At 68.5% G+C, this 57,671-nt stretch carries 43 protein-coding genes, 1 tRNA gene and 1 pseudogene (2 of these 45 only partly in view); 22 read left to right on the top strand and 23 right to left on the bottom strand.

Annotation, left to right across the window (positions count from 1 at the left end):
- Positions 1–881, bottom strand: the 5' end (the start) of a protein-coding gene (gene alaS / locus AC1RGU_RS07555; protein WP_492695768.1) for an alanine--tRNA ligase. It extends 1,744 nt beyond the left edge of the window; 881 of the gene's 2,625 nt are visible here — the first part of the coding sequence; its start codon is at positions 879–881; the stop codon falls past the left edge of the window.
- Positions 882–1,143: 262 nt separating this feature from the next.
- Between alaS and AC1RGU_RS07550 the strand changes: the two genes are divergently transcribed.
- The 3 genes from AC1RGU_RS07550 to AC1RGU_RS07540 all read left to right on the top strand — a co-directional run bounded on the left by AC1RGU_RS07550 (position 1,144) and on the right by AC1RGU_RS07540 (position 3,732).
- Complete coding sequence (locus tag AC1RGU_RS07550; protein ID WP_492695766.1) at positions 1,144–1,965, top strand: ferritin-like domain-containing protein; 822 nt, start codon at positions 1,144–1,146, stop codon at positions 1,963–1,965.
- 732 nt (positions 1,966–2,697) lie between these two features.
- Positions 2,698–2,934, top strand: coding sequence for a hypothetical protein (locus tag AC1RGU_RS07545; protein WP_062474563.1), 237 nt, complete (start codon positions 2,698–2,700; stop codon positions 2,932–2,934).
- Positions 2,935–2,937: 3 nt separating this feature from the next.
- Positions 2,938–3,732 (top strand): winged helix-turn-helix domain-containing protein, encoded by a 795-nt coding sequence (locus AC1RGU_RS07540; protein ID WP_492695763.1) that lies wholly within the window; start codon positions 2,938–2,940, stop codon positions 3,730–3,732.
- 39 nt (positions 3,733–3,771) lie between these two features.
- Here the strand turns inward: AC1RGU_RS07540 and AC1RGU_RS07535 are convergent, their stop codons facing one another.
- From AC1RGU_RS07535 to AC1RGU_RS07520, 4 genes and pseudogenes are all read right to left on the bottom strand, one after another.
- Positions 3,772–4,209 carry a hypothetical protein gene (locus AC1RGU_RS07535; protein ID WP_095744971.1) on the bottom strand — a complete coding sequence of 146 codons (438 nt, stop codon included), beginning with the start codon at positions 4,207–4,209 and terminating at the stop codon, positions 3,772–3,774.
- A gap of 2 nt (positions 4,210–4,211) precedes the next feature.
- Positions 4,212–5,072: an OmpA family protein gene (locus AC1RGU_RS07530; RefSeq protein WP_492695761.1), complete on the bottom strand. Its 861-nt coding sequence runs from the start codon at positions 5,070–5,072 to the stop codon at positions 4,212–4,214.
- Between the two features lie 26 nt (positions 5,073–5,098).
- Positions 5,099–15,931: a hypothetical protein gene (locus AC1RGU_RS07525; RefSeq protein WP_492696447.1), complete on the bottom strand. Its 10,833-nt coding sequence runs from the start codon at positions 15,929–15,931 to the stop codon at positions 5,099–5,101.
- Between the two features lie 3 nt (positions 15,932–15,934).
- Positions 15,935–16,060, bottom strand: a pseudogene (locus tag AC1RGU_RS07520) (ESPR domain-containing protein); the annotation flags it as partial.
- Between the two features lie 313 nt (positions 16,061–16,373).
- On the opposite strand from AC1RGU_RS07520, the gene AC1RGU_RS07515 reads away from it, so the two are divergent.
- Genes AC1RGU_RS07515 through AC1RGU_RS07505 form a run of 3 tightly spaced genes read left to right on the top strand, consistent with a single transcriptional unit; the run spans position 16,374 to position 20,821 of the window.
- Complete coding sequence (locus AC1RGU_RS07515) at positions 16,374–17,120, top strand: response regulator transcription factor (RefSeq protein ID WP_492695759.1); 747 nt, start codon at positions 16,374–16,376, stop codon at positions 17,118–17,120.
- Complete coding sequence (locus AC1RGU_RS07510; RefSeq protein ID WP_492695757.1) at positions 17,120–18,421, top strand: FecR family protein; 1,302 nt, start codon at positions 17,120–17,122, stop codon at positions 18,419–18,421. Before AC1RGU_RS07515 ends, AC1RGU_RS07510 begins: the two co-directional genes overlap by 1 nt.
- Before the next feature lie 15 nt (positions 18,422–18,436).
- The gene (locus AC1RGU_RS07505; RefSeq protein ID WP_492695755.1) at positions 18,437–20,821 is read left to right on the top strand and encodes a CHASE2 domain-containing protein; all 2,385 of its coding nucleotides are present in this window, start codon (positions 18,437–18,439) and stop codon (positions 20,819–20,821) included.
- 220 nt (positions 20,822–21,041) lie between these two features.
- Here the strand turns inward: AC1RGU_RS07505 and AC1RGU_RS07500 are convergent, their stop codons facing one another.
- Both AC1RGU_RS07500 and AC1RGU_RS07495 read right to left on the bottom strand, forming a co-directional pair.
- Positions 21,042–22,271: a CaiB/BaiF CoA transferase family protein gene (locus tag AC1RGU_RS07500; protein WP_492695753.1), complete on the bottom strand. Its 1,230-nt coding sequence runs from the start codon at positions 22,269–22,271 to the stop codon at positions 21,042–21,044.
- 4 nt (positions 22,272–22,275) lie between these two features.
- Positions 22,276–23,247, bottom strand: a complete 972-nt coding sequence (locus tag AC1RGU_RS07495) for a Bug family tripartite tricarboxylate transporter substrate binding protein (protein WP_492695751.1) — start codon at positions 23,245–23,247, stop codon at positions 22,276–22,278.
- Positions 23,248–23,347: 100 nt separating this feature from the next.
- Here AC1RGU_RS07495 and AC1RGU_RS07490 point away from each other — a divergent pair, with 100 nt between their 5' ends.
- The 3 genes from AC1RGU_RS07490 to AC1RGU_RS07480 all read left to right on the top strand — a co-directional run bounded on the left by AC1RGU_RS07490 (position 23,348) and on the right by AC1RGU_RS07480 (position 25,623).
- Positions 23,348–24,247 carry a LysR family transcriptional regulator gene (locus AC1RGU_RS07490; protein WP_095744966.1) on the top strand — a complete coding sequence of 300 codons (900 nt, stop codon included), beginning with the start codon at positions 23,348–23,350 and terminating at the stop codon, positions 24,245–24,247.
- A gap of 56 nt (positions 24,248–24,303) precedes the next feature.
- Positions 24,304–24,747, top strand: coding sequence for an SRPBCC family protein (locus AC1RGU_RS07485; RefSeq protein ID WP_492695749.1), 444 nt, complete (start codon positions 24,304–24,306; stop codon positions 24,745–24,747).
- A gap of 69 nt (positions 24,748–24,816) precedes the next feature.
- A complete protein-coding gene (locus AC1RGU_RS07480) occupies positions 24,817–25,623 on the top strand; it encodes a transglutaminase-like domain-containing protein (RefSeq protein ID WP_070060310.1) in 807 nt (268 codons plus the stop codon).
- Positions 25,624–25,677: 54 nt separating this feature from the next.
- Here the strand turns inward: AC1RGU_RS07480 and AC1RGU_RS07475 are convergent, their stop codons facing one another.
- Genes AC1RGU_RS07475 through AC1RGU_RS07465 form a run of 3 tightly spaced genes read right to left on the bottom strand, consistent with a single transcriptional unit; the run spans position 25,678 to position 31,714 of the window.
- Entirely contained in the window at positions 25,678–29,088 is a 3,411-nt protein-coding gene (locus AC1RGU_RS07475; protein ID WP_492695747.1) for an efflux transporter outer membrane subunit, read from the bottom strand.
- Positions 29,076–30,404: a hypothetical protein gene (locus tag AC1RGU_RS07470; RefSeq protein ID WP_492695745.1), complete on the bottom strand. Its 1,329-nt coding sequence runs from the start codon at positions 30,402–30,404 to the stop codon at positions 29,076–29,078. Before AC1RGU_RS07470 ends, AC1RGU_RS07475 begins: the two co-directional genes overlap by 13 nt.
- 32 nt (positions 30,405–30,436) lie before the next feature.
- The gene (locus AC1RGU_RS07465) at positions 30,437–31,714 is read right to left on the bottom strand and encodes an HlyD family secretion protein (protein WP_492695743.1); all 1,278 of its coding nucleotides are present in this window, start codon (positions 31,712–31,714) and stop codon (positions 30,437–30,439) included.
- A 688-nt stretch (positions 31,715–32,402) separates the two neighbouring features.
- Here AC1RGU_RS07465 and AC1RGU_RS07460 point away from each other — a divergent pair.
- The 3 genes from AC1RGU_RS07460 (at position 32,403) to AC1RGU_RS07450 (ending at position 34,000) form a co-directional block, all read left to right on the top strand.
- Positions 32,403–32,828, top strand: coding sequence for a CBS domain-containing protein (locus AC1RGU_RS07460; RefSeq protein ID WP_492695741.1), 426 nt, complete (start codon positions 32,403–32,405; stop codon positions 32,826–32,828).
- 70 nt (positions 32,829–32,898) lie between these two features.
- A complete protein-coding gene (locus AC1RGU_RS07455) occupies positions 32,899–33,483 on the top strand; it encodes a BPSL1445 family SYLF domain-containing lipoprotein (RefSeq protein ID WP_095744962.1) in 585 nt (194 codons plus the stop codon).
- A gap of 61 nt (positions 33,484–33,544) precedes the next feature.
- Positions 33,545–34,000: a DUF6841 family protein gene (locus AC1RGU_RS07450; RefSeq protein ID WP_492695739.1), complete on the top strand. Its 456-nt coding sequence runs from the start codon at positions 33,545–33,547 to the stop codon at positions 33,998–34,000.
- Positions 34,001–34,029: 29 nt separating this feature from the next.
- Here AC1RGU_RS07450 and AC1RGU_RS07445 read toward each other — a convergent pair.
- Positions 34,030–34,103: transfer RNA gene (locus AC1RGU_RS07445), tRNA-Gly, on the bottom strand.
- A gap of 384 nt (positions 34,104–34,487) precedes the next feature.
- A complete protein-coding gene (locus tag AC1RGU_RS07440; RefSeq protein ID WP_492695738.1) occupies positions 34,488–35,423 on the bottom strand; it encodes a protein NO VEIN domain-containing protein in 936 nt (311 codons plus the stop codon).
- Positions 35,424–35,796: 373 nt separating this feature from the next.
- Here AC1RGU_RS07440 and AC1RGU_RS07435 point away from each other — a divergent pair, with 373 nt between their 5' ends.
- Positions 35,797–36,219 carry a hypothetical protein gene (locus tag AC1RGU_RS07435; RefSeq protein WP_492695736.1) on the top strand — a complete coding sequence of 141 codons (423 nt, stop codon included), beginning with the start codon at positions 35,797–35,799 and terminating at the stop codon, positions 36,217–36,219.
- Positions 36,220–36,446: 227 nt separating this feature from the next.
- Complete coding sequence (locus AC1RGU_RS07430; protein WP_492695734.1) at positions 36,447–37,364, top strand: DUF2441 domain-containing protein; 918 nt, start codon at positions 36,447–36,449, stop codon at positions 37,362–37,364.
- 320 nt (positions 37,365–37,684) lie between these two features.
- Here the strand turns inward: AC1RGU_RS07430 and AC1RGU_RS07425 are convergent, their stop codons facing one another.
- The 5 genes from AC1RGU_RS07425 to AC1RGU_RS07405 form a co-directional block, all read right to left on the bottom strand.
- Entirely contained in the window at positions 37,685–37,909 is a 225-nt protein-coding gene (locus AC1RGU_RS07425) for a hypothetical protein (protein ID WP_062472399.1), read from the bottom strand.
- Positions 37,910–38,061: 152 nt separating this feature from the next.
- Positions 38,062–38,337 (bottom strand): hypothetical protein, encoded by a 276-nt coding sequence (locus AC1RGU_RS07420; protein ID WP_492695732.1) that lies wholly within the window; start codon positions 38,335–38,337, stop codon positions 38,062–38,064.
- A 112-nt stretch (positions 38,338–38,449) separates the two neighbouring features.
- Positions 38,450–39,226, bottom strand: coding sequence for an alpha/beta hydrolase family protein (locus AC1RGU_RS07415; RefSeq protein WP_492695730.1), 777 nt, complete (start codon positions 39,224–39,226; stop codon positions 38,450–38,452).
- Positions 39,210–40,385 carry a DUF3182 family protein gene (locus tag AC1RGU_RS07410; protein ID WP_492695728.1) on the bottom strand — a complete coding sequence of 392 codons (1,176 nt, stop codon included), beginning with the start codon at positions 40,383–40,385 and terminating at the stop codon, positions 39,210–39,212. The genes AC1RGU_RS07415 and AC1RGU_RS07410 overlap by 17 nt, the downstream gene beginning before the upstream one ends.
- Before the next feature lie 7 nt (positions 40,386–40,392).
- The gene (locus tag AC1RGU_RS07405; RefSeq protein WP_354347658.1) at positions 40,393–40,668 is read right to left on the bottom strand and encodes a hypothetical protein; all 276 of its coding nucleotides are present in this window, start codon (positions 40,666–40,668) and stop codon (positions 40,393–40,395) included.
- A gap of 246 nt (positions 40,669–40,914) precedes the next feature.
- Here AC1RGU_RS07405 and ligD point away from each other — a divergent pair, with 246 nt between their 5' ends.
- Positions 40,915–43,452 carry a DNA ligase D gene (ligD, locus tag AC1RGU_RS07400; RefSeq protein WP_492695726.1) on the top strand — a complete coding sequence of 846 codons (2,538 nt, stop codon included), beginning with the start codon at positions 40,915–40,917 and terminating at the stop codon, positions 43,450–43,452.
- Between the two features lie 33 nt (positions 43,453–43,485).
- Positions 43,486–44,400 (top strand): non-homologous end joining protein Ku, encoded by a 915-nt coding sequence (ku, locus tag AC1RGU_RS07395; protein WP_095947520.1) that lies wholly within the window; start codon positions 43,486–43,488, stop codon positions 44,398–44,400.
- Here the strand turns inward: ku and AC1RGU_RS07390 are convergent, their stop codons facing one another.
- Entirely contained in the window at positions 44,401–45,309 is a 909-nt protein-coding gene (locus AC1RGU_RS07390) for a LysR family transcriptional regulator (protein ID WP_492695724.1), read from the bottom strand.
- Between the two features lie 110 nt (positions 45,310–45,419).
- Between AC1RGU_RS07390 and AC1RGU_RS07385 the strand changes: the two genes are divergently transcribed.
- From AC1RGU_RS07385 to AC1RGU_RS07370, 4 genes are all read left to right on the top strand, one after another.
- Positions 45,420–46,688: an SGNH/GDSL hydrolase family protein gene (locus tag AC1RGU_RS07385; protein WP_492695722.1), complete on the top strand. Its 1,269-nt coding sequence runs from the start codon at positions 45,420–45,422 to the stop codon at positions 46,686–46,688.
- A 78-nt stretch (positions 46,689–46,766) separates the two neighbouring features.
- On the top strand, positions 46,767–47,003 hold the full coding sequence (locus AC1RGU_RS07380) for a hypothetical protein (RefSeq protein WP_095744954.1): 237 nt from the start codon (positions 46,767–46,769) through the stop codon (positions 47,001–47,003).
- Positions 47,004–47,039: 36 nt separating this feature from the next.
- Positions 47,040–47,645, top strand: coding sequence for an RNA 2',3'-cyclic phosphodiesterase (thpR, locus tag AC1RGU_RS07375; RefSeq protein ID WP_095744953.1), 606 nt, complete (start codon positions 47,040–47,042; stop codon positions 47,643–47,645).
- A 78-nt stretch (positions 47,646–47,723) separates the two neighbouring features.
- Positions 47,724–48,740: a phosphotransferase enzyme family protein gene (locus tag AC1RGU_RS07370; RefSeq protein ID WP_492695719.1), complete on the top strand. Its 1,017-nt coding sequence runs from the start codon at positions 47,724–47,726 to the stop codon at positions 48,738–48,740.
- Between the two features lie 19 nt (positions 48,741–48,759).
- On the opposite strand, the gene AC1RGU_RS07365 is transcribed toward AC1RGU_RS07370, so the two are convergent.
- The 4 genes from AC1RGU_RS07365 to imuA form a co-directional block, all read right to left on the bottom strand.
- Entirely contained in the window at positions 48,760–49,686 is a 927-nt protein-coding gene (locus AC1RGU_RS07365; protein ID WP_095744951.1) for a hypothetical protein, read from the bottom strand.
- Between the two features lie 70 nt (positions 49,687–49,756).
- Positions 49,757–53,107: an error-prone DNA polymerase gene (locus tag AC1RGU_RS07360; protein ID WP_492695717.1), complete on the bottom strand. Its 3,351-nt coding sequence runs from the start codon at positions 53,105–53,107 to the stop codon at positions 49,757–49,759.
- The gene (locus AC1RGU_RS07355) at positions 53,100–54,443 is read right to left on the bottom strand and encodes a Y-family DNA polymerase (protein WP_492695716.1); all 1,344 of its coding nucleotides are present in this window, start codon (positions 54,441–54,443) and stop codon (positions 53,100–53,102) included. The genes AC1RGU_RS07360 and AC1RGU_RS07355 overlap by 8 nt, the downstream gene beginning before the upstream one ends.
- Entirely contained in the window at positions 54,412–55,209 is a 798-nt protein-coding gene (imuA, locus tag AC1RGU_RS07350; RefSeq protein ID WP_159277311.1) for a translesion DNA synthesis-associated protein ImuA, read from the bottom strand. Before imuA ends, AC1RGU_RS07355 begins: the two co-directional genes overlap by 32 nt.
- A 111-nt stretch (positions 55,210–55,320) precedes the next feature.
- Here imuA and AC1RGU_RS07345 point away from each other — a divergent pair, with 111 nt between their 5' ends.
- Together AC1RGU_RS07345 and AC1RGU_RS07340 are read left to right on the top strand one after the other, a co-directional pair.
- Entirely contained in the window at positions 55,321–56,457 is a 1,137-nt protein-coding gene (locus tag AC1RGU_RS07345) for an ABC transporter substrate-binding protein (RefSeq protein WP_492695714.1), read from the top strand.
- A 170-nt stretch (positions 56,458–56,627) separates the two neighbouring features.
- A complete protein-coding gene (locus AC1RGU_RS07340) occupies positions 56,628–57,455 on the top strand; it encodes an aldo/keto reductase (protein WP_492695712.1) in 828 nt (275 codons plus the stop codon).
- Here the strand turns inward: AC1RGU_RS07340 and AC1RGU_RS07335 are convergent.
- On the bottom strand, positions 57,442–57,671 hold the final stretch of the coding sequence (locus AC1RGU_RS07335; protein ID WP_492695710.1) for a Bug family tripartite tricarboxylate transporter substrate binding protein. It continues 733 nt past the right edge of the window; 230 of the gene's 963 nt are visible here — the last part of the coding sequence; its start codon lies off the right edge, out of view — the gene reads right to left on this strand; the stop codon is at positions 57,442–57,444. The two genes, AC1RGU_RS07340 and AC1RGU_RS07335, sit on opposite strands and share 14 nt — an antisense overlap.

Raw genomic sequence — 57,671 nt, 5'->3', positions numbered from 1 at the left:
AAGGAGGTGGCGCGGATGTGGTCGGCGATCACGCGCAGCGAGTTGTTCGATAGGTCTTGCGTGCCGGTCTCGCGGCCTGCGGCCTTGATGAGCGCATCGAAGATGTCGATTTCGTAGTTGCTGTGCACGTGTTGCAGGATCGCCGCCAGGCGCTCCAGGCCCATGCCGGTGTCGACGCAGGGTGCGGGCAGTTTCTTGACCGAGCCGTCGGGCTGCATGTCGAACTGCATGAACACGTTGTTCCAGATCTCGATGTAGCGGTCGCCGTCTTCATCGGGCGAGCCGGGCGGGCCGCCGGGGATCTCGGGGCCGTGGTCGTAGAAGATTTCGGAGCACGGGCCGCACGGGCCCGTGTCGGCCATCATCCAGAAGTTGTCGGACATGTAGCGGCCGCCCTTGTTGTCGCCGATGCGCACGACGCGCTCGGGCGGCAGGCCGATTTCCTTGGTCCAGATGTCGTAGGCCTCGTCGTCCTCGATGTAGACGGTGGCCCAGAGCTTTTCGGCCGGCAGCTTGTAGACCTGGGTCAGCAGCTCGAAGGCCCACTTCAGCGAGTCGCGCTTGAAGTAGTCGCCGAAGCTCCAGTTGCCCAGCATCTCGAAGAAGGTGTGGTGGCGCGCGGTGTAGCCCACGTTCTCGAGGTCGTTGTGCTTGCCGCCGGCACGCAGGCAGGCCTGCACCGAGGCGGCGCGCACGTAGGGGCGCTTGTCTTCGCCGAGGAACACGTCCTTGAACTGGACCATGCCCGAGTTCGTGAACATGAGCGTCGGGTCGTTGCCCGGCACCAGCGAGCTCGAAGGCACCACCGTGTGGCCCTTGGAGGCGAAGAAATCGAGAAAGGTCTTGCGGATGTCCGCGACCGTGAATGTGGGCTGGCTCATCTTTGGATTTCGTCTGCTGTCGGGGGCGGCCTGGCGATGGCGACCCTGCGTCGAAACCACTGCGTTGAACCGGCCTAACTGCTTGATTTGCTTGAACAATCGATTATAGGTTTGCGCATGGTGCCCGGGCCCGCCGCGGGCCTTGCGCACGCGCGATCCGGGAGCCGGGGCTAATATGGACGGCTGAAGCGGTGCGCGCCCTCCCCGGCTGCAGCCTGTTTCTTCCCTGTTTTCATCGGCAACCATGAATCAAGGAGCACGCATGGCGGGTCAGGCGTCGGAACACTGGAAGATCGAAGACCTCGATTTCTCCCGCATCGCACGCGAGCAGGTGCGCACGGACGAAAACCTCTTCTACCTGGTGGCGTCGGCCTCCTTCATCGAGAGCGGCTCCGACCTGTACACGCAGAACCTGGTCGATTTCTTCCGGGGTGACGACGAGGTCACCGAGTGGCTGTCGACCCACTGGGAGCAGGAAGAGCTGCAGCACGGCCGGGCCCTGCGCGCCTACGTGGACCACGTCTGGCCCGAATTTCCCTGGGAAAGCGCCTACCGCGGCTTCCTCGACGAGTACGCCACCTACTGCAAGGTCGAGCTGCTGGCCCCGACCCGCGCCCTGGAAATGACCGCCCGCTGCGTGGTCGAGACCGGCACCGCCACCTACTACCGCGCCATGGCCCGAAGCACCACCGAGCCGGTGTTGCGCGACCTGGCCACCCGCATCGCGACCGACGAGGTCAACCACTACAAGCACTTCTACCGGTTCTTTCGCCGCTACCGCGCGCAGGAGCGGCTGAACCGTTTCCGCGTGATGGGCACCATCGGCCGGCGCACGCTGGAGCTGAAAAGCGAGGACGCCGACTGCGCCGTCCGCCACGTGCTGCAGGCCCGCGCCCCGCACCGCGCCGGCGACGCGGCCTACGTGCAGCAGCTGAGCGCGCACATGAACCGTACCATCCGCACCCACCTGAGCCCCGCCGCCACGCTCAAGATGCTGATGCGCCCGCTGGAGCTGCCGGCCCGGGTGCAGACGGTGATCCAGTACCCGATCCGGCAGTTCATGGAGCATGTCTTCCTGCGCTGACGGGCCAAAACCCCAGAAAACGCCAGGAAACGCGCAAAAAAAACCCAGCACGATGCTGGGCTGAATCTCTGGATTGCTGTCACGCACAGAGAACCCGCACTTGAAGCGAGTCCGCAAAATTTAGGGCCCGGGCCGCCCCCGGCTTGTCGGACAACACCGACAGTTCTGCACGATCGTTCGGACCGAGGGTATCCCCCGAAGCTCGAAAAAGTGCCAAATTCTTCACACTTTTTAACTTGTCCTACGGTTACGACATTTTTCAGCTGACATGCTGGGCGCGCGTCCTCGCCGAGGATGCACTTGCTGTCACGCAACAGGGCCGCAAAAGAAGAGCTCTCTGTTTGCCTTAGAGCGCGCCCCTTCGGGGGCCCCTCGAGATACCCGCTCCGGCGGGTATTTTTTTGCCCGCCGCCGGGCCGCCCGTCGCCCTACCACATCGCCATGACGGGTTTTCCCAATCCGGTGGGGACAATGTTGTGGAAAACCGTGTGCGCAGCGCGCGAAACCCTTGCCTGGCGGGGCCTGCAACGCGGTGCCTGCGAAAGAGGCAGCGAAGGTAAAAAACCCGGAAAAATATTTTTCACGGCCGTTTTCCCCACCGAGCCCCGCCCGCCGCCGCCCCGAACGGCGCTGAAAGAATTCATCAGACTCCCACCCCGAAGCCCCCGCTAGCATCGAACGACCCGGGCGGCTAGCCTGCGCCGCGCCGGGGACCCAAGGGAGCAAAACATCGTGAAGTGGATCGTGGCTGGCTTTGTGGCGCTGGTTTTCTCAGTGCTGTCGTTCAACGCATTCATCGCCAACGACCTGAGCCGCCAGACCCGCGGCAACCGGCTCATCGCCATGCTGACCGACCTGTACGGCTGGCTGATGGGCACCCTGGGCGCCGTGCCGACGGGCCTCCTGTTCGCGGCGTGCGCCGTGGGCATCGTGGTGCTGGCGGTCCGGGACGGCAAGAAGGCGTCCTGAGCCATGCCGGTGACCACGCGCGTGGCCCTGCTCGACCCGCAAGGCACCACCGGACCCCAGCTGCTGCACAGCCTGCCCCGCCTGGGCTACGACACCCTGCGGTTCTCGAGTGCGGGCGACTTCTTTGCGTTGCTGGACAGCGGCCAGCCGATCGACCTGCTGCTCCTGGTGGTCGAGAACGAGCTGGCTTCGCGCAGCCTCTTCGCCGCCTGCAGGGCATTGAACATCCCGACGCTGCTCATCGTGCGCGACAGGCGCTGGGAGCAGCTCATGCCCTGGCGCGACGCGCCGGGCTGGGACGACTTCATCGAGCTGCACGGCGCCGGCATCGACGACGCCATCAACGAACTGGCCTGGCGCATGCGCACCCTGCTGCTGCGCGCCCGGCAGGCCGCGCAGACCGCCAGCCTCGGCGCGGCGAGCTGGGGCCCCTACCGCTTTCTCGACATGGCCCACACGGTGCTGCTGCACGAGCGGCGCATCCGCCTGCAGCCGCGCCAGTACGCCTTTGCCGTCACGCTGTTCCGCAACGCCGGGCAGGTGATCACGCGCGAGTGGCTGTGGCAGTCGATCTGGGACAAGACCACGCCGTATGAAGGCACGCGCGTGCTCGACGTGTGCGCGGCCAACATCCGCAAGCGCCTGGACCTGTGCGCCGCGAACGGCTACGAGCTGCGCGCGGTCTACAAGCAGGGCTACCGGCTGGTGTCGGTGCTGCCCGGGCGCGAACCCGTCAAGGAGAGGGAGTTCACGCGAAGAGGCCGGCCACGCCATGCCGCCCTTGCCGTGAATTACTGACAGGCCCGGCCCCGCAGCGGGCCGGGCCCCGGGCGCGCGTCAGGCGTCCGCCCCCACGCGAATCAGACGCGCCGGCTTCAGCCGGCCGTCCAGCGACGCCAGCCAGGCGCCCAGGTCCTCGTTCGACACGGGCGTCAGCAGCAGCTCGAAGGAACGCTGCGCGCGCACCGCGACGGGCACCGACTCCACGCTCTCCAGCTCCGAGCGGTGCGTGAGGTACAGCAGCGGCAGCATCCAGTCGGCCGCCTGGTGCATGGCGGGCACGCGCGCCACCGTCTTCTGCGCGTCGGCGTGCAGCCCCACGATGACCCCGTCGAAGCGCTGGCCCACCTCCAGCGCCTGGATCAGGTCGGCGATGCGCACGAAGGGAATGAAGTCGGCCCCCAGCGCCGTCAGCGAGTTGCCGGTGCAGGCGCGCTGCAAGGCGTCGGAATCGACCAGCGCGATCCGGTACCCCGAGGGAGCAGGCGCGTTCATCGTCACTGCTCCCCTGCGATGTCGAGCTCGACGCGCCGGTTGGGCTGCAGGCACTGCAGCAGCGCCGGCGTGCTGCGGCTGCCTTCGCAGTCGGACACCACCGGCTGGCGCTTGCCCATGCCCGCGGTGCGGATCAGCTTGCGGTCCAGCCCCTGCTGCACCAGCAAGTCGCGCACGGTGTTGGCGCGCTCCAGCGACAGCGCCTCGTTGTAGGCGTCGCCGCCCAGCCGGTCGGTGTGGCCGGTCACCACGATGTAGTGCAGCGAGCGGAAGTTGTTGCGCAGCTCGACGGCCAGGTGCTCCAGCCGCGTGCGCCCGGCGGGCTGCAGGTCGGTGAGCGAGGCACCGTCGAAGCGGAACAGGCCGTCGGCATTGAGCGTGACCTTCTGCGGCGGCGCCAGCTTGGTGCTGGCCGGAATCGGCGTGGCCGCCGGCGGCTGCGCGAGCAAGGCGCAGTCGGGGTTCTTCCACCAGCCGCCGGTCATGAGTTCGCTGCCGTTGAAACGCACCATGTACTGGCAGGTGACGTGCTCGCTGCCCTTGCCCGTGTAGAAGTGGAAGATGTAGTTCCACTCGCGCACGCCCCACAGGCCTTCGCTGAAGTGCGGCCAGCCCAGCAGCTCGCGCAGCTGGTCCTTGCCCATGCCGGGGCGCACGCGCTGGAACTTCTCGGTGCCCGGGAAGGCGCCCTGCTTCCACTTGGCGCTGTCCAGCGCCGGAAACTCCTCGGGCCTGGGCGTCGCGGGCTTCTCGGCCGCGGCGCGCGCCTGCGCGTCCTTGTCGATGGCGGCGCCGGGCGAGGCGCAGCCCTGCAGGGCCGCAAGCAAGGCCGCCAGTGCGACGGCGGACAGGGTTCGGTTCATCTTGTTCATTCTTTTGTTCTCTCGCTTCAATTGAAGACCCACTCGGCACCGACCGTGGCCGCGGCCCCGGCGCGGCTCATGCCCACGCCGCCGGTCACACTCCAGCCGTTGTTCTCGGCCGTGCGGCGGAAGCTGATGCCCACCGCGCTCTCGCCCTTGAACGTGCCGTAGCCCACGCGCATCACCGTCTTGCCCGGCACCGAGGTGCCCGGCATCTGCACCGCCATGGCGGCGGCCACGCCGGCATAGGCGTTCTTGGCGGTGTTGCGCAGCTCGTTGCCCAGCGCGTTGGTGCGCGCGTCGGTGTAGGCCATGCCGGCGGCGCCGGCCTGGTTCAGCTGCTGCACGTTGACCGCGTCGGTGGGTGCCACGCCCGGCGCCACGTTCTGCACCGTGACCGGGCCGGTGGAGGCCCCGTTGCCCATGGTCACGCTGTTGTAGTTGACGCTGCCGTCCACGTTCGTGTCGTAGCGCACCGCGCTTTGCTGCACGGCCTGCAGCTGGCGCACGTTCACCGCGTCGGTGGCCTGCGTGCCGCCGGCCACGTTGGTGATCTGGCGTTCGTTGCCGGCCGAACCGACCGACACCGCGCCCTGCGCCGACTGCACCACGGTGTTCGAGAACATCTCGCGCTGCCCGTTCATGCCGGCGCGGTTGGCCACCGCGCCGTCGCCCAGTGCCACGCTGTTGGCGGTGCTGGCCGTGCTGTTGGCACCCAGCGCGATGCTGCCGGCCGCCTTGGCCTGCGCGTTGTTGCCGGTGGCGATGGCGTTGTTGCCCAGCGCGACCGCGTTCGGCCCGATGGCCACGCTCTCGGCGCCGGCGGCGTTCGAGTCGGCGGCCTTCGAGTTCGCGTGGAAGTACTTGATACCGCCACCACCCGTGGTCATGTTGTTGATCGCCTGGTTGGTCGCGTACAGCTGGCTGCCGTTCACCGCATCGGTGCTGGTGGCGCTGATCTCGCCGGCCGCGACGTTGGTGACCTGGCGCTCGTTGCCCTCCGAGCCGACGCTGACCACGCCCACCGGCTTGGTGCCGGCGAACTGGTAGGTCGTGCCCTGGAGCGTGACGCTCTCGGTGGGCTTGGCCTCCGCCGTGGTCGAGTCGTTGCCCAGCGCCACGCTGTTCTTCGTGGTGACCACGGCGCCCGTGCCGATAGCCACGCCCTGGTCGGCCTTGACGGCCGCGCCCGAGCCCACCGCCGTGCTGTCGGTGCCCGTGGACGTGGGCGCCACGTAGGTCGTCGGCGAACCGGTGATCCACTTGCTGCCCGCCGCCGCGGCCTGGCTGGCCACCGCCTGCAGCTGCGCCACGTTCACGGCGTCGCTCGGCGCACTGCCGGCCGCCACGCCGGTGATCTGGCGGAACACGCCGTTGGCCGCGTCGCCCACGCCCACCGCACCCGTCGTGCTGGTGGTGGCCGCGATGGCATCCGCTTGTGCCGCGGTCGCCTCCGGCGGCACATAGCCCTTCACGCCCGCTGCGCGGTCTGCCACCGAGCCTGCGCCCAGTGCCGCACCACCGGTCGCGGTGGCCGTGCTGCCTGCGCCCACTGCCACGCTCACATCGCCGACAGCGGCGCTCGCCGCGCCCATCGCGACGCTCGCCACGCCCGAGGCGTTCGAGGCCGCGCCCGCGGCCACGCTGCCGTTGCCCGCAGCCCGTGCCCAGGCGCCGAAGGCCGCGCTGTCGATGCCGTCCGCGGTCGAGAAGTAGCCCACCGCCGTGCTGCGGTCGCCCATCGCCCAGGCGGCATTGCCGATCGACGTGGCGCTGACGCCCGCGGCCTGCGCCGCCGTGCCCATCGCCACCGCGTTGACGGCCGTCGCCTGCGCGTCCTTGCCCGCGGCGATCGCGTCGGCGCCCGTGGCACCGTCGTTGTTCTCGTTGCCGCCGCCGGTCGAGTTGACGCTGTAGTACTTGGTCTTGCTCTCGGCGACCGTGTCCTTGAGCTGGCTGACGTTCACCGCGTCGGTGCCGGCCACGCCGGGCGCCACGTTGGTGATCACCTTGCCGCCCGCGTCGACGCCCGCCGTGGTCACGCTCGGACCGCCGACGATGGTCAGGCCGGTGGCGCCGAGGGTGACGTTCGGGCCGACGGTCACACCGGCGTTGTTCATCACCGTGTCGCCGGTGGTCACGCTGTCGAACTTCACGTCCTTGGCCGTGGCCACGGTCAGCGTGTTGCCGTTGCGCGTGACCACCATGTTGTCTCCGTTGGCGAAGTTGGCCGTACCGCCCGGTGCGATGTTCTGCGGCGTCGCCTCGCCGTTCGCGCTCAGGTTCCAGCCCTTGCTGGCCGTGGCGTCGACCAGCTTGAGCTGCTCTTCGGTCGCTGCGCGGCCCACGGTCGCGAAGCTCGGGTCGGTCAGCGTCTTGTTGCTCAGGCCCTGGATGTCGTTGCTGACGCCGCTGAGCTTGACGGTGCCGCTGGTGACGCCGCCGGCTGCGACTGCGGTGGTGGTCGTGCCGTTGTTGACCGTCAGGCCCGTGGTGTTGAGCACGCTCTGTCCCACGGTCACGCTGTTGTTGACCTTCACATCGTCAGCCAGCTTGAAGTCGAGGTTCGTGCCGGTGCGGGTGATCGCGATGTTGCTGTCCGAGTTGCCGAAGTCGACCTTGCCGCCCGGCGCGACGTTGCCGCCGGTGGCTTCGCCATTGGCTGCGACATTCCAGCCTGCGCTGGCGGTGTCGTTGACCTGCTTCAGTTGCTCTTCCGTCGCAGCACGGCCCACAGTCGCGAAGCTCGGGTCGGTCAGCGTCTTGTTGCTCAGGCCCTGGATGTCATTGCTGACGCCGCTGAGCTTGACGGTGCCGCTGGTGACGCCCCCCGCCGCGACGGCCGTGGTGGTCGTGCCGTCGTTCACGGTCAGGCCCGTGGTGTTGAGCACGCTCTGGCCCACGGTCACGCTGTTGTTGACCTTCACGTCATCCGCCAGCTTGAAGTCGAGGTTCGTACCGCTGCGGGTGATCCTGACGTTGCTGTCGGAGTTGCTGAAGTCGACCTTGCCACCCGGTGCGACGTTGCCGCCCGTGGCTTCGCCGTTGGCTGCGACATTCCAGCCTGCGCTGGCGGTGTCGTTGACGATCTTGAGCTGTTCCTCAGTGGCCCCACGGCCCACCGTCGCGAAGCTCGGGTCGGTCAGCGTCTTGTTGCTCAGACCCTGGATATCGTTGGTCACGCCACTCAGGTTGACCGTCCCGCTGGTCACGCCGCCTGCCGCGACCGCGGTGGTGGTCGTGCCGTTGTTGACCGTCAGACCCGTGGTGTTGAGAACGCTCTGGCCCACGGTCACGCTGTTGTTGACCTTCACATCGTCAGCCAGCTTGAAGTCGAGGTTCGTGCCCGTGCGGGTGATCGCGATGTTGCTGTCCGAGTTGCTGAAGTCGACCTTGGCGCCCGGCGCAACGTTGCCGCCGGTGGCTTCGCCGTTGGCCGCGACATTCCAGCCTGCGCTGGCGGTGTCGTTGACCTTCTTCAGCTGCTCTTCGGTAGCTGCACGCCCCACCGTCGCGAAGCTCGGATCGGTCAATGTCGTATTGCTCAGGCCCTTGATGTCGTTGGTGACACCGCTGAGGTTCACGCTGCCGCTGGTCACGCCGCCTGCGGCCACCGCAGTGGTCGTGGTGCCGTTGTTGACCGTCAGGCCCGTGGTGTTGAGCACGCTTTGGCCTACGGTCACGCTGTTGTTGACCTTGACGTCATCGGCCAGCTTGAAGTCTAGGTTCGTACCGCTTCGCGTGATGGCGATGTTGCTGTCCGAATTGCTGAAGTCGACCTTGGCGCCCGGTGCAACGTTGCCACCCGTGGCTTCGCCGTTGGCTGCGACATTCCAGCCTGCGCCGGCGGTGTCGTTGACCTTCTTCAGTTGCTCTTCAGTGGCCGCACGTCCCACGGTCGCAAAGCTCGGGTCGGTCAACGTCGTGTTGCTGAGGCCCTGAATGTCGTTGGTGACACCGCTCAGGTTGACGGTTCCACTGGTCACGCCGCCGGCCGCAACGGCCGTGGTCGTGGTGCCGTTGTTGATCGTCAGACCCGTGGTGTTGAGCACGCTCTGCCCCACTGTCACGCTGTTGTTGACCTTCACATCGTCAGCGAGCTTGAAGTCGAGGTTCGTGCCCGTGCGGGTGATCGCGATGTTGCTGTCGGAGTTGCTGAAGTCGACCTTGCTGCCCGGTGCGACGTTGCCGCCCGTGGCTTCGCCGTTCGCCGCCACGTTCCAGCCTGCGCTGGCCGTGTCATTGACGATCTTGAGCTGCTCTTCAGTCGCTGCACGGCCTACCGTCGCGAAGCTCGGGTCGGTCAACGTCTTGTTGCTCAAGCCCTGGATGTCGTTCGTCACGCCACTCAGGCTGACCGTTCCACTGGTCACGCCGCCGGCAGCCATCGCCGTCGTGGTCGTGCCGTTGGTCACGGTGGTGCCCGTCGCCGACGTCGTCGTGACGTTGCCCGCGCCGTCGTTCACCGTCAGGCCCGTCGTGTTCAGCACGCTCTGGCCCACCGTGACGCTGTTGTTGACCTTGACGTCGTCGGCCAGTTTGAAGTCGAGGTTCGTACCGCTTCGCGTGATCGTGACGTTGCTGTCCGAATTGCTGAAGTCGACCTTGCCGCCCGGTGCGACGTTGCCTCCCGTGGCTTCGCCGTTCGCCGCCACGTTCCAGCCTGCGCTGGCCGTGTCGTTGACGATCTTGAGCTGTTCTTCCGTGGCCCCACGGCCCACGGTCGCAAAGCTCGGGTCGGTCAGCGTCTTGTTGCTCAGGCCCTGAATGTCGTTCGTCACGCCGCTCAGATTGACCGTCCCGCTGGTCACGCCGCCGGCTGCAACGGCGGTGGTCGTCGTGCCGTTGTTCACAGTCAGACCGGTGGTGTTCAGCACGCTCTGGCCCACGGTCACGCTGTTGTTGACCTTCACGTCATCCGCCAGCTTGAAATCGAGATTCGTGCCCGTGCGGGTGATCGCGATGTTGCTGTCAGAGTTGCTGAAGTCGACCTTGCCGCCAGGCGCCACATTGCCGCCCGTGGCCTCACCGTTCGCTGCCACGTTCCAGCCTGCGCTGGCCGTGTCGTTGACGATCTTGAGCTGTTCTTCCGTAGCCCCACGGCCCACCGTCGCAAAGCTTGGATCGGTCAGCGTCTTGTTGCTCAGCCCCTGGATGTCGTTGGTCACGCCGCTCAGATTGACCGAGCCACTGGTCACGCCACCTGCCGCGACTGCGGTGGTGGTCGTGCCGTTGTTCACCGTCAGGCCCGTGGTGTTGAGCACGCTCTGCCCCACCGTCACGCTGTTGTTGACCTTCACGTCGTCAGCGAGCTTGAAGTCAAGGTTCGTACCGCTGCGGGTGATCGTGACGTTGCTGTCGGAGTTGCTGAAGTCCACCTTGCCGCCAGGCGCGACATTGCCGCCCGTGGCCTCGCCGTTGGCCGCCACGTTCCAACCTGCGCTGGCCGTGTCATTGACGATCTTGAGCTGCTCTTCAGTGGCCGCACGCCCCACCGTCGCAAAGCTCGGATCAGTCAGCGTCTTGTTGCTCAGCCCCTGGATGTCGTTCGTCACGCCACTCAGGTTGACCGTTCCGCTGGTCACGCCGCTGGCCGCAACGGCTGTGGTCGTCGCGCCATCGTTCACCGTCAGGCCCGTCGTGTTGAGCACGCTCTGGCCCACCGTCACGCTGTTGTTGACCTTCACATCGTCAGCCAGCTTGAAGTCGAGATCCGTGCCGGTGCGCGTGATCGCGATGTTGCTGTCCGAGTTGCTGAAGTCGACCTTGGCGCCCGGTGCGACGTTGCCCCCCGTGGCTTCGCCGTTGGCCGCCACGTTCCAACCCGCGTTGGCGGTCGCATCGACGGCCTTGAGCTGGCTCACGTTCACCGCATCTGTATCGACCGCGCCGGCCGCCACATTGGTGATGCGCCGCTCGGTGCCCACGCCGCCCACCGACACTTCGCCCACCGGCGTCGCGCCGGCGACCGACGTCGCGCCCGTCGGCACATAGGCCGCGTTCGCATTCAGCGTCGCCAGGTCCGTGGCCGTCGTGCTGTTCGCACCCAGCGCCACCGCGTTCGCGTAGGTGGCGCTGGCATCGGTGCCGATGCTGACGCCGCTGTCGCCTGTGGCCTTGGCACGGGTGCCGATGGCAACGGTGTTGCTGGCGCTGATGTTCTCGCCCGCGTTCAAGCCGATCGCGACGTTGGCGCTGCCCTGGACCCCGCCGCCGGAAAGACCGCCCAGCGCCACGTTGAAGGCGCCGTTGGTGCCCTGCCCCGCGGAACTTCCGATGCCCACGTTGGAGAAACCGGTCGTGACCGCCCCGCCATTCACGCCGATGCCGATGTTGGAGTCACCGGTGACGCGGGCGCCCGCGCTCAACCCGAGCGCGGTGTTGTTCCCGCCCGTCACCGACACACCGGCGCTGTTGCCGACGGCCGTGTTGTCCGCTCCCGCCACCTGCCGGCCCGCGGCGTACCCGACGAAGGTGTTGTGCGAATTGCCAGCCGCCGTGCTGCCCGAGCCGGCCAAGTTGCCGACCGCCACGGTGCCCACGCCCGCGGCCACGGCATCCACGCCTGCCGCGATCGCATTGATGCCGGTCGCGCCCTTGTTGTCGTAGTTGCCGCCCTGCGTGCCGTTGTCGTTCACGCTGTAGTAGTGCGTCTGCGCGCCCTTGAGCTGGCTCACGTTCACTGCGTCGGTGTCGTCCGATCCGGCGGCCACGTTGGTGATGCGCCGCTCCTTGCCCGCGCTGCCCACCGACACCTCGCCCACCGGCGCGGTGCCGGCCACGGCCGTCGCGCCTGCCGGCACATAGGCGTTCTTGAGTGCCAGTGCGGCCGCGTCCTGCGTCGCCTTCGAATCCGCGCCCAGCGCCACGCTGTTGACGGCGGCAGCCTGCGCGCCATGGCCGACGGCAACGCCGTCGTCCTTGCTGGCCACGGCGCTGTTGCCGATGCTCACTGTGTTGTTGGCAGTGATGCCGGCAAACGTCGCGGTGTCGACGATGCCTGCCAGGCTGCCGATGGCGATGTTGCTGCTGCCTGTTGTTCCAGCACCAGCCAGGGCACCGATGCCGATGTTCGCATCGCCGACGACGGAGGCCCCCGACAAGTCGCCCATGGCGATGTTGTCGTTGCCGGTCACGGACTGACCCGCACTGCCGCCAACCGCAGTGTTGTAGGTGCCCTTGGTCCCCATGCCGCTGTAAGCACCCATCGCCAGGTTGTAGTCGCCCTGGACACTCTGCCCCGCCGCAATGCCGAACGCAGCGTTCGAGCTGCCCGCCACGTCCTTGCCCGCAGCGGACCCCACCGCGGTGTTGCTGGACCCCACGACACCGCCACCCGCTTCGGTGCCGATGCCCACGTTGTTCTGGCCGGCCAGGCCGGCGCTGGCGCCCACGCCGGCCAGATAGCCGATGGACACGCTGCGCTCGCCGTTCGCCTGCGCGCCCACGCCCGCCGCCAGTGCGTTGATGCCGGTGGCGCCGTCGTTGGCGTAGTTGCCGCCCTGCACGCCGTTGTCGTTCACGCTGTAGTAGTGCGTCTGGCCCGCTTTCAGCTGCGCCACGTTCACCGCATCGGTGGCTTGCGTGCCCGCCGCCACGTTCGTGATCTGGCGCGTCTGCCCGTTGCCGCCGACGCTCACCGCGCCCAGCGTGCTCTTCCACGTGGCCGAGGTGTCCGTCGAGGCCAGGCCCGTGGCCGGGTCGAAGCCCGCCACGCCCTTGTCCGTGCTCGCCACCGACTTGCTGCCCAGTGCCACGCCGTCGGCCACCGTCACGCTGGTCGAATCGCCCAGTGCCGTGGCATTGGCCACGTTGACCTTGACGTTGTTGCCCAGCACGAAGGTGTTGTTCGCCGCAGCGCCCAGCGTGTTGTTGTTGCCCACGCTGTAGCTGTTGGTGCCGTCGATCACGGTCGGGTCGCCGATGGCGCCGCTGTTGTTGCCGTTGACGACGTTGCCCGTGCCGATGCTGATCGACTGCGTGCCCAGCGCCTGGGCGCCCGTGCCGATCGCGATGGCGCGCTCGGCATTGGCAAATGACTGGGTGCCCAGGGCGATCGTGTCGCTCGCCGTCGTCGGCGTGATGTTCCCGGAGGCCACATCGCCGGCAAGGCCCGCGGCCGAGCCGATCGCCAGGTTGCGGTTGCCGCTCACCAGGGCCCCTGCCGTCTGGCCGAGCGCGATGTTTTCGTTGCCGTCGGCGGCAAGACCGGCGTTCTGGCCCAGCGCCACGTTGCTGTTGCCCTTGGCGATCGAGCCCGCCCCCGCACCGATGGCCAGATTCGCATCACCCTGGGTGCCAAGCCCCGCCCCCTGTCCGATCGCGGCATTGCCCGAACCCACGACGCTGGCGCCCGCCGAAGTGCCCATGCCGATGTTGCCGTCGCCCTTCACGAACGCGCCCGCGGCGAAGCCCCATGCGGCATTGCTGTCGCCCTCGGTGTTTGCGCCCGCCAGGTTGCCGAAGGCCGAGTTGGCGGTGCCCTTGGAGAAGATGCCCGCCCCCGCGCCGATGAAGCTGTTCAGGTCGCCCTCCGACGAGCTGCCGGCCGTTGCCCCGATGAAGGTGTTGCTGTTGCCCGACGCCGCCTGCCCTGCGTTGTTGCCGATGGCGGTGATGTCCGCGCCCGCGCTCTTGTTGCCGGCACCGGCGCCGATGAAGGTCCCCGTCAGCACGGTCGAATCCTTGCCTGCGCTGGCGCCGATCGCCACGGTGCCGCCCTTGGCGGCAGAGGCCTGGGTTCCGATCGCCACGCCGTTCGCGCCGGCCGCGTTGGCCTGGTAGCCCTGCGCGATCGCATAGTGGCCGCCGGCCGTCGCGCCATGACCCATGGCGGTCGCATGGTCCCCGCCGGCCTTGGCATCGACGCCCGAGGCGATGGCGTTGAGGCCCGTGGCGCCCTTGTTGTCGTAGTTGCCGCCCTGCGTGCCGTTGTCGTTCACGCTGTAGTAGTGCGTCTGCGCGGCCTTGAGCTGCGAGACGTTCACCGCGTCGGTATCGACCGCACCCGCCGCCACGTTCGTGATCTGCCGCGTCTGCCCATTGCCGCCCACGCTCACCGCGCCCAACGTGCTCTTCCACGTGGCCGAGGTGTCCGTCGAGGCCTTGCCCGTGGCCGGGTCGAAGCCCGCCACGCCCTTGTCCGTGCTCGCCACCGACTTGCTGCCCAGCGCAGCGCCGTCAGCCACCGTCACGCTGGTCGAGTCGCCCAGCGCAGTCGCGTTGGCCACGTTGACGTTGACGTTGTTGCCCAGCACGAAGGTGTTGTTCGCCGCAGCGCCCAGCGTGTTGTTGTTGCCCACGCTGTAGCTGTTGGCGCCGTCGATCGTGCTCGGATCGCCGATGGCGCCGCTGTTGTTGCCATTGACGACGTTGCCCGTGCCGATGCTGATCGACTGCGTGCCGTTGGCCTGGGCACCCTTGCCCATGGCAATGGAGGCTTCGCCCTTCGCAAAGGCGCTGTCGCCCACCGCCACGCTGGACACACCGAAAGCCTTGCTCGTCGTGCCGATGGCCACGGCGGCCTTGTCGCCGGCGACCGCCGACGAGCCCAGCGCCACGGCGTCGTCGCCGGTGGCGCGCGACAGGTGGCCGATGGCCGTCGTGCGGCTGGCATCGATGCCGGCCACGCCGTTGCGCTGGAACGCCTGGGTGACCGAGGTCTGCAGCTCGGCGGCGGTGACCAGCACGTTGCCGCTGCTGGCCTCGATGACGTTGCCGCTGGCGTCCAGGGTGTAGGTGCCGTCGGCCAGGCCGGCCTCGGTCACGCCGCGCTTGGCCAGAAAGCCCATGTACTCGGTCTGCGCCGCCAGGTTCGCCGCCTGCACGGCGGCCTGGGAGATCGGGGCGTTCGGGTCCTGCGCGGCCAGCGCCAGGTTGGCGCTCGCCAGGGTGCCGAGCGCGATGTTGTTGCTGCCCTTGGCCTGAAAGCCCGCCATCGTGCCCTGGTTGATGTTCTGGTCGCCCGTCACGAACTGGCCGGCGCGCTGGCCCACCGCGACGTTGCGGTTGCCGCTCGAGAGCCCGCCCGCGCCGTAGCCCATGCCGGCGTTCTCGTCGCCCTGCACCACAAGGCCCGCCTGGTTGCCGACGTAGGAATTGCGCGCGCCATTGCCGCTCGCGCCCGAGCCGCTGCCGACGAAGGTGTTGAGCGAATTGCTGAAATCGTTGGGGTCGGCCTTGGCGGGGCGGCCCGTGCCCGCGAACGTGCCGATCGCGACGGTGTCGTAGCCGGCTTCAGCGCGCGAACCCAGGGCGGTGCCGCGTCCCTCGGCCTTGGCCGAGCCGCCCAGCGCCACGGAGTTGCCCTCGGTGGCAGAGGCATAGGTGCCGACCGCCACGGAACTCCAGTTCTCGGTCGGCCCGGTCAGGCGGTCGCCACCGCTCGCAATGGCGGCGCGGCCGATGGCGATGTCGCCAAGCTTGTGCGCCTCGGCGCCGTTGCCCACGGCCACGGTGTCGTTCGCGAGCGCCTTGGCGTCGGGGCCGATCGCCACGCTGTTGACGCCGATGGCGCCCGAGTTGGCCTGGGTCGAGTTGCCGACCGCCGTCGAGTTCACGTGCAGGTACGGTGTCTCGTCGACATTCACCCAACGACCGTTCTTCCAGGTCATCAGCCCGACGCCGAGGCCGTTGCCCGAGGTGCCTGCCGTGGTGTTGAAGACCACCATGCCTTCGACCGGCGTCGGCGCGGCCAGGCCCCAGGTCGTGGCGTCGGTCAAGGCGGCACGCGGCATCAGCACGCCCTTGTTCGGCACACCCGCGCCCGGCTCCGGCCCGATGGTCAGCCAGGAACTGGGGTCCGGGGACGGCGTGCCGACCCCGACCTGCGCGAGCGCCGGCCCGCCCAACAGGAGCATGCCCAGACCCAGCGCCGCGAGTTGGCGTTGCGCGCTGCGGCTCTTCTTGCCTCGAGCCGAAGCAATTTCCGACGCGGCAACCCAAGCGCCCAGCGCCTCATTCCAGATGGATCGATAAGACTTGTTCATTTCCCCTGTTCCTCGGATGCAAGCCAGCCTTACTCCGCAGGATCGCGACATGGCGAGCGGAGATGACCGGAGATGTGGAGTGATCGGAGCGCCGGGTGGCGCTACAGGGGGCGGATGATGTCGACGGCCTTCGAGGGCCGAAGGGCCGGCGTGAGGTTTGGTCAGATTTGCAGTCAGCTTTAGGCTGCATTTGTGAATTTCTTTACTACTTCATAACCATCGCCAACAATGTTGCTAACGTTCACGCTACGGAATTCGTCAGATTTCGGGTGTGGATTCACTGTCAAAATTGCCGCCGCCACCCCTGGAGTCCATGCGCATCGCCATCCTTGAAGACGACCCGAACCAGCTCTCGCATCTCGTGCGGACACTCGAGCAGCTGTTAACAATTGGCGAGACGAATGTGACCTGCATCACGTTTTCGAACGGGTCGACCTTGCAACAGGCACTGCGGCGCGAAAGCTTCGATCTGCTGGTGCTCGACTGGAACGTGCCCGGCCTCGCCGGCGTCGAATTGCTGCAGTGGCTGCGCAAGTGGCAGACCGACAAGGTGCCGGTGCTCATGCTGAGTTCACGCGCTTCCGAGCACGACGTGGTGCAGGCGCTGAACCTCGGCGCCGACGACTACATCGTCAAACCCTTCCGACCGCTCGAACTGCGCGCCCGCGTGCAGCGCCTGATGGCCCGGCGCGTGCCGATCGCGCCGTCCGACGGCGAGCGCTTCGGCCGCTGGGAGTTCGAGCGGGTGTCGCAAAGCGTCCTGATCCACCCGGCCCCGGGCGATGACGCCGCGCCGCAACGGCATGCCCTCACCGACCGCGAATTCAAGCTCGCACTGACGCTGTTCCAGCACATGGGCGACACGGTGTCGCGCGCGCATCTGCTCGAAAGCGCCGGCTACAGCAACGAAGAACTGCCTTCGCGCACGCTGGACAGCCACATCTACCGGCTGCGCAGCAAGCTCGGCCTCGAAGCCGAAAGCGGACTGAGCCTGCGCACGGTGTACGGCCGCGGCTACCGGCTCGAGGCCACGCAACACGCACCGCAGGCGGATTCCTGATGGCGACGACGCACGAAACCCCTTTCCGTCTGCGCCGCTCGCACCGCCTCCTGGCCTGCGCCGCGCTGCTCGTCGCCACGGCGGCGGGCGCGCAGTCGCCGCACGTGGTGAAGCCCGGCGAAACCTTGTGGGGCATCTCCGGCCAGCAGCTGGACACGCCGCTGCGCTGGCCCGAAGTGCAGCAGCGCAACCAGGTGGGCGAGCCCCGCCTGCTGCAACCGGGCACGGTGCTGTACTTTGCCGACGGCCGGCTCGTGCCCGAGGGCGCGGCGGTGGTCACCGCGGTCGAAGGCCGGGCCTCGCGCAAGCGCGCGGGTGTGCCTGAACAGGTTCTCACGCCCGGCCTGCCGATCCAGGCTGGCGACACGCTCATCACCGGCACCGATGCCTTCGTGACCCTCGGGGTGGCGGGCGGCAGCCGCGTCGTGCTGCCCTCGCGCAGCGCGCTGGAGGTGCTGGCCATCGATGCCAATACCGTGCGGCTGCGGCTCATCGAAGGTCGCGTCGAATCCCAGGTGCACAAGCAGCAGCCGAACCAGCAGTTCGAGATCCGCGCGCGGTCGATGGGCCTGGGCGTGCGCGGCACGCACTTTCGCGTGCGCGACGAAGACGGCGTGCTGACCGGCGAAGTGATTTCGGGTGAAGTGGTGGTGCAGCGCACCGCACAGTCCGAACCGCCGCTCGTGCTGCGCGAAGGCCGCGGCGCGGTGCTGCTGGAGAGCGGCCCGTCGCAAGCGCAGGGGCTGCTGCCGGCGCCCCAGCTGGTGCCCGAAACGACGGCGCGCAACGATCGCACGTTCCGCTTCACGCCCGTCGCGGGCGCGCAAACCTACCGCCTGCAATTGGCGCGCGACGAGCGCTTCCTGCTGCCGGTGTACGAGCAACGCGGCCCGGGACCTTCCTTCACGGTGCCGGCGGAACTGCCGTCGGGCCTGTACCAGTTGCGCCTCACGGCCTTCGATGCCGCCCGGCTCGAAGGGCTGCCGGGCGACGGCACGGTCTACCTGCCCACGGTCGAAGGCGGCGCGAGCGGCCAGAGCACGTCGACCGCACTGCCCGACGGGCGCGTGGAGGTCCGCTGGCCGGGCATCGCGGGCCAGCGCTACACCTTCGAACTCGCGCGCAGCCCCGACTTCGCCGTGTTGCTGGTGAACGAGCCCGCGGTCTATGCCACCGGCATGACGGTCGGCCCCTTCGCGCTCGGCGGGCGCTACCACTGGCGCGCGCGCCAGGCCACCCCCGACGGTGCGGCGTCCGCAGCGACCGGTTTCGGCGGAAGCTTCGACATCCCGGTGCGCTGAAGCGGGGCCACGCGCATGCGCCTCGTCGTCGAACGCCTGCTGATGGCGCTGCTGCTGCCGCTGGCCATGCTCGGCCTGGCGCACCGCCCGGGCCTGCTGCAGATGGATGCGTACATCCACGACCGCCTGCTGATCCTGGCCTCGCACCGGGCGTCGGCCGACATCCTGATCATCGCCATCGACGAGCACAGCCTGCGCGAACTCGGGCGCTGGCCCTGGAGCCGCGCGACCCACGCGCGCCTGCTCGAACGGCTCGCGCCGGCGGCGCCGCGCGCGGTGCTGCTCGACCTCTTCCTGACCGAGCCGAGCGCCGACCCGCGCGAAGACGCGCACCTGGCGCGGGCCATGGGCCTGCTGCCCGTGTACCTGCCGCTGCTGCATGCGAGCCCCCTGGCCTTCACGAGCCACGAATGGCCGGGCTTCCTGCCGCCGCTGCCGGACTTTGCCGCCCAGGCCCGCGGCGTGGGGCATGCCGGCCTCGCGCCCGACACCGACGGCGTGGCGCGCACGCTGTACCTGCTCGAGGGCTATCCGAACCAGCTGCAGCCCTACGTGGGCGCGCTGATGGCGCAGCGCGTCCCGCCGGCCGTGGTCGACTCCGAAGCGACGCCGGTCGACTGGCTGCGCCAGAGCCCGTTGCGCCTGCTGTTCGCCGGCCCGCGCGGCAGCTACCGCACCGTGCCCTACGTGAGCGTGCTGCGCGGCGAAGTGCCCGCCGAGCTGCTGCGCGACAAGCTGCTGCTCGTGGGCGCCACCGCGCCCGGCCTCGGCGACCAGACGCTCACGCCCAACGCCGGCATCCGTGGCGTGCTGCCTGGCGTGGAGGTGCATGCCAATGCCATCGACAACCTGATGCACGGGCGCAACGTGAGCGTGTCGCCGCCGCTGTGGCACGCGGCCTGGACCGTGGTGCCGCTGTGGCTCGCGCTGTGGCTGCTGGTCCGGCGGGGCCGGCACGCGCTGCCGATCGCCGCCGGCCTCGCGAGCGCGTGCCTGCTGATCAGCGGCATCGCCATGCTGGTGTGGCACCACTGGCTGCCGCCTGTGGCGCCGATGCTCGGCCTGGCCATCCTCTACCTGCTGTGGAGCTGGCGCCGTCTCGAATCGCAGTTCGTCTACCTGCGCAAGCGCGCGCAGGTGCTCGACGCCCTGCCCGGCGGCACCTTCGAAGTCATGCCGGCCCGCTCGCCGGCGCCCGCCGATCCGGCGGAGCATCCCAAGCAGGCGCTCGACCGCGCCATTGCACGCCTGCGGCGCATGCAGCAGCTCATGGACAAGGCCATGCAGGCGATGCCCGTGGCCATGCTGATCTGCGACGAAGAGGGGCGCATCGGGTCGGGCAACGCCGCAGCCTTCCGGCTCCTGGGCGCCGGTGCCATGCCATCGCACGAGGACGATGGCATGGCACCGCCCGCGCTGCGCGGCGTGCGCCTGCCCGAGCTGATCGCGCCGCTGGCCGTGCCGCCCGCCAGCGGCACGCCGGCCCGCACGGACGCCGCCCACTGGACCGACCGGCTGCACGGCGAGTACGCGACCCCCGACGCGCGCGTGTTCCGCCTGGAGGCCGCAGCCTTCAGCGGCGACGCGCCCGAAGACCGGGGCTGGGTCGTGATGCTGCCCGAGCTCACGGCCGAGCGCGAAGCGCAGCGCCAGCGCGACGAGTGGCGCCAGTTCCTGTCGCACGACCTGCGCAGCCCGCAGGTCACGATCCTCAGCATCCTGTCGATGCATCCCACGGCCGATGCCGACATGCGTTCGGCCATCGGCCGCGAAGCCGAGCGCACCCTCGCGATGGCCGAGGGCTTCATGGACTTCGCGCTCGCCGAATCGGACGACTACCGCTTTGCGGACACGCACGTCGGCGCCGTGCTGCTCGATGCCAGAGACCAGGTGTGGCACTACGCGCAGTCCCATGGCGTGCGCGTCGAAGCGCGCATCGACGACGCCGCCGGCGACACGATCCTGCGCGCCGACGGGGCCTTGCTGACCCGCGCGATCGTCAACCTGCTGAACAACGCCATCCGCCACAGCCCGTCCGGCCGCCGTGTGGAATTGGGCATGGCCATCGAACCCGGCGCCGACGGCGCGGACGCGGCCAGCGTGCGGATTTCCGTCAGCGACCAGGGCTCGGGCATGACGCCCGGACAGCTCGACGCCCTGCTCCACGCACCGCGCGGCCGGCGCGCGCCCACCGCGCCGGAAGCCGCCCCCGGCGAGACCAAGGGCACGGGCACGGGCACGGGCACGGGCACGGGCACGGGCACGCGGCGCATGGGCCTGGGCTTTTCCGTCGTGCGCGCGGTGGTCCAGAAACACAACGGCACCCTGGGCGCGGACAGCGCGCCCAGTGCCGGCACCACCGTCTGGCTGCGGCTGCCCCTGCCCGGTTCGCGCCTCTAGCACATCGAAGTGACGGGTTTTCCAATCCCGATGGGGACAATGTTGTGGAAAACCGTGTGCGCAGCGCGCGAAACCCTTGCCTGGCGGGGCCTGCAACACGGTGCCTGCGAAACAGGCAGCGACGCTGAAAAACCTGGAGAAATATTTTTCTCGGCGTTTTCGCCACACTTTCGGCGCCGAATCGGGACGCGCCGCAGCCCCGGCGGGACCACCGCGGCGCTCAGTCCGAGGGCTCGCTCGCCGCACCGTCGGCGAGCATGGCCGCGATGGCCGAGGCCTCCAGCCCGGCTTCGGCCAGGAGGCGGCGTGTGTCCGCGCCGCGACGCACCGGCGCGCTCAGCGAAGGCGTCAGCGGCTCGCTGGACGTGAAGCCGATGCCCGGCACCGGCACCCGCCGCGCGCCGTTCGGCAACGGCAGCTCCACGTGCGGCCAGTCGCGCGCCATCTGTGCCGCAGCCTGTGCCGGGCGCACCACCGGCGTGGCGGGCACCCCGTGGCGGGTCAGCAGCGCATCCCATTCGGCCGTGCTCCTTCCACCCAGCGCCTGGCCCAGCAGCGCCTGCGCGCGCGGCACATCGCGCTGCTCGGCGGCTTCGTGCAACGACGACAGCAGCGAGTCGTCCGTGCCGGTTTCGTGCAGCGCGTTCAGCAGCCCCCTCGCCTGGTCGGCCGCATTGCAGACGATGGCCAGCTGGCCGTCGGCCACCTCGAAAGTGCCCGACAGGGGGCTGCCTGAAAACGCGGTCGATGCGCTGCGCGGCATCTCCATGCCGCTGACCAGCGGCCCTGCGTAGGTGGGCGCCATCAGCGTGAGCGCCGCGCCCATCATCGACACCTGGAGCCATTCGCCGCGCGTGCGCGCCTCGCCGCTCGGCCGGTCGCGCCGGTAGAGCGCGCTCATCACCGCCAACGCCGCCTGCTGGCCCACGGCGTAGTCGACGAGCGGAAAACCCACCCGCTGCGGCTTGCCGTCGCGGTCGGCGTTGGCTGCCATCAGCCCGCTCGCGGCCTGGATCACGTGGTCGTAGGCGCGCCGGTCCGATGCAGGGCCGAAGCCGGTGATCGAGCAGACGACCAGCTGCGGATGGCGCGCGATCAGTTGCTGCGGATCGAAGCCGAGCGCCGCCAGCTTGCCGGGCCGGAAGTTCTCCAGCAGCACATCCGCGCTGCCGATCAGTTCGCTCAGCGCCTCTTTGGCACGCGGGTCGCGCGCATCGATGGCCAGCGAGCGCTTGCCCGCGCCCTGCGTCACGAAGGTCTCGCCCAGTCCGAGCGCGGTCAGTTCGGCATCGAGGCCCTTGGCGCGGATCATGTCGTCGCCGTCGGCGCGCTCGATGCGGATCACCTCGGCGCCGAGCAGGCCGAGCTGGTAGCCGGCGAAGGGGCCGGCCAGCACATGAGTCCAGTCGATGACGCGCAAGCCGGCCAGGGGTGTGGAGGTCGATGTCATCGCGTCACTCCGGCTTGACGCCACTGTTCTTCACATAACGCGCCCAGCGGGCGATTTCTTCCCGGGCGAAGCGGCGGCCCTCTTCGAGATTGAACGCCAGCGGCTGCGTTCCGCTGCTGGCGCGCAGTTGCACCGACTCCGGCGACGCCGACGATTTGCGGATGGCCGCATGCAGCGTCTCGACGATGGGCGCGGGCGTGCCCGCAGGCACGAACACGGCGGTCCATCCGGTGATCTCGAAATCGGCAATGCCTTGTTCGCGGAACGTGCCGACGTCCGGCGTGGCCGGATAGCGCCGCGCGGCGGCCACGGCCAGCGGCTTCAGCTTGTTCCCGTCGATGAAGACCTTGGCCACCGACGCGTCGGAGAACGCGAAGTCGATGTGCCCGCCGGCCAGGTCCGCCAGCGATTGCGGGTTCGACTTGTAGGGAACCGTGACGGCGTCGATGCCCGCCGACTTGCGAAAGATCTCGCAGGCCACCTGCGTCACTGCGTTGCCGCTGCCGCACCTGAGCGCGTTCGGATGGACCTTGCCGTAGGCCATCAGGTCGGCCAGGTTGCGCCACTTGGCGTTGGCCGCGACGTACAGCGAGATCGGGCTGGTGCCCAGGCCCGCCACCATCTCGAACGACCCGGGTTCATAGCCGAGCCTGGCCGGGAAGAACGAGAAATTGACGGCGTTGGTCGTGGCCGAGCCGATCAGCAGCGTGTACCCGTCGGGCTTCGCGCGCGCGGCCGCCGCCGTTCCCAGCGCGCCGTTCGCGCCCTGCTTGTTGTCGACGATGACGGGCGTCTTCAGGATGTCCGTCAGGTCCTTGGCCAGCACGCGCGCACCGATGTCGGTGCCGCTGCCCGCGGCGAACGGAACCACCAGCGTGATGGGGCGCGAAGGATAGGCCGCCTGTGCGCAGGCCGAGGCAGTCCCCAGGGCCCACAAGGCGCACAGGGCGCCCAGGAAGAAAGAACTGCGAAGCATGATGGGTGTGTCTCCTGGTGGTGTCCGGGCTGAACGATAGGTTGCCGCCCGGCGCGCAGCAACCTACATTCCGTGGCGACCTTTTCCACTTTGGAAAACCATGAACTTGAACGACCTCCATCTGGCCGTGGTGATCGCGCGCGAAGGCGGGCTGAGCCATGCCTCGGCCTGTCTCGGCATTTCACCGGGCACCCTGAGCAAGGCCGTGACGCGGCTCGAGCGCGCCACCAAGGTCAAGCTGTTCGAACGGCTGGCCCGGGGCATGCGCCCCACCGAGCTGGGCCAGGCCTTCCTGAAGCGGGCGCAGCGCATCGACCTGGACGCCGCCGACCTGCATGCGGAACTGCGCGACCTGCGGCAGGCGCGCGCCGGCGTGCTGCGCTGCGGTGTCGGCGACGGCATTCCCGACCGCTGGGTGCTGCCGGTGGTGGCTGCGCTCATCGAGCGCGGGATCCGCGTGGACCTGTCGGGTGGCAACTCCGATTCGCTCACGCGTGCCGTCGCCATGGGCGAGCTGGAGTTCGCCCTGACCGGCCTGCACAAGAAACCGGCGGCCGCGCTGGCATGGGAAGGCCTGCGGGACGACCCGCTGCTGCCCATGGCGCCGATCGGCCATCCGCTGGCACGCACCCGGCGCGAGGTGGGCTGGGACCAGCTCGCGCAGGCGCGGTGGATCGTCATGGCGCCCGGCACCTCTACGCACACCGAGTTCGAAGCGAACTTCCGCGCGCACCGGCTCGACCCGCCCGAGCCGGTGGGCACGTCGCGTTCATCCCAGCGCGAGCTGGCGTTGGTGCGCTCGCTGGGCGCCTTGATGCCGGTGCCGCGTTCGGTGCTGAAAGAGCCGCCGGTCGCGGCGCAGTTCGTGCCGGTCAGCCCCGTCGGCGGATGGCGATCGACCCGTCGCGTGGGCATCGTGCGGCGCGCCGGCGGCTACCTCAGTCCCTCGGCGTCGCAAGCGATGGAGGCGCTGGAAGCCATCCTGCGCAAGGAGCGCTGACGACTGGAGCCGCAAGGCATGCGTTAGGCTCCACGATCCCTTCAACCCCGCCTCCCATGCACATCGAAGAACGCATCCACATCGCCGTCCCGCCCCGGGTCATCGACCGCATCTGGAGCGAGGTCGACCGATGGCACCTGTGGGACCCGGACACCAAGCAGGCCCGACTCGACGGCCCCTTCGCCGTGGGCACCAAGGGCCGGATCGTTCCGCAAAAAGGCATGGGTGTTCCGATGGTGGTCACGGAGCGCTCCGAGGGCCAATCGTTCACCGCGCAGGGCTACATCCCCCTGTTCCGCATGCACTTCAAGCACACGGTGTCCCCAACAGACAGCGGCTCGGACGTGGTGCACCGCGTGTGGTTCACCGGCGCCCTGGCCTTCCTATTCGGGCCGGGCGTCGCCAAGCAGGTTCGGCATGGACTGCCCCGGACCATGCTCTCGCTGAAGGCCTATGCCGAGCAGCGCCACGCCACGTCGAGGCCCGGCGACGCCCCCTGAAAGCCGCCGCGCGCTGGCATCGCACCGCAAATTCCCGCGCGCTGGCGAATGAAGGCGCATCATGGGCCGATGAACATCCAGCTCGGTTTCGAGATCGCCTACCAGTTTCCCCGGCCGACGCCGATGATCCTGGCCCTCAGCATTCACTACTCGCGCGCCTCGGACCTGCTGCGCCCGGACCATCTGCTCACGAAACCGGCCGTTCCCACCACCGCGTACCGTGACCTGTTCGGGAACTGGTGCACACGCCTGGTCGCCCCCGCGGGCCGCTTCGTGCTGAGCACGGACACCGTGGTCCACGACAGCGGCGCGCCCGACATCGTCGTGCCCTCGGCGCCGCAGGTGCCGGTGGAGTACCTGCCCGAATCCACCCTGCTCTACCTGCTGGGCAGCCGGTATTGCGAAACCGACCTGCTGTCCGACTTCGCCTGGCAGCGCTTCGGCAACGGCCCGACCGGCTGGGGCCGCGTGCAGGCGGTGTGCGACTTCGTGCACCAGCACATCGAGTTCGGCTACCCGCATGCGCGGCGCACCCGCTCGGCGTTCGAAGCCTTCAAGGAAGGGCAAGGCGTGTGCCGCGACTACGCGCACCTGGCCATCACGCTGTGCCGCTGCCTGAACATTCCGGCCCGCTATTGCAGCGGCTACCTCGGCGATGTCGGCACCCCGCCGCCGCACGGCACGATGGACTTCGCGGGCTGGTTCGAGGCCTTCCTGGGCGACCGCTGGTACACCTTCGACGCGCGCAACAACGTGCCCCGCATCGGCCGCGTGCTGATCGCGCAAGGGCGCGACGCCAGCGACGTGGCGCTGTCCAACACCTTCGGGCCCAACGAACTGGATGGGTTCAGGGTGTGGTGCGACGAGGTGCAGTGAACTGAATCGCCGGTCGCACGCACGCGACCGTGTCGGCCCTCGCCGACCCCAGCGCTACGCGCTGCCCCAGCCTCCGCCCAGGGCCTTGTACAGGTTCACGGTGTTCACCGCCGCCTTGAGCTGCAGTTCGATCAGCTGTTGCTGCCCGGTGTAGAGCTCGCGCTGCGCATCCTGGCTGGAGAAGTAGTCTTCCATGCCGCTGCGAAAACGCGTGCGCGAAATGCCCGCCACCTTCTCGAGCACCTGCACGCGCGCCTGTTGCGCCTCCAGCTGCGGCTGCAGGTGGTCGCTGGCGATCAGCGCGTGGGCCACCTCGCGAAAGGCGACCTGCGCCGCCGATTCGTAGCCGGCCATCGCGGCGGCCAGCCGCTCTTCGCTGGAGCTCACGTTGGCCGACCGACGGCCCCAGTCGAAGATCGGCAGCGACACGCCCAGCACGCCGGCCCAGCTGCTGTTGCCGCTGTTGAGCAAGGTCGACAGTTCCTTGCTCACACCTCCGGCCAGCGCCGTGAGCGAGATGGTCGGCAGCATCGCGGCCTTGGCCGCGCCCACGCCGGCGTTGGCGGCCTCGACGCGCGCGTAGGCCGCGAGCAGGTCGGGCCGGCGCTGCAGCAGGCTCGAAGGCAACCCGGCCGCGACCTGCGCGGTGGAGCGCTCGGGCCAGGGCCGCGCGCTGCCCGTCTCGGGCGGCACGGGGCGCCCGACCAGCACGTTGAGCCACTGCAGGTCCTGCGCGACACGCATGCGGTATTCCTCCTGCCGCACGCGCGCGGTCTGCAGCAGTGACTGCACCCGGTACACATCGAGTTGCGCGGCGCCGCCGACCGCACGGGCGCGGCCGATCGTGTCGGCATTGGCGTTCAGCGCGGCCTCGTTGGACTCGGCCAGCGCGAGCAGGGCGCGGTCGGCGCGCAGCGTGAGGTAGGCGTTCGACACCTCGCCCACCAGGTTCATGCGCGCGGCGGCGTGGTCCTTGTCGCCGGCCTCGGCGAGCGCGCCGCTTTGTTGCGCGGTGCTCTGCTGCCGGCCGAAGAAATCGAGCTCGTACGACATCACGCCCGCCTGCACGTCGAAGCTGTTGGACACGCGCCCGTCCGACGGCAGGTTGCCGACCGGGCTGAGCGAGCCCTGCGGCGTGGTCTGCGCGCGCTGGGCATGCGCCGACAGGCCCAGCGCCGGGAACAGCGAAGCGCGGTTGCCCGCATAGTTCGCGCGCGCCTCGCGGGCCTTCGCGGCATAGGCGCGCAGGTCGCGGTTCTGCTCGAGCGCGGTGGCGATCAGGCCGCGCAGCTCCTCGTCCTGCACGAAGCTGCGCCAGTCCACGGGCTGCGTGCCCGGCGCCGGCGCGCCTGCGGGCCATTGCGAAGGCACCGTCAGGTCGGGGTCCTTGAGCGGCGGCGTGAGGTTGCACCCGGTCGTCACGAGCACGATGCACACGGCCAGCACCGCGAAGAGCAGGCGCAGCGACAGCCGCGCGAAGCCCGCGCCCGGCGCGCGCATGCCCGCACTCGCGAACAATGCCGACGCCGCCTGCCAGGGCCGCACCTGCACGGCCACGTGGCTCGGCGGCACGTTGAAGACGTGGCGCACGAGGTCTTCGCGCTGCGCCTCGGTGGCGGCGAACTTCAGCTCGGCGCCCGCCCTGCCGCGCGCGGCGAGGTGGGCCGGCAGCCAGCCGACCGGCTCGACATGCACCTCCAGCGGCTGCCCGACGCGCAGGCGCTTGAGCGGCCCCCGGCCTTCGAGCAGCGCGCCGTCGGCCGCGATGTTGACGAAGCGCGACTCGCCCTCGCCCGCCGCCGTGCGCACCCGTGCCCGCGCGCGCCAGGGAAAGCGCTCTTCCTGCTGCGGGCGCGGCAGGTCGACGCAGGCCATGAGCGCGCTCAGGCACAGCACCAGCGCGATGCCGGTCCACACGAGGTTGAGCTGGTCGCCCGGCGTCAGCGCCTCGCCGCCCAGCGCCGCCATCGCGGCCGCGCCCTGCAGCGCCACCAGCAGGCCGCCGAAGACGGCCACCAGCTTCCAGTGCACCACCGTGCGCGAACGGTCCAGCCCCTTGGCCGTCACCTTGAACGGATGGCCGAAGGGCTTCAGCATCGCGCGCGCCAGCGTGCCGCTCACGGCCATCGCCGCCACCAGCTGGCTCACCTCGCTGAACACGGGCAGGCAGCGCCGCTGGCTGACCCAGTAGCTGTAGGCCCAGAACATCACGAGCGACGGCAGGCCGTAGGCCGCAAAGGCCTGCGGCGTGGCATGGAAGGCCGAGACGCCGGCATACCAGTACAGCGCCGGCGCCAGCAGCACCAGCACCATGAAAGGCTTGCCCAGCCAGTGCAGCAGCCCGTGCAGGAAGTGCATCCGCGCCGACAGGCTGTAGCCCGGGCCGCGCAGGGGCCCGTCGGGCAGCAGCGCGAGCTGCACGGTGCCCAGGCACCAGCGGCTGCGCTGGTTGATGTAGTCGATGATGCTCTCGGCCGACAGCCCGTTGGACAGCCGCTCGCCCAGCCAGCGCGTGATGCGGCCGTGGCGCAGCAGCAGGTAGGTGGTGTGGATGTCTTCGCACACGCTGCCCACCGGGAACCCGCCGGCCTCGGTGATCGCGTCGCGCCGCACGATGAACGAGGTGCCCACGCAGAACGCCGAATCGACCGCGTCCTTGGCGGGCTGCAGCACGTCGAAGAACACGCGCTGCTCGTCGACCCAGCTGTCGGTGGCGCGCAGGTTGTGCTGGATGGGGTCGGCGTTGTAATAGAACTGCGGCGTCTGCACCAGCCCCACGCGGCGGTCCTCGAACAGGCCGAGCATGCGGTAGACGATCTGGCGCTGCGGCGCGAAGTCGGCGTCGAGCACGAGGATGAACGGCGCGTCGGTCACGCCCGCGGACAGGCGCAGGCCGTTGTTGAGGTTGCCGGCCTTGGCGTGACGGTTGTCGGGCCGCCGCGCGTAGTGCACGCCGCGGCGCTCGCAGTACGCGCGCAGCCAGTCGCGCCGCGTGTCGTCGAGCACCCAGACGTTCAGCCGCGGGTAGTCGATGGCCTGCGCGGCGATGATGGTCTTCTCGAGCACGGCCAGCTCTTCGTTGTAGGTGCAGATGAAGACATCGACGGCCGGCACCTCCTCGCCACGCGCATGGCGTTCGCGCAACGCGGCCTCGCCCCGGTCGGCCTGCGCGCGGTTGTCGCGGCGCCGCATGAGCATGTGGATCGACATCAGCGTGTAGACGATGGCCGTCAGTTCGAAGCCCAGGAACACCCAGGCGAACAGGGTTTCGAAGCCCAGGTCCGAAGGCGGCATCGTGGCGACCACGCGCCAGACGGCGTAGCGCAGCAGCAGCAACGCGGTGAGCGCACCGAACAGCACGCGGTGGGTGATGCGCTCGACCCTGGCCCAGGTCATGAGGAGCAAGGCGAGCCCCCCGACCAGGGCGTTGAGCTGGAATTCCGGTGTGGCGATCAGGCTGGACATGAGGGGACTTCCGATGCGGCGGTCTTGCCGGTGAAGGGGTTGAAACCCGTGGCGGCCAGGGCGATCCAGGCGGTCGCGCCCAGGTGCGGCCAGCGGTAGTAGAAGAAATCGGCACCGGTCGAATCGGGGCCGATGGCCAGGCCGGTGGCGATGCGCGCGCTCGGCGTGGCGTAGTACAGGCCGTTGCCGGCGCGCTGCGAGGCCAGCAGCTGCCACAGCGCCTCGGGCGCCGCGCCCTTGCGGGCCACCAGCGTGGCGGCCGCCTGCGCGCTGCCTTCGGTCCAGATGCCGTCGGGCTCGCGCGAGAAACCGTAGCCCGCGCCGACGCGGTGGTGCTTCTCGACCCAGTCGAGGCTGCGCACCCAGGCACAGGAGCCCTCGGGCGCCGCGAGCAAAGGCCACAGCTGCGCATCGAGGCCCGAGCCTTCGGTGGAGACAGTGGCGCCATCTTCCTTGGTGCCGATGTGAAAGCGCTGCTCCGACGGGTTCCACATGCGGCCCACGAAGTCGAGCGCGGTGCGCGCCTGCCTTTGCTCCGCCGCGTCGGGCTGGCCGTCGGCGCGCACCGCGCGTGCGGCCCACGCCGCCGCCACGGCGATGTCCAGGTTGTGCTCGGTCGACTTCCAGGTCTGCGCGCGCTGGGCGTTGTCCCAGCCGTGGCGCCCGCCGTTGTAGCCGTCGGGGCCGTTCCGGGCGCGCGTGTTCTGTTCGGTCCAGGCCAGCAGCCGTCGCGCGGTCGCCAGGTAGGCGGGCGTGGGTTCGGCCTGGTGCAGGTTCAGCAGCAGCAGCGCGGCCCAGGCCACGTTGCCGGTGGCGGTGCTGACCTGGTAGGCGTCGGCGATCCACTGCTTGCGCCCGGCGTCCCAGCGGCCGGGCAGCGCGGGCTTTTCCTCGGTGACCGGGCCCGCGCGGTAGGCATTGCGCACGCGCCCGTCGGGCATCGTCTGGTCGTGCGCCACCGCCCGCACCACGGCGTCGCCGATGCGCCGCGCGGCGGCGCGCTCGCCGCACGCCAGCAGTGCGATGCCGGCCAGCGCGTTGTCGTAGGTGAAGCCGGCGCCCGCCAGCGCAGGCTCGAACGGCGGCTCGCCCTGTGCGTTCGCCGGGCGGTAGCTGCTCAGGAACAGCGGCCCCGACGTCGCGCCGCCCTGGTCGTGCGCGACGGCGCGGCGCAGGCCGTCGCAGCTCTCGCGCGCAAGGGCCTTTTGCGTGGCGCCGGGTGAAGGCGAAGGCGCGGCAGCAGCAGCGATGCCGGCGAGCGCCATCGATGCGGCGGCGCACCGTGCCACGGCACGGAAAGAGAAAGGGATCGACATGGCGTTCTCGGTGGGCTGCGCGACATGCTTTCTCACGCCTTGGCGAGGCTGGCCGAGACCACCTTGCCCGGCACGCACAGGGTCTGGCGGCTGCCGTCTTCCGAGGGCGGCGGCTCGGGCGCCTCGATGCGCGCCACCGCATAGATCGAGCCCTGCTCGGCAAAGGGGAAGGGCACGCTGTACGTGCTCTGCAGTGCATCCGAGGCCACGGGCAGCAGCTGCTCGACGCGCGCCTGCACGTCGACGTTCTGCGCCACCTTCACGTCGAGCTTGGAGCCGACGCTCAGGCGCTTGGCCAGCCGCGCAGGGAACACGGCGACGACGCCGATCCGGCTGCAGTCGGTCACGCGCACCAGCGAGGAGCCCGCCGTGACATACGCGCCCTCGGGCGCCAGCACCGTGTGCACCATGCCGGGCTGGCTCGCCTTGACCTCGTAGGCGGCGAGCTTGTCGACGCGGCGGCGCTCTTCGTCCTCGAGCTGCGTGATCTGCGTGAGCTGCTTGACGATCGCGGTGCCGTCCTGGCGCGCGCGGTCGCTGCTGTTGCGCAGCGCTTCGCGCCGGCTCGCGAGCGTCTGGAACAGGCTGTTGCCGCTGGTGCCCACGAAGGCGCCCTGCCCCGCGCTCGCCACCGTCTGCGCCTGTCCCGCGAAGGCCTGCTCGGCCACCGCCGCATTGGCACGCGCGGTGCTCAGCTGGGCCTCGGACGCGTTCATCACCTGTTCGCTGATGGCGCCTTCTTTCAGCAGCGCTTCGTTGGTGCGCACCTTGTTCTCCTGCTCGGCCACCACGCTGTGCGCCACGTCGCGCTGGCGCTGTGCGATCTCCCAGGCGTCCCAGGTCTGCGCCAGCGAGGCCTGGCGGGTCACCTGCGCCTGCTGGCCGATGGAGCGCATCTCCTGGCTGTCGGACTTGTACTGGTTGCCCAGCTGCGACAGCTGGCTCTGCAGGGCCAGGCGCTGCGTGGTCAGCGTGGTGAGGATCTCCTGGCTGACGGTCGGGTTGCGCACCGTGGCCACCAGCGTGCCGGGCGCCACCGCATCGCGCGTGCGCACCGCCATCTGCGTCACCACGCCGTTGATCGGCGAGGTGACGATGCCGACCGGCGCCTGCAGCACGGCCCGCGTGGCCTGCGAGGACAGGAGTGGCTCGACCAGCGTGGCGACCATCAGCCACAGCACGAAGGCCAGCAGCGCATAGGCCGCCAGCTTCGGAACGAAGGCGCCCCGCTGGCGCCGGGCACGTCCGGCACCCGGGGCGCGCGGTCGGCCCGGTTCCGACGGAAAAGGAATGGGTCTGGACACTCGCATAACCACCTCTTGGAAACATCGACGGCATGCCGGCGAACGGCATGCCGTCTGGTGAAGAAAGAGACTCGAATCAACCTCCCGACCCCTCGGTCCGCGCCTCGATTTGTCGTGCTGCGGTGCAATAAAGGTACGCCCAAAGCGCGGCCGACCCTGCTTCCGGGAGAAACAAGATGTGCGAACTTCACATCTACTTTTCGGCCGCGGACCGGGCGAAGTCCTACATAGGTGTTGCGGCGGTGGGGGTTGACACGGGCTGGGCGTGTCGGCACGCGCGGAACAGCGCGTGATCGCGTTTGTCTCGAAGGTCCACGGGCATCGCACGGGGCAAGGTCCGATGAAGCGGCCCGCTGCGCGCGCGGCGTCGAGAACGCGGCTTCGGCGTCGGGTTCAACAGGCCGTAACGATATTGCCGCGATTGGTCACAGCCGCCGCGGGGGCGCTGTGGCGGGCACGCATCAGCGACGGTCATCAACCCCGGTGAGCCCACGCCCTTCGCGACATGGGGACACGCCCAGGCTGCGGCATGCGCGCGTTCTTCCTTTGCACCACCGGCTTTTCGGCGGTTGTCCTACACCTTGGGCCGCGCAGAAGACTAGACCTGTAGCTGCGCCGGATCAGTGCCGTGCGCACCCCTTTTCCCGCCATGAACCACGGCCGCCCAACTTACTTTTTCTTCAAAGGATTCCAGATGCGAAAAGTCAACGCTGTGATGACCCGCGATGTCGAGGTCATCAGTCCCGACGCCACCCTCGCGGAGGCCGCCAGGCGCATGCGCGACGGCGACTTCGGGATGATGCCGGTGGGCGAGAACGACCGCATGATCGGCGCGATCTCGGACCGCGACATTGCCGTGCGCGGCATCGCCGAGGGACACGACGGCAACGCCAAGGTGCGCGACGTCATGTCGGACGGCATCCGCTGGGCCTACGAGGACGACGCGGTCGATCATGCGGCGCAGCTCATGGCCGAGCACCAGATCCGGCGCCTGCCCATCGTCAACCGCGACAAGCGGCTGGTGGGCATCCTGGCGCTGGCCGATGTCGCGGTGAAGGAGCCCAAGGTCAAGCCGGCCGCCGAGGCGCTGTGCGGCATCTCGCAACCTGTCAAGGCCTGAGAAGGTCTGACCAGGCGAGGTCCTTCACCCCGATTCACTGTCCCTTCCCTTTCTTCCTGGAGGACTTGCCATGCACGTCGCACCTTTCCACCTGCTCGCAGCCGCCGCCATCGCGGCGAGCCTCGCCGTGACCGGTTGCACGGTCACCCGCCCCAGCGGCGCAGCGAACGACATCCCGGCGTCGTCGGCATCGGCCATCGACGCCCAGGTCGACGCGTCGCTGGCCCGCCTCTATGACACCGTCGCCGGTTCGCGCGCGCTCGTCGCGGGCGCGCAGGGCGTGCTGGTGTTCCCGTCCGTGGTGGGCGGAAGCTTCGGCATCGGCGCCGACTATGGTCGCGGTGCCCTGCGCAGCGGCGGCCGCACGCAGAGCTACTACAGCACGACCGCCGGCTCCATCGGCTTCCAGGCCGGTGCGCAGTCGAAGGCCGTGTTCTACGTGTTCACCTCCAGGGAGGCGCTGGACAAATTCCGCCAGAGCCGGGGCTGGACGGTGGGCGTCGACGCGACGGTGGCACTGGCACGCTACGGTGCCAACGGCGTCGTCGACAGCAGCACCTTCCGGCAGCCCGTGGTCGCCTTCGTTATGACCAATGTGGGCCTGGAGGCTGGTGCGTCGGTGCAGGGTGCGAAGGTCACCGAAATTCGACCTTGATACGGGCATGGCATGACGGGCATCCGGTCGGAAACGCCATCGACAAGGAGTGCCCGCCATCATGCTCAACGGAGCCGAAGCCCACCCGATCCAATCCGCGACGCGCGCGTTGTTCGACCGCTATGAGCGGGAATTCAATGCGGGACTGACCGGCGAAGCCGACCTCGAGGCCGTAGCGGCGCTGTACGCCGCGTGCTTCATTGCCGCCTCGCCCGCCGGCGTCTTCACGGGCAAGAACGATGAAGAACTCAGGCGCGTGTCCGCGAAGGGGTTCAAGCATTACCGCGACACCGGCGTGCAACGGATGACCGTGCGCAACCTGGACATCTCGGCCATCGACGAATTGCACGGGCTCGCCCGCGTGGCGTGGAGAGCGATCTACAAGGTCGAGGGCGCGCAGAAGGTGATCGACTTCACCAATGTCTATCTGGTGCGGCTTGAGGGCGGCACCGCGAAGGTGTTCGGCTGGATCACCGGCGATGAGGCCGAGGTGCTGCGGCAGCACGGCATCGGTTGAGAGGCTGCCGGGCGCCGAGGAATGGGGGCTGGAGCGGGTGAAGGGAATCGAACCCTCGTATGAAGCTTGGGAAGCTGCCGTTCTACCATTGAACTACACCCGCAGCAGGCGCGGATTCTAGCGCGTCTCCCGACGGTCATACCCACAGTGACAGATCAAGTTGCAGCCTGTGCGAACAACCTCGCCGTCCAGTTAGAGCGAGCGTCGCATCCAGCTTGCGGAGCAATGGCCTCGAACATTCTCATGCTTGGAAACCCTGGCGCTCCGGAATATGCGTGAAAGCGCCAAGTCGAAGCAGTGTTCGATAAAGTCCCTGACATCTGCCTCCAATGAGACCAGCGATGAACATCTGCTTGAGATTGTGAAGACTGCTTCTACGGCAAGCTTGGCGATCCATGGGGCTCTACGGAAGAGCCCGCCTTGCTGACAATAAAATCCACGCGTTGCTGTACATCGGCGAATGATGCGAACAAGTTTTTCTGCGTATTCAAATTAAGTCACATCTCCAAACCAGAGTGTCAAAGCGAAAAATCGCCTCCATATCAGCGGCCGAGTAGATCTGAAGTGATGGCTCAGTTAATGCCGAAGTAACGACGGCAAGCTTCCATGTGCTGAGCTCTCTTGAGCGACGACGCTCGTTACGGGTCAGGAAGAAGCCTTCGGTTGCCAACGATGTTCCCTTGACTTCGACGTGATAGACGGCTCGACCCGTCCTGTCAGATACCTCGAGGTCGTATCCGCGATTCTCTGAACTGACATCGATTACCCGTAAACCTCTCCTTGTGTACTCCATCGTAGCGGCTCGAACGGCTGCAGCTTCCACAAGATCACGGTGCGCTTGGTCGGGAAAAGCAAGCTTGGCCTGATCGTCTTCTGATGGACTTTGCGTGATTGATGACGGGTCCTCCGAGTGTGCATCGGGAGTCCATCCTCTCGGCCCGCGCACGAGGATTGCACGTTGGAGCGCTTCGTCCAAGACGGCCACATGCCAACGCATGTCGTCCTTCACACGAAATTCAACCTCTGAGTCAGCACCTCGTAAGATTTCTTCTTCGGGAATTCTGTTAACTTGGAGAACGGCAGCAAAATCCTCTTGGCTTCGGAACAGCTCTCGAATGCATTCCACTCGAAACTTCGCGCGAGGAACTTGCAACGGGCCAAGCGCCATGCCGTTTCGACGATGCTCGGTGTCCAAAGTATCTTCAAAGTACCAGCGTCCCGTGCCAGGATGCACTCGAATACCCTCGCACCAGATTGAAAAGAGGTAGCCCCCAGCGCTGAGGGCCCAAGCCCAGTCCGAGGCTTTTTCTTTCGCATCGCGAACGCCTTCGCGCTCGATAACCTCGGTGATCCCTCGTTTCGGCGTGCTGCTTCGAATATCGTCCACCTTCTGGTACACGACTGGGTCAACTTCGTACTGCATTATTTTCTCCAATGAACCAGCGCATGATTGTTGCTCAACGCACCGAGATCACTCTCCACACAACGCTTCTCTCAAAGCTCCTGATGGGACGTGAGAAGCGACGGCCAGCCTTTTAATCAGGGCGGCAACGTGCTTTCCAAGTCGAGATGGCGCAGAGTTTTCAGACCGCTGGGTTCGATGGTCAACCCTGACGCCTTAGATGCGGTATGTTGTGGCCTATATGGTCCACCTTTCCGTTTCCGTATCAGTTGGTTGGCTAAGCCTTGATGCTTGGTCTGAAGCGTATGTCGGGGCACGGTGGCTTGCTCAAGATGAACTCCCGGAAAGACAGTGGGAAGCTCAGCCTCGTCATGGGCCACTTTCACAACTAGTCTTGATCGCCTCCCATCGCCTGGTCGAGATCATGCTGTTTCGCTGCATTCAAGAGATCCTGGAAGCAAGTCCTGGGAAGTTCCCGACTATCGAAAAGAAGTTCCCTCGGGCCTCATTTGAAGAGGCATTCAGTGCATGGCCCGCCAGGCTTGGCTTCCTTCCGTTCGATACAACCGCGCAGCCTTTCGCTTCCATCAAGCGGTTACAGGATCGAAGAAACTCAACTATGCATAAGGAGTCGGCACTGGCGACTCTCGAGATGGCGCGGTCAGCACTGTTTTCGGCAGTCGAGGGGTCGAGAGCGATTGCTACGCACCTTTGCGGAGCAACGTCGGGATTCAAGTACGACCGGGTACTAGAAAAATATCCGCTGTCCAGTCAGCCGTGGTTCACGGATGTGAAATTTCTGGAGCGACGAACCTGATCCAACTGCTGCCCTCTCAATCATTCGCTTCCCACGACCGGATGAGCAGATCGCGATTCCATCGCCATTCGTAAAGACGTCCTGCCCCAATGCTCAAGAGAGAAAGGGAAAGTTCGAGAATGCTTGCGTTGCAGTGCCGCCATTTTGGGCAGAGAAGAGCCGCGAGTGTCAGTCAGAATCGGTTAGATCGAACGTCGGTACAGGCGGAGGCCTAGAAAGGCAGGCAAGTGCAACACTTACCATTTGCAGAGCTGAAGCAGTCGACCCGCGTATATTGCTTTCTCGACCTTGAACACCCAGCTGTGGCTTGGGCCGTAATGCGCGGAATGCTTGTTTCGGCCGACTATGCCGCCGAGCCCCCTGTCTCTGGTTTCATCTCGTTCATGCAGGCAGGTATCGTTGAAGCGCTGAACAACGCCAGGGTATTCAATGAGCTCCTCATCGAAACGATCCGCCAGAACTTCTTTTCTCATCAGGTCTCGCGGATGCGGGGCATGTTTTTCTTTCGATCGCGCGGTGAGGCCGAGGCGAGAATCGGCGACAGCGAATGGCCACCGTACTTCCAGCAGGAAAATCTGCTTGAGTTAGAACTCCGCTACCAAGAGGCCTTCACAGAAGTAGACGCCAATTGGATTACGTTTGCCCCAGTCGGGGAAGACGGCCGCATACTGATTTCTGATCTCCAGTGGGTGCGGCGTTATTGGGCTGGCGAAACTTATAACGATCACCCGGTATGGGAGCGAATAGCGAAAGGCGTTGCGTTGGTTCTGGATGAACGGGTTCGACGGCGGTGCTACGACTACGTGCGCAAATTCTTTCCGGCCGCTCACATTCCTATTCTGATGGCTCGACTGGCATCGGAAGCCGGGACGCGAGGGGGACTTATTACGCCATTCTTGCAGCGCCACGATGAAAAGCGCGTCCTGCTAAGCTACTTGTGGAGCGATGCGGAGTTTCATGACCCGGTAGTTATCGCCGCGATTCAACAGCACCCTGATTCCGGTGCGCTTGGCAGAATGATGGCTGAGAACGAGACATGGAGGGCGCCGGATTTCCGACCGTGGGGCAAAGTTTTTGAGGTGGCAACGCACACCTCTCCCGAGCTAGCGCCGCTGGAGGTGCCATCGCTGCACCACCCGAAGTGAATTCAATTTTCCACATTTGCGGCTCGAATGCGAGTCCTGAAGGAAGAGGGTCAAGATCGGCGGAAAGTAAGGTTTGAATCGTCCGGGCGTGAAGACGATGAAGACCTTGACGCTGCTTTCGTCGAGACCTGATGCTGGCCCCCAAAGTGGTCGAGATTGGGGAGGTTTCGACGGTGAGATGAGTTCACCTGTGGAGCAGGTGATGACGAATCGAATTCGTCGGCCCGAAGGCACCCGTTGGGAAGCTACCGTCCTGCCATTGAACGCGACCCGCAACTGGCGCTGACTCTCACGTCAGTTGACTCGCACACCGCACACGCTCAGGTCTGCAGCGCATCCCTTCGCAGCCGCAGCGCCGCGCGCCCTTGCGGCGTGATGAGCAGGACGACGGCGACGCGCGGGCCCGTGCCGCTGGCGGCCGGTGGCAGCACGGCTTCGATGAGGTGCGCGGCGACCAGCATTGTCGCGCAGTGGATGTCGGCTTCGTCGCGGACCGCCATCGGGAACGACGCGTCTTCGATGCGCTCCAGAAAGTCCATGGGCATGGGAAGGCTCCTGAGGAAACGAGGCGCAGTCTAGGTCGTTGCGCCCCCGAAAATGCAGCCCAGATGGGTTGCTTTTGTAACCAAATCGACAGGTCGCACCGTGCAATCGCCGCGCGAGAACTTTCGCCCGACAGCGCCTCGCCACCCGCGTCTCAGCGCGGTGCATGCATCCGTGCGAAATCGCCGCAGGCCAGCACGATGGGCCCGCGCGGATCGGCCCGGAAGCGCGCCACCGCCGCCGCCGAGATCACGTCGAAATGCCGTTTGCAGGCATGCAGCGTGTGCTCGCCGATTTCCTTCGCGCCGAGCGCATCGTGCAGCACGTCTTGCGAAATCTGCGCCAGCACGCGCGCGCCGTCGGGACCGTCGGGGTACACGGCGAAACGCACCGTGGCCGTATCGAAGCAGTAGATGCCTTCGAAGTCCATCTCTTTGTCTCCGTCACCATGGGGTCAGGATTCGGCGCGCGCGACGCGACGCGTGGTGATGGACTGGCGCGCATGTTCGGGAAGGAAGCGGCCTACAGCCTCGGCGCGTGCCTCAGGCCGAGCCGCTCGTCACCGGCCTGGTGAGCGTCGACGTCGCCTTGGCGCCCAGCGTCATCTCGGTGATCCACGACACGAGCAGCGCGCCATAGGCCTGGCGCGATTCCAGGCGCGACAGCGCGTGGTCCGCGCCGGACAAGGTGCGGTAGGTCGCCGAGCGCACGCGCTTGAAGGCCGCGAGGTAGTTCTCGATGACGGGGTGCGGCACGGTCTGGTCGTCTTCCGATTCGACGATGAGCACGTCGCCGGTGAAGGCCGCGCAGGCCGCGAGCGCGCGGTTGTCGTCGGGCCCGACGAGCGTGCGGCGGTAGGCCACGAGGTCGGAGCGGCTCAGCAGGCCCTTGGGCGTGTCCCACTCGCCGTCGCGGTACAGCGCGGGCGCGCGCAGCGCGAGCCAGCGCACGGGCCGCATCGCACTGACGAGCGCGGCCAGGTAGCCGCCGTAGCTGCTGCCGACGATGGCGACGGCCGCGGGGTCGACGGTCGGGTGGCCCACCAGCGCGTCGTAGGCGGCGAGCACGTCGCGCAGGTTGTCTTCGCGCGTCACCTGCTGGCGCAGCCCTTCATGGCGCGCATGGCCGCGCAGGTCGAAGGTCAGGCAGACGCAGCCGAGTACGGCGATCTCCTGCGCGCGCTTGAGGTACTGCTCCTGGCTGCCGTCCCACCCGTGCACCAGCAGCACGCCCGGCACCATGCTGGACGCGGCGAACAACGTGCCCTCGATGTGATGGCCGTCCACGGGAATGTCGATGGAACTATGGCGTGTCGGCATGCGGGGTGGCGGTGGTTTCGATCACCGTGTATTTGCACAGCGGCCCGGTCTCGGGGTCGTTGCCTTGGTAGGCCACGATGGCGCCGGCGGGCACGCGGGCGGCCTCGCCGTACACCTCGAAGCAGGACGCATGCACGCGCTGGCACGCCGGGTCCTGGTGGAAGGCTTCGAGCGCCGCGATCTCCGCGCCCGTGGCGCCACCGACGCGCCACGATTGCTCCAGCACGCCCGAGCGCCAGTCGCCCCGGCCGTCGAGCCCTTGCGCCACGTCGTAGTTCACGCGCGAGACGAAGAAGTCGGGGTAGCAGTCGATCACCGCGCGGTGGTAGCGCCGCGCCTGCTCGATCGCGCGGCGCAGCGGCGGCGGCGGATCGACGCGGGCCAGCAGCGCGTCGAAGTCGCCGCGCACCAGCAGCAGGTCGGAGCCGCCATAGACCTCCTGCCCGACGTTGTCGCGCGTGAGGCGCTGCTCGCCGCAGTAGCTGACGAGGCGCTGCGCCACGATCAGCTGCCCGACGCTGTAGGTCTGGGGTTGTTCCAGGTTGGTTTCGAGCACGAGGCCTTCGGTGGCGATCGCGCGGTCGTCCATCGCATCGAGACAGCGCTCGAGCGCATCGATGCCGTCGACCACCTGCTGGCCGCGCCCGCCGGTCGCCGTCACGGGCTTCAGGCGCACGCGGCCGATGTCGAGCAGCGCCCTCCCCGCAACGCGCGCCTCGTCCAGGCTGAAGCAGGTGAAGCCGGGCAAGGCGGCATCGCCGATCTCCACCGCGATCCGGGCCGACCACCCCAAGGGCCGCACGGCGTCGGGGCCGACGAGCGGGTGGCTGATCGCCTTGGTGGCGACGAAGGCATGCGGCACCACGCCGCCGAAGAGGTCGTCCACGCCGGCGATGCCCATGGCGCGCGCCTGGTGCGGGTCGGTGAGCGTGTCGCTCGGCACGAAGTAGAGCGGGTCCGGCCCCGGTTGGCTGGCGTCGTAGGCGCCCGCGAACGCCCAGCCCTGGAGCGCCGCCAGGCGCTGCGCAACGTTGGCGCGCGTGGCGTGCTCGTGTTCGCTGCAGTAGCCCTGCGGACGCACGTCCCAGGTGACGACGCGGCGCGTGGCCGGGCCGGTGGCGATTTCCGCGGCCATGACGGTGTTCAGGCGCAGGTCCATCGGGGCCTCAGGCGTCGGCCTTCCTGTCCTCGGGCTTCTTGTCCTTGTCCGCATCGCCCGATGGCAGCTTGACCTTCGTGACGGTGACCGACACCGGGTCGCTCGCCGGAAAGGACTCTTCCACGCCGCTGTCGAGCGCTTCCTCGCTGGACGGCTGCTCGGTCGGCTTGGCGGGCTCGGTGGGTGGCTTGCCGTGATTCTCGGACGTGGGAAACGGAAACTTCTCCGGCGGGTTCTTGTCCGGGCTCGCCGGCTTCGGGTCGGGGGTCTGCTTCGAAGTCATGGGGTCTCCTTGGTGCGATGCACACGGGCTCACATGGCTGCCTCCTCCGGGTTGGCGGCTGCAGTGCCTCCATGTTCTGCGGATCGCGCGGCGCGCCGGTCGGAGGGCACAGCGCCTGCGCGTGGGACCCGTCTGGCACCCGCCTGCGGCTCGCTCCGCCTTCGCGCGCGCGTGCGGCCTTGGCCCACACGAAGACCGGACACCTGGCCGATGCGGCGCGGCCCGAATGCGGGCACACCAGAGGCCATGGCCCGTTCCGACACGCCCCTCGCAACCTACCAGGCGAAGCGCGACTTCGCCGTCACGGACGAACCCGCCGAAGGCGGCAGGGCCCGGCCGCACGCGCCCGCGTTCGTGATCCAGAAGCACGCGGCGCGGCGGCTGCACTACGACTTCCGGCTCGAACTCGACGGCGTGCTGGTGTCGTGGGCCGTGCCCAAGGGGCCGAGCCTCGACCCCGCGCACAAGCGCATGGCCGCGCATGTGGAAGACCACCCGCTCTCGTACGCCGGCTTCGAGGGCACGATTCCCGAAGGCCACTACGGCGCGGGCGACGTCATCGTGTGGGACCACGGCACCTGGGAGCCCGTGGGCGATCCGCGCAAGGGCCTGGCCGCGGGCAAGCTCGCGTTCCGGCTGCATGGCCAGAAGCTCGAAGGGCTGTGGGAACTCGTCAGGATCGCCAAGGGCGGCGAGCGGCAGGAGCCCTGGCTGCTGTTCAAGAAGCGCGATGCCTTCGCGCGCTCGCATGCCGAGTACGACGTGGTGTCCACGCTGCCCGACAGCGTGGCCGGAGCGCGCAAGACCGCCAAGGCCAAGGCTGCGCCCACATCGCCCGCCTTGCCCGCAACGGGCGCGGTGAAGGCACGCCTGCCCGCCAGGCTTTCGCCGCAGCTCGCGACGCTCGCCACCGGCGTGCCCGAAGGCGCCCCCGGCGACTGGATCTTCGAGATCAAGTTCGACGGCTACCGCCTCATGGCGCGCATCGGCAACGGCAAGGCGCGCCTGCTCACGCGCGGCGGCCACGACTGGAGCGCGAAGCTGCCGAAGCTGGTGGCCGAGCTGGAGCGCCTGGGCATCGGCAACGCCTGGCTCGACGGCGAGATCGTCGTGCCCGACCAGAACGGCACGCCCGACTTCAACGCGCTGCAGAACGCACTCGACCGCGAACGCGCCGACCCCATCGTGATGTTCCTGTTCGACGTGCCCTTCTTCGAGGGCTTCGACCTGCGCCACACGCCGCTCGCCGAACGCCGCCGCCTGCTCAGGCAGCTGATGGACGCGCGTGCCACGCGCCGCCTGCGCTTCAGCAGCGACTTCGAGGCCGATGTCGACTCGATCCTGCAATCAGCCTGCCGCATGAACCTCGAGGGCGTGATCGCCAAGCGCGCCGACGCGCCGTATGTCTCGCGCCGCAGCGACACCTGGCTCAAGCTCAAGTGCATCCGGCGCCAGGAGTTCGTGGTGTGCGGCTACACGCTGCGCACCGACAGCCCGACGCGCATCGGCAGCCTGATGCTGGGCGTGCACGCGAAGAACGGCCAGCTGGTGTCGGTCGGCGGCGTCGGCACCGGCTGGAGCGACCGCGAGGCGCGCGACATCCGCCGCCAGCTCGCCGCGCTGGACACCGACCACGCGCCGTTCACCGGCGGCGAGGCCAAGCCCGGCCGCCGCCGGCCGGGCGGCACGCGGCACTGGGTGAAGCCCAGGCTCGTGGTCGAGGTGCGCTTCGCCGCATGGACGCCGGACGGGCAGATCCGCCACGCGTCCTTCGTGGCGATGCGCGACGACAAGCCGGCCTCGGAGATCGTGCATGAAGAGCCCCGCGACATCGCACCTGCCCCTCGCGAAAAAGGCATGAAGGCCATGAAGACCTCATCGAAGAAATCCGCCTCCACCGTCGGCGGCGTCGCCGTGAGCCACGGCGAGCGCGTGATCGATGCGGCTTCGGGCCGCACCAAGCTCGACCTCGTGCGCTACTACGAATCGGTGGCCGACGACATGCTGCCGCACCTGAAGGGCCGCCCCTGCGCGCTGGTGCGCGGGCCGCAGGGCGTGGGCGGCGAGATCTTCTTCCAGAAGCATGCCGAGAAGGTTCACATCGCCGGCGTGAAGCAGCTCGATCCCGCCCTGTGGCCCGGCCACCCGTCGATGCTCGAGGTCGGCACGCGCGAAGCCTTGCTGAACGCGGCGCAGTTCAACGTGATCGAGTTCCACACCTCGAACGCGACCTCGACGCACTTCGACCGGCCCAACCGCATGATCTTCGACCTCGACCCGGGCGAAGGCACGCCGTGGGCGCATGTGCAGGAAGGCGCGCTGCTGATGCGCACGCTGCTCACCGAGCTGGGCCTGGCGTCATGGCTCAAGACCAGCGGCGGCAAGGGCCTGCACGTGGTCGTGCCGCTGCGCATGCACTACGACAACGACACGGTGAAGGCCTTCTCGCGCGCCATCGTGCAGCACATGGCCCACGTGATCCCGTCGAAGTTCGTGGCCAAGAGCGGGCCCTCGAACCGCGTCGGCAAGCTCTTTGCCGACTACCTGCGCAACGGCGTGGGCGCGACCACTGTGGCGGCCTACTCGGCGCGCGCGCGGCCGGGCATGGGCGTGTCGATGCCGGTGAGTTGGGACGACCTCGGCAGCCTCAAAAGCGGCGCGCACTGGACCATCGCCACCGCACGCGAACACCTGTCGTTCCAGTCCGAAGACCCCTGGGCCGCCTACTGGACCACGCGCCAGCCGCTGGGCGAGGCGATGAAGCGGCTCGGCTTCAAGCGATAGCCACGAACCCACGCACAAGGAAGGAAGCACACCATGGCCACGAGAACCCTCTGGAAAGGCGCCATCACCTTCGGGCTGGTCCACATCCCCGTGGGCCTGCACACCGCCAGCACCGAACAGGGCATCGACTTCGACTGGCTCGACAAGCGCAGCATGGACCCCGTGGGCTACAAGCGCATCAACAAGCGCACGGGCAAGGAGATCGCGCGCGAGCAGATCGTGAAGGGCTTCGAGTACGAAGACGGCAAGTACGTCGTGATCTCGCCCAAGGAGATCGAGGCCGTCTACCCGCGCACCACGCAGACCATCGAGATCCAGCGCTTTCTCGACGTGGGCGAAATTCCCTTCGTGTACCTGGAGAGGCCCTACTACCTCGCGCCGATCAACAAGGGCCAGAAGGTCTACGCACTGCTGCGCGAGGTGCTGGTGAAGACCGGCAAGGTCGGCCTGGCCAAGGTGGTGATCGCGACCAAGCAGCACCTGGCACTGCTGATTCCCTTCGGCAAGGTGCTGGTGCTCAACCTGCTGCGCTGGGGCGACGAGATCAAGGACGCCGACGGGCTCGACCTGCCGGCCGCCGGCATCAAGGGCGCAAAGCTGTCGGCCGCCGAGATGAAGATGGCCGAGCAGCTGGTCGGCGACATGTCGGGCCCGTGGAACCCCGACGAATTCAAGGACGAGTTCAAGCACGCCGTGATGAAGATCGTCGAGAAGAAGGTCAAGGCGGGCGACACGGAGACGGTGGTGCAGCCGGAAGAAGAAGCACCCGAGGGCGGTGCCGAGGTGATCGACCTGACCGAGCTGCTCGCGCGCAGCCTGCGCAGCGGCAAGCGCACGCCGCCTGCGGCGAAGAAGCGTGCGGCGAAGTCGACGGCTTCTGCACGCAAGACCGCGCACAAGCCTGCTGCGGCCAAACGCGCGAAGAGCGTGGCCCGCAAGGCGGCCTGACTAACGCCGCGGCGCTTTCGCAGCCCCCGGCAACGCCGCCACGCGCTGCGCCAGGAAGTCGACCAGCACCTGCACCCGCAACGGCAACTGCCGACGCGGCGCATAGAGCAGGTGCAGCTCCTGCGCGGGCCCCGTGTGCCGCGCGAGCACGCGCACCAGCCGCCCCTGCGCCAGCAGGTCCGCGACCATCCAGGTGGGCTGCAGCGACACGCCCGCGCCCGCCAGCACACTGTCGAGCAGCGCCACGGCGTTGTTGACGCGGTAGCGGCTGCGCACCGGCACGGCCACCGCGCCGTCGGGGCCCGTGAGCAGCACGCCGTCGTCGCCCGCCGCGTAGCGCAGGTAGTCGTGGGCCAGCAGGTCCTGCGGCGTGCGTGGCTGGCCGCGTGCGGCCACGTAGTCCGGCGAGGCGACGAGCACGCGCGGCCAGCTGCCGAGGTGGCGCGCGACAAGGTCGGGCGGCAGCGCGCCGCCGACGCGCAGCGAGACGTCAATGCGCTCCTCGCGCGGATCGACGAAGCGGTCGTCGAGCACCAGCTCCAGTTCGATGTCGGGGTACAGCCGCAGGAACTCGACCGCCATCGCGTTGAGATGCCGCTGTCCCAGCGTGACCGGCGCGCTCAGGCGCAGCAGGCCGCGCGGTTGCTGCACCTGGGCGCGCGCATCGGCCACGGCGTCGCCGTAGTCCTCGAGCATGCGGCGCGCGCGTTCATGAAAGCGCTGGCCCTCCTCCGTGAGGCTCAGGCCCGTGGCCGCGCGCCGCAGCAGCCGCACGCCCAGCGACCGCTCCAGCCCCGCGACGAGCTTGCTCACGGTGGGCTGCGTGGTGTCGAGCGCGCGGGCCGCGCCCGAGAGGCTGCCGAGTTCGACGCTGTGCACGAAGGCGGAGAGTGCGCGAAGGGTGTCCATGGGGTCATTCGAATCGGGAATGCGATGCATGCCATTCTGCCTTCTACCCCTCGCGATTCGAATGGAAGAAAGTTCGCCCATCGACACTTCTTTCACCTGAGGACATTCACATGACCGCTTCGCGACTCACCACCCTCCTGCGCCAGGGCGCGCTCGCCCTTTCCCTCGCGGGCGCCGCCACCGCCTCCGTTGCAGCGCCCACCCACTGGAGCCCCAGCTGGATGGCCGCCACCCAGCCGCTGTGGGACCAAAGCTTCGTTCTGCCCGTCGGCATTCCCGCCCGCTTCGAGCGGCAGACGCTGCGCCAGGTGGCGCGCCTGAGCATCGGCGGCACGCGGCTGCGCGTGGTGATCAGCAACGAAGGCGGCAGCGCGCCGCTGCACATCGGCGCCGCCCGCGTGGCCCGCCATGCGAACGGCTCGGCGGTCGTCGAAGGCACCGACCGCGTGCTGCGTTTCGGGGGCCGGACCGACGTGACCGTGCCACCCGGCGCGCGCCTCGTGAGCGACCCGGTCGACCTGCCGCTGCCCGCGCTGAGCGAGGTGGCCGTGTCGCTCTACCTGCCGGAACCCAGCCAGCCCGCGGGCTTTCACTTCGATGCGCGGCAGACGCTGTACATCGCCGACGGCGACCTGAGCGCCGCGGCGCGGTTGCCGGCCGCCGCCACCTCGTGGAGCACGCGCGTCTACGTGAGCGGCCTGATCGTCGAGACGCCCCAGGCGCCCGTCACCGTCGTCGCGCTGGGCGACTCGATCACGGACGGCAATGGGTCCACGCCCGGCGCCCACACGCGCTGGCCCGACGCGCTGGCCGAACGGCTCGCGCCGCGCGGCGTGGGCGTGCTCAACGCCGGCATCTCGGGCGGCCGGCTGCTGAAGGACGGCATGGGCCGCGCGGCGCTCGAACGCGCGGGCCGCGACGTGTTCGCGCAGCCCGGCGTGCGCGCGATGGTCGTGCTGTTGGGCACCAACGACATCGGCTGGCCCGGTGGTCCCTTTGCGCCGCAGGAACCCGCGGTGCGCGCCGAGGCGGTGATCCAGGGCTTTCGCCAGCTGATCGAGATGGCCCATGCCCACAACGTGCGCGTCGTGGGCGCCACCATTCCGCCCAACGAACGTGCGCTCGAAGGCACGCCGCTGGCCGGCCACCACTCGCCCGAGAAAGACAAGGTGCGCCAGGCCATCAACCGCTGGATCCGCGAAGGCGGTGCCTTCGATGCGGTGGTCGATGTCGACGCCCTGCTGCGCGACCCGGCCCGGCCGACCCGGCTGAAAGCCGCCATGGATTCGGGCGATCACCTGCATCCCGGCGACGCCGGCTACCGGGCGATGGCGGCGGCCATCGACCTCGACGCCCTGCTCGGCAACGATCTTCGATAGACTGCAAATATACTGTACATAAATACAGTCTTTTCTCTAGAATGGCTCGTCTCCAAGAACAACATTCGAGGCGACGCCATGACCACCGCCAACCCGCCTGCGCCCTCGGCGCAGGTGCTTTTTTTCTCCTCGCGACAGCATCCGTTGCAGTCGCGTCCGCGCACCACCGGCAAGACAGGCCGGATTTCGAACTGGCCCTTCCGCGTGACCCGGGAGCACGGCCACGACGACAGCAACGAACAGGATGACATCCGCGTTCAGGCGGCGCGCGTCATCCGGACGACGGCCGCGCATTGGTGGCCGCCGGAGCCCTGAACCGCCTTTTCATCCTTCTTCCCCCGGAGAACTGCAATGGACGACTTCCACCGTGGCGATGCGTTTGCGAACGAGCCCGAACCCGACTGGGACTCCCCCGCTTTCGAGAGGCAACGCCACCTTCTCATCGCGCTGTTTCCCGAGCCCGAGGTGCAAGCGGCGATCGAAGCGCACCGCAAGGAATGGATCTGGCCCAAGGGCCACTACTTTCCTCGCAGCCCGCGACTGCACCTGACGCTCCACTGCTTCGGCGACCAGCCCAAGGAGGTCGAGAAACGCCTGTGTGAAGCACTCGCCCAGGTTCGGGTGCGGCCCATGAGCCTGGTGCTGGACAGCTCGCGCACATGGCGCAACGACATCGCGGTGCTGCAGCCCGCCGAGCACGGCGCCTTGCGCACCCTGCATGCGGACATCGGCCGTGCGGTCCAGAAGGCGGGCATCGTCACGGAAACGCCGACGTTCACACCGCACATCACCATCGCCCGCCGCACCGAGGGCGCGGCCTACCCGATGCGCCTGCCGCCGATCCCGTGGCGCGTGAGGAAATTCCTGCTCGTGCGCTCCTTCACTTCGCATCCCGTCGAGCACAAGGTGCTGGCCACCTACGAGGCCGACGAAGAAGACAAAGAAGACGCCGTCTGACAACGACGGGCCGGCTTTCGTGGCCTTATCGGGTGAGACAATTTTCGGCGCCCATCGAACCCACGCCACGCCCGCCGCATGCTGACACCACCCGATATCGCCCCCGACGCCCTTCAAGCGCGCCTCGCCGAAACCTACGGCCTGCAGGTGACACGCGCGGAATTCCTGCCGCTGGGCGCCGACGTCGATTCGGCCGCGTTCCGCATCGAGGCATCGGACGGCCGCGCCTATTTCCTCAAGCTGCGCCGAGGCGGTTTCACACCCGCCGTGGTCGACGTGCCGGCCGTGCTGCACCACACCTATGGCATCGACGCCGTGATGGCCCCGCTGCTCACGCGCACGCGGCGGCTCAGCGTGCAGGACCATGGCTTCGACTGGGCGCTCTACCCCTTCTTCGATGGCGTCGACGGCTTCACGCGCACGCCGACGGACCGGCAATGGACCTTGCTCGGCACCACGCTGAACGCCATCCACCGCACCGAGCTGCCCGAATCGCTGCGGGCGGGCCTGCCGCGCGAAAGCTACTCGCACCACTGGCGCGAAGGCGTGCGCCGCTACCAGCGCCGCTTCATCAACGGCGTGGCCGGCGACGATCTGGTCAAGCGCTTCCTCGCCTTCTGGGACGTGCACGACGAAGAAATCGATTCGATCGTCTACCGCAGCGAGCAGCTTGCCTCGATCCTGCTCGAGAAGTCGCTGCCGCAGGTGCTGTGCCACGCCGACCTGCACGCGGGCAACGTGCTGCTGGGCGACGACGACCGCCTGTGCATCGTCGACTGGGACACGCTGATCCTCGCGCCGAAGGAGCGCGACCTGATGTTCATCGGCGGCGGGGTCGGCGGCGTGTGGAACCAGCCGCGCGAAGAAGCGCTGTTCTTCCAGGGCTACGGCACGAACGAGGCGGTCGACACGCTCGCCCTCGCCTACTACCGCCACGAACGCATCGTGCGCGATCTGCTCGAGTTCTGCGACCAGATGTTCGACCCGCAGGCCAGCCGCGAAGACCGCGAGGAAGGCCTGCGCCAGATGGCGAGCCAGTTCGATCCGGGCAACGTGGTCGCCGTCGCGCACCGCGACTACGACGCGATCACCTGAAGCATCTGAAGGGCGCCCGTCAGATCAGCAGGTCCTGCGCGTCGTCCTCGAAGCCCGCCACGGGCTGCGCCTTGGCCAGCGCCAGCCACACCGAAAAAGGAATGCGCTCGAAGGCGCGGTGCACCGCGGCGCGCGCCACCACGAGGCGCTCGCCCTCGAGCACCATCACGCCGCATTCGGCCGGAATCTCGTCGGGCGACGCGATGCAGCGGCCCTTGGCGTCGTTGCCCAGCACGTACCAGCACTCGCCGCCCAGGTCGAGGTAGGCCGCGCGCTTGTCGGGCTTGCGCAGGTCGCCCAGCAGGTCGGCGCGGCTGACCTTCACCTCGTGCACGATGGGATGCGCATAGGCCTCGACGCTGGTGTTGCGGATCGAAAAGACATCGGGCCGCGCCATGCACCAGCGCGGCTTGCCGCCCTCCTCCAGCGGCGGCAGCCGGGCGCGCAGGCCCAGGCCGCGCCAGGCGATGCGGCCGCCGCGCGTCATCTCGCGCGCCACGCGCTCCACCAGCGCCTCGTGCGGCGACAGCGCCGCGCGATTGACCGTGAGCGTGGTGGCGATGCGCGCAATGCCCGCGTCGGTCACGCGCAGCGTCTCGTGGCCCAGCGCGCTGCGCACGCGTTCGAGAAAACCGCCCGCGAGCAGTTCGACCTCGATGGTGTCGCAGCAGGGCCAGCCGGCCGAGCGGTAGATCTCGCGCAGCCGCCGTGCGTGCGGCTTGCCGAAGGGCACGGCCGTCTGCAGGGGCGGCGGGTCGCTCACCGGCGGCGGAAAACCGGGGTCTGTCACCGGGGGCATGACCGGCGGCGGATCGCCTTCGGGCGGCAGCACGGGCGGCGGCGGTGGCGGCATGGGCACATCGGGCGCGGGCGGCGGCGGGCCGATCGGCGTGGCGACGACCTCATCGGCAAGGGCAAATCCGGCGGTTGCGGCGAGTGCGGACATGGGAGGAACAGGTTAGCGAAAAGTGAGGGGCGGCGCGAGGCATGGAACGATCGGTTGCATTCGCAATGCCTCAGTGGAAGTCACGGCTGGTGTTGCTCTGCGCCAGCCGGCCCAGCAGCGGCGTGAGGTCCTTGAAGCCGGTGGCGATCAGGTGCTGCACCTTGCCGCCACTGTCGTCGTCGCGCTGCCAGGTGCCCTGCACCGCGAGCAGGTGCGACTTGAGCAGCGGCTCGCGCCAGGCCTCGATGACGTGGCTCCACACGATCACGTTGACGTTGCCGGTCTCGTCCTCCAGCGTGACGAAGATGGTGCCGTTGGCGGTGCCGGGCCGCTGCCGGCCCTTGACGATGCCGCAGGCGCGCACGGTCTGGCCGCTGCGCGCGGCGCGCAGTTCGACCGCGCTCAGCAGCCGCATGCGCGCCAGGCGCGGGCGCAGCAGCGCGAGCGGATGGCGGCGCAGCGTGAGGCCCAGCGCCGCGTAGTCGCCGACGATTTCCTCGCCCTCGGGCGCGGCGGGCAACAGCAGCGCCTGCTCGTGGATCGGCACGCCCTTGAGCAGGGCCGACGAGCGGTGCTGCGCGGTGGCGTCCCACACCTGCTGGCGCCGATGGCCCGAGAGCGACATCAGCGCATCGGCCGCCGCGAGCGCGGCCATGTCCTTGCCGTCTAGTTCCGCACGCAAGGCCAGGTCTTCGGTGCTGGTGAAAGGCGCTTGCGCGCGCGCTGCGAGCAAACGCCTGGCGCCGGCTTCGCTGAGGCTCAGGACCCGGTTCAGGCCCAGCCGCACCGCCGGCTGGTTCTCGTTGCCCAGGCGCTCGGCGTAGCGCGTGTCGGTGCCTGGCGGCATGCGCGGCGCATCGGGTGCGCGGGCCTCGAGCGTGGTGTCGATCTCGCTGCACGTGACGTCGACCGGCCGCACCTCGACGCCATGGCGGCGCGCGTCCTGCACCAGCTGCGAGGGGCTGTAGAAGCCCATGGGCTGCGAGTCGAGCAAGGCGGCGAGGAAGCAGGCGGGCTCGTAGTTCTTGAGCCAGCTGCTGATGGTGACCAGCAGCGCGAAGCTCGCGGCGTGGCTTTCGGGGAAGCCGTAGTCGCCGAAGCCGAGGATCTGCTTGAAGATGGCTTCGGCGAAGGCTTCCTTGTAGCCCTTGCCTTTCATGCCGTCGACGAGCTTCTTGTGGAACTTCCCGAGTCCTCCCTTGCGCTTCCATGCAGCCATGGCGCGGCGCAACTGGTCGGCCTCATCCGCAGTGAATTCGGCCGCGATCATCGCGATCTGCATCACCTGCTCCTGGAAGATCGGAATGCCCAAGGTCCGCTCCAGGGCAGGCCGGAGTTCTTCCTTTTCGTAGGTGATCTCCAGGCGCTTGGCCACCCGTTCGCGCTGCTTGAGGTACGGATGCACCATGCCGCCCTGGATGGGCCCCGGCCGCACGATCGCCACCTCGATCACCAGGTCTTCATAGGTGCGCGGCTTCAGGCGCGGCAGCATCGACATCTGCGCGCGGCTCTCGATCTGGAACACGCCGATGGTGTCGGCGTCGCAGATCATGTCGAACACGTTCTGGTCGTCGTTGGGAATGTGGTGCATCTCCACCATCGAGCCCCGCCAGCGGTTCATGTGATCGAGCCCGCGCCGGATGGCGCTGAGCATGCCCAGCGCGAGCACGTCGACCTTGAGCATGCCCATGGCCTCGAGGTCGTCTTTCTCCCACTGGATGACGGAGCGGTCTTTCATCGACGCCTTCTCGACCGGCACCAGCCGCGTGAGCCTGGTGTGCGTGAGCACGAAGCCGCCGACATGCTGGCTCAGGTGGCGCGGAAAGCCCTTGAGCTTTTGCGTGTGCTCGATCCACTGCATCAGCTTGAGCCGGTCTTCCTTCACCCCGACGCGCGCGGCGGCCTTGTCGAGCTGCTCGCCGAGCACGGTGTCGTCGAACCAGTAGTGGTCCTTGGCGAACTCGTCGACCAGCCGCTCGTCGATGCCGATGGACTTGCCGACGTCGCGCAAGGCGCTGCGCGAGCGGTAGCAGATGACGACGGCGGCGATGGCGGCGCGCTCGCGGCCGTACTTTTCGTAGATGTACTGGATGACTTCTTCGCGCCGCTGGTGCTCGAAGTCGACGTCGATGTCGGGCGGTTCCTTGCGATGGCGGCTCAGGAAGCGCTCGAACAGCAGGTGGCCCTTTTCGGGGTTGATCGCGGTGATGCCGAGGCAGTAGCAGACCGCCGAGTTGGCCGAGGAGCCGCGGCCCTGGCAGAGGATGTCTTGAGAGCGTGCGAAGCGCACGATGTCTTCCACCGTGAGGAAGAACATCTCGTACTCCAGCTCGGTGATCAGGTCGAGCTCTTTCTGGACCTGTGCACGCACCTTCTCGGGAATGCCGTCGGGGTAGCGCACCCGCGCACCTTCCCACGTCTTGCGCACCAGCGTCTGCGCCGCCGTCTCGCTGCTGCCCACGGTCTCCAGCGGGTACTTGTAGGTCTCGCGGATCACCTCGGGATCGAAACGGCACCGCTGCGCCACCTCCAGCGTGTTCGCCAGCATCGCGGGCAGGTACAGCTCGGCCAGCCGCACCCGCTGTCGCAGGTGCCGCTCGGCGTTCGACTGCAGCGCAAAACCGCACTCGGCCACCGTGCGGCCTTCGCGCACCGCCGTGAGCACGTCGTGCAGCGGCTTGCGGCCGCGCGCGTGCATGTGCACGTCGCCGGCCGCGACCAGCGGCACGCCGGCCTGCTCGCCCGCCTGCATCAGCGTGACGAGCCAGAGGTCGTCGTCGAGTTCGTTGAACAGCTCCACGGCCAGCCAGAGGTTGTCGCCGTACAGCGCCCTGGCGGCGGCCAGGTCGTCCTGCACGGTGGCCGCCTCCGGCATGCCGCCCGGCGGACGGTGCGGCACGAAGAGGACCTGGCAGCGCTGCAGCGAGGCCACGTCGCTCGTGTCCCAGTCGACGCGGTACTCGCCCTTGGGCAGCTCGGTGTTGCGCGCGGCGGTGATGAACTCGCAGAGGTTGCCCCAGCCTTCGGTGTCGTTCGCGATCACCACGAGCTTGAAGCGCTCGAAGCGGAACTCGCTGCCGAACAGCAGGTGGAATTCGGGGTGGCGCGGGATCGGCGGTTCGTCCGGGTGCTCTCGCTCGTAGGTGTCCAGCTTGGCGGGCAGGTCGCGCAACGCGACATGCGCGCGCACGATGCCGGCCACCGAGCACTCGTCGGTGATGGCCAGCGCCGCATAGCCGAGGTGGTAGGCGCGCTCGACCACCTCTTCGGGCGTCGACGCGCCGCGCTGGAAGCTGAAGTTCGTGAGGCAGTGCAGCTCGGCATAGCCGGGCAGGCCCGGCGCCGGGCGCAGCCGCTGCGGCAGCACATGCACCTTGGCGGGCTGGCGCTTGCGTTCTTCCTTGCCGCTCAGGTCAGGCATAGAAGCCTTGCAGGTACCAGCGCACCTCGCCCGACGAAAAGCGCGTGGCGGGCCGCTCGCGAAAGATCCACACCAGGCCGGCCTCGGGGCTTTCGGCCACGTAGTAGTCGCGCATCGCGGGCTGGCCGCCGTCTTCTTCGCCGCCCCACCAGCCGGCCTCGACGCGCTGCGGCCCGACCAGCTTGCGCAGCGGCCCGCAGTAGCACGGGCGCTCGCCGTCCATCTCGAGCCGCAAGGGCTCGGGCAGCAGCCAGGGCGGGTAGATCGCATCGGGCTGCGAGGCGGCGTCCTTGCGGGCCTTGTCGGGCGCCGGGGTTTTCTCTTTCTGCAGCGCGGGCCGCCACCGCTGCTGGCGCTCGGGCCGGTGGTCGGCCTGCGCGATCGGCACCACCACCTGGTCGGCGCCGAGCCGCACGCTGAGCCGTTCGACCATCTCGTGCAGCTTGTCGCCCTTGCGGTTGTCTTCCGGCAGGAAGCTGGTGCTGGCGCCGGCCAGCGGATCGGTTTCGAGCGTGCGCAGCTTCAGCCAGCTCGCGGGCGCGGCCAGCGTGGTGAGCGCGAGTTTTTCGGACAGCAGGCGGCGCAGGTGCGCCATGTCCTGCGTGGGCTCTGCCGTGCGCACGGTGAGTTGCTGGTGCGGCGGCAGGGTCACGCCGTTGAGGCGCCGCAGGTCGAGCGTCCATTGCAGCTCGAGCGCACGCGCGCCGCGCTGGCGGGCGCGCAGCCAGATCTGCAGCGCCGAGAGCAGGCGGTTGGCCGACCACATGAGTTCGGGCCCGGTCTCGGCCAGCGCGGGCAGTTCGAGCTTCTGCTCGAACACGTCGGGCAGCGTGAGCCAGGCGTGGCTTTCGGGGCGCAGGCCCCAGGCAATGTCGAGCGCCTCGCGCAGCCCGGTGCCGAAGCGCCGCGTGAGGCCGCCACGCGGCAAGGCGGCCACATCGCCCCAGGTGCGGCAGCCCAGGCGCGCGAGCAGGTCGAGGTGGCCCTGCGCGGCCGTCAGCGTGTCCAGCGGCAGGCCGGCCGGCACCTCGGCGGGCCGGTGCTCGTTGCGCGCGAACAGGCGCAGCCGCGCCAGCGCGATCAGGCTGGTGGCGCCCTGCGCGCCGCGCATGCGCGCGTCGGGTGCGGGGTTGAGGGCCAGCAGCTGGCGCATCAGCGGCGCACGGCCGCCCCACAGGCGTTCGCAGGCCGAGACCTCGAGCATCAGCGCCTCGTCCTGCCAGGCGACGTGCGGCGTGAACTGCAGCGCCCACCAGCCCAGGGCCTCGGGCGGGGGCATGTCGGGGGCGTCGGCTTCTTCGGTTTCAGACGACCACTGCAAGGCGATCCAGTGCATCCGGGCCTCCTTTCCATGCGTCGATGCGCACCACCGTGGCCGACGGCGCGGCGGCCGGCGCCACGGGCGGCTGCAGGCGCAGCTGGCGCCGCACGCGGGCGGCGGCCAGCAGCGCGCTCATGCGGGCGTTGCGCGCCGGCACCCGCACCGGCGCGGCCAGCGGCGGCCCCCGGCGCTTGAGCAGGTGCAGCGCGATCTGCGCCGGATCGTCCGCGCAGCGTTCGGCACGCAGGCGCAGCCGCGCAGGCGAGGCCGACAGCGCCACCGACTCGGGCCGGCACACGAACAGCAGCACCTCGTGCTGCGCGGCCGCCAGTTGCAGCCGCCGCAGCTCGCCCACGCGGGCCTGCGGCAGCCAGGCGACGACGGCGGCGATCTCGGCGCAGCGCAGCGCCTGCTCGCAGGCCCACAGCCGCGCGGCCGGGGCGTCGCTGCGCACGCACATCAGCGCCTCCACCGGCAGCCCCTGCGCCGCCAGCGCGGTGCCGCAGGGTTCGTAAGGCGCGCCGACCAGCACCACCGGCCCGCCGCGCGCTTCCACGGCCTGCGCCAGCGCAGGCAGCAGCAGGCGCCAGACATGGGCCTCGGGCGTGGCCTGCAGCAGCTCCGTCATCGCGCCCACGGGCCAGCCGCCGCCGGGCAACTCGGCGTCGAGCGCGGCATGCCCGGTGGCCACGACCTGCGCGTCGGCCAGGCCGAGTTCGTCGGCGTGCCAGACGCCGCGGCCCGCGGCGGTGGAAAAGGAGTCGAGGAAAGGGAGGCCCATGATTGCAGTTGTTAACTGTATTTTTATACAGTATTCCCCGGGTCGCAACCAGCGATCGATTTACCTGCGAAGGCCCGCGCCTTAAGATCGGTTTATTAACAATTAGTGACCATGAGACACAAAAAGATTCACCTGCGGTTTCTGGCCCTCGCCGCGCTCGCCACCCTCGTCTGTGCAGGGGCACCCGCCTCGGCCCAGCCCGCCAAGCCGCTCCTGATCGGCCAGACCTACGTGCAGACCGGCCCGCTCGCGTCGCTGTCGACCGAGCCACTGGTGGGCATCCGTGCCATGTTCACCGCGCTGAACGCGAGCGGCGGCGTCAACGGCCGGCCGGTCGAGCTGCGCCAGCTCGACGACGCCTACGACCCCGCCAAGGGCGCCGAGAACGTCAAGACCTTCGCGCGCGACGGCGCCGTGGGCGTGCTGATGCCCATCGGCACCTCGTCGGCGGTCGGCGCGCTGAAGGCGGCCAACGAGCTGAAGATTCCCGTCGTCGGCCCCTACACGGGCGCGGGCCCGGTGGTGAAGTTCAGCGAGTTCGGTTTTCCGGTGCGCATCAGCTTCGACGAGGAATACAGCCGCATCGTGAACCACCTGTTCACCATCGGCCTGTCGCGCATCGCCTTCGCGCACAACGACAACCCCGGCGCGCGCTCGGCGATGGAGAGCACGCAGAAGTTCATTGCCGAACGCGGCGACAAGATGGTCGGCAGCGTGGCCATCAAGAACGACGGTTCCGACGCGGCCGAGCGCGCCGCCGAGCTGGCCAAGCTCAAGCCCAAGGCCGTGGTGCTGTCGGCCACCAACGACGTGGCGGCGAAATTCATCGCGGCCTACCGCGCGACCGGCGGCGAGACGGCCTTCTATTCGTTCTCCTTCCTGAACGGACAGAAGCTCTTCCAGGACATCAAGAAGGACGCGGCCGGCGTGGTCATCTCGCAGGTCGTGCCCTACCCGTGGAACAGCGCGATGCCGGTGATTGCCGAGTACCAGGCGGCGATGAAGAAGATCGGCATGACCGAGTTCAGCTACGCCAGCCTGGAGGGCTACGTCACGGCCAAGGTCATGGTCGAAGGCCTGAAGCGCGCGGGCGCCAACCCCACGCCCGAGTCGCTGCAGAAAGGCCTGGAGTCGTTCAAGACGCTCGACCTCGGCGGCATCGCCGTGTCGTACCGGCCCGGCGAGCACCGCGGGCTGACCTTCTCGGAGCTGTCGATGCTCAAGGCCGACGGGCGCTACCTGCGCTGAGCCCTTCCGCCCGCCGGCATGGCGGGCGCAGAATTTCGTTCGTGACGACGCCCCTCACGAACGCACACCCTTACGCCCTCACGCGCGCCCGGTTGCTCCGACTGGGCGCAGCCCTGTGCGCAGGTGCCGCGCTCCCCTCCTTCGCCCAGCAGCCACCCCGCAGGCCCGCGATGCAGATGACCACCCGCCCCATTCCCTCCACGAAGGAAGCCCTGCCGGTCGTCGGCTGCGGCACCTGGATCGGCTTCGACCAGCGCCCCGGCACCGACGAATACGGGCGCCTGCCCGGCGTGCTCGACGCGCTCTTCGCGGCCGGCGGCACGGTGATCGACAGCTCGCCGATGTACGGCCGCTCCGAGGAAACCACCGGCGAACTGCTGGCTACAACGAAGCCGGGCACCAGGCCCTTCCTCGCGACCAAGGTCTGGACCTCGGGCCACGAGGCAGGCATCGCGCAGATGGAACAGTCGTTCACTCGGCTGCGCACGAAAGAGATCGACCTGATGCAGGTGCACAACCTCGTCGACTGGCGCACCCACCTCGCCACGCTGCGCGGCTGGAAAGAGAAAGGCCGCGTGCGCTACATCGGCATCACCCACTACACCGCCTCGGCCTACGACGAGGTCGAAGCGGTGCTGCGCGCCGAGAAGCTCGACTTCCTGCAGATCAACTACTCGCTCGATGCGCGCGATGCCGAGCAGCGCCTGCTGCCGCTCGCGGCCGAGCGCGGCGTGGCGGTGATCGTCAACATGCCCTTCGGCGGCGGCGGCCTGCTGCGGCGCCTGCGCGACAGGCCGCTGCCCGCCTGGGCCGGCGACATCGGCTGCACGAGCTGGGCGCAGGTGCTGCTGAAGTTCGTGCTGAGCCATCCGGCCGTGACATGCACGATCCCGGGCACGAGCCGCGCGGAGCACATGACGGACAACGCCGCGGCCGGTGCCGGCACCTTCCCCGATGCCGCCTTCTGGCGCCGCGAGGCCTCTTCTATTCGAACTTGACGTTGTGCTCCCGCACGGTCGCGCCGAAGGCGTCGTACTGCGTGCGGAAGAACTCGGCGAACTTCGCGGGGCTCATGCCGTAGCCCTCGAAGCCCTGCTGCACCAGTTGCGCATGCACGTCGGGCCGCTTGAGCGTGTTCTGCAACTCCTGCGAGAGCCTGTCGGTGATCTCCTTCGGCAGCCCCGGCGGCCCGAAGAAGCCGGCCCAGGGCGTGA

This window comes from Variovorax sp. GW823-FHT02B07, from assembly GCF_058797695.1.
The sequence above is the reverse complement of the archived record's forward strand: the minus strand, read 5'-3'. Positions and strand labels throughout refer to the sequence as shown.

Bases quoted from the DNA above. Each gene is read 5' to 3' on its own strand.
- AC1RGU_RS07550 (WP_492695766.1), top strand. From the start codon at position 1,144: ATGGCGGGTCAGGCGTCGGAACACTGGAAGATCGAAGACCTCGATTTC.
- AC1RGU_RS07540 (WP_492695763.1), top strand. From the start codon at position 2,938: ATGCCGGTGACCACGCGCGTGGCCCTGCTCGACCCGCAAGGCACCACC.
- AC1RGU_RS07535 (WP_095744971.1), bottom strand. From the start codon at position 4,209: ATGAACGCGCCTGCTCCCTCGGGGTACCGGATCGCGCTGGTCGATTCC.
- AC1RGU_RS07530 (WP_492695761.1), bottom strand. From the start codon at position 5,072: ATGAACCGAACCCTGTCCGCCGTCGCACTGGCGGCCTTGCTTGCGGCC.
- AC1RGU_RS07525 (WP_492696447.1), bottom strand. From the start codon at position 15,931: ATGCTCCTGTTGGGCGGGCCGGCGCTCGCGCAGGTCGGGGTCGGCACG.
- AC1RGU_RS07515 (WP_492695759.1), top strand. From the start codon at position 16,374: ATGCGCATCGCCATCCTTGAAGACGACCCGAACCAGCTCTCGCATCTC.
- AC1RGU_RS07510 (WP_492695757.1), top strand. From the start codon at position 17,120: ATGGCGACGACGCACGAAACCCCTTTCCGTCTGCGCCGCTCGCACCGC.
- AC1RGU_RS07505 (WP_492695755.1), top strand. From the start codon at position 18,437: ATGCGCCTCGTCGTCGAACGCCTGCTGATGGCGCTGCTGCTGCCGCTG.
- AC1RGU_RS07500 (WP_492695753.1), bottom strand. From the start codon at position 22,271: ATGACATCGACCTCCACACCCCTGGCCGGCTTGCGCGTCATCGACTGG.
- AC1RGU_RS07495 (WP_492695751.1), bottom strand. From the start codon at position 23,247: ATGCTTCGCAGTTCTTTCTTCCTGGGCGCCCTGTGCGCCTTGTGGGCC.
- AC1RGU_RS07490 (WP_095744966.1), top strand. From the start codon at position 23,348: ATGAACTTGAACGACCTCCATCTGGCCGTGGTGATCGCGCGCGAAGGC.
- AC1RGU_RS07485 (WP_492695749.1), top strand. From the start codon at position 24,304: ATGCACATCGAAGAACGCATCCACATCGCCGTCCCGCCCCGGGTCATC.
- AC1RGU_RS07480 (WP_070060310.1), top strand. From the start codon at position 24,817: ATGAACATCCAGCTCGGTTTCGAGATCGCCTACCAGTTTCCCCGGCCG.
- AC1RGU_RS07475 (WP_492695747.1), bottom strand. From the start codon at position 29,088: ATGTCCAGCCTGATCGCCACACCGGAATTCCAGCTCAACGCCCTGGTC.
- AC1RGU_RS07470 (WP_492695745.1), bottom strand. From the start codon at position 30,404: ATGTCGATCCCTTTCTCTTTCCGTGCCGTGGCACGGTGCGCCGCCGCA.
- AC1RGU_RS07465 (WP_492695743.1), bottom strand. From the start codon at position 31,714: ATGCGAGTGTCCAGACCCATTCCTTTTCCGTCGGAACCGGGCCGACCG.
- AC1RGU_RS07460 (WP_492695741.1), top strand. From the start codon at position 32,403: ATGCGAAAAGTCAACGCTGTGATGACCCGCGATGTCGAGGTCATCAGT.
- AC1RGU_RS07455 (WP_095744962.1), top strand. From the start codon at position 32,899: ATGCACGTCGCACCTTTCCACCTGCTCGCAGCCGCCGCCATCGCGGCG.
- AC1RGU_RS07450 (WP_492695739.1), top strand. From the start codon at position 33,545: ATGCTCAACGGAGCCGAAGCCCACCCGATCCAATCCGCGACGCGCGCG.
- AC1RGU_RS07440 (WP_492695738.1), bottom strand. From the start codon at position 35,423: ATGCAGTACGAAGTTGACCCAGTCGTGTACCAGAAGGTGGACGATATT.
- AC1RGU_RS07425 (WP_062472399.1), bottom strand. From the start codon at position 37,909: ATGCCCATGGACTTTCTGGAGCGCATCGAAGACGCGTCGTTCCCGATG.
- AC1RGU_RS07420 (WP_492695732.1), bottom strand. From the start codon at position 38,337: ATGGACTTCGAAGGCATCTACTGCTTCGATACGGCCACGGTGCGTTTC.
- AC1RGU_RS07415 (WP_492695730.1), bottom strand. From the start codon at position 39,226: ATGCCGACACGCCATAGTTCCATCGACATTCCCGTGGACGGCCATCAC.
- AC1RGU_RS07410 (WP_492695728.1), bottom strand. From the start codon at position 40,385: ATGGACCTGCGCCTGAACACCGTCATGGCCGCGGAAATCGCCACCGGC.
- AC1RGU_RS07405 (WP_354347658.1), bottom strand. From the start codon at position 40,668: ATGACTTCGAAGCAGACCCCCGACCCGAAGCCGGCGAGCCCGGACAAG.
- ligD (WP_492695726.1), top strand. From the start codon at position 40,915: ATGGCCCGTTCCGACACGCCCCTCGCAACCTACCAGGCGAAGCGCGAC.
- ku (WP_095947520.1), top strand. From the start codon at position 43,486: ATGGCCACGAGAACCCTCTGGAAAGGCGCCATCACCTTCGGGCTGGTC.
- AC1RGU_RS07390 (WP_492695724.1), bottom strand. From the start codon at position 45,309: ATGGACACCCTTCGCGCACTCTCCGCCTTCGTGCACAGCGTCGAACTC.
- AC1RGU_RS07385 (WP_492695722.1), top strand. From the start codon at position 45,420: ATGACCGCTTCGCGACTCACCACCCTCCTGCGCCAGGGCGCGCTCGCC.
- AC1RGU_RS07380 (WP_095744954.1), top strand. From the start codon at position 46,767: ATGACCACCGCCAACCCGCCTGCGCCCTCGGCGCAGGTGCTTTTTTTC.
- thpR (WP_095744953.1), top strand. From the start codon at position 47,040: ATGGACGACTTCCACCGTGGCGATGCGTTTGCGAACGAGCCCGAACCC.
- AC1RGU_RS07370 (WP_492695719.1), top strand. From the start codon at position 47,724: ATGCTGACACCACCCGATATCGCCCCCGACGCCCTTCAAGCGCGCCTC.
- AC1RGU_RS07365 (WP_095744951.1), bottom strand. From the start codon at position 49,686: ATGTCCGCACTCGCCGCAACCGCCGGATTTGCCCTTGCCGATGAGGTC.
- AC1RGU_RS07360 (WP_492695717.1), bottom strand. From the start codon at position 53,107: ATGCCTGACCTGAGCGGCAAGGAAGAACGCAAGCGCCAGCCCGCCAAG.
- AC1RGU_RS07355 (WP_492695716.1), bottom strand. From the start codon at position 54,443: ATGCACTGGATCGCCTTGCAGTGGTCGTCTGAAACCGAAGAAGCCGAC.
- imuA (WP_159277311.1), bottom strand. From the start codon at position 55,209: ATGGGCCTCCCTTTCCTCGACTCCTTTTCCACCGCCGCGGGCCGCGGC.
- AC1RGU_RS07345 (WP_492695714.1), top strand. From the start codon at position 55,321: ATGAGACACAAAAAGATTCACCTGCGGTTTCTGGCCCTCGCCGCGCTC.
- AC1RGU_RS07340 (WP_492695712.1), top strand. From the start codon at position 56,628: ATGCAGATGACCACCCGCCCCATTCCCTCCACGAAGGAAGCCCTGCCG.